The sequence below is a fragment of the Sandaracinobacter sp. genome (assembly GCF_041909755.1).
GTDB lineage: Bacteria > Pseudomonadota > Alphaproteobacteria > Sphingomonadales > Sphingomonadaceae > Sandaracinobacteroides.
In genome coordinates this window covers 1-52180 of record NZ_JAYRCW010000006.1, presented here as the reverse complement: position 1 = coordinate 52180, position 52180 = coordinate 1, and the positions used below count along the sequence as shown (strand labels likewise).

At 67.8% G+C, this 52180-nt stretch carries 51 protein-coding genes and 1 pseudogene; 19 read left to right on the top strand and 33 right to left on the bottom strand.

Annotated features, from left to right (window positions below; translation table 11 throughout):
- Positions 1-91: 91 nt before the first annotated feature.
- Positions 92-646 (bottom strand): beta-carotene hydroxylase, encoded by a 555-nt coding sequence (locus tag ACE3O8_RS02010; protein ID WP_374386236.1) that lies wholly within the window; start codon positions 644-646, stop codon positions 92-94.
- Between the two features lie 119 nt (positions 647-765).
- Between ACE3O8_RS02010 and uvrB the strand changes: the two genes are divergently transcribed.
- The 3 genes from uvrB to ACE3O8_RS01995 all read left to right on the top strand — a co-directional run bounded on the left by uvrB (position 766) and on the right by ACE3O8_RS01995 (position 4370).
- Complete coding sequence (uvrB, locus tag ACE3O8_RS02005) at positions 766-2949, top strand: excinuclease ABC subunit UvrB (RefSeq protein ID WP_374386234.1); 2184 nt, start codon at positions 766-768, stop codon at positions 2947-2949.
- Positions 2950-3019: 70 nt separating this feature from the next.
- Positions 3020-4030 (top strand): hypothetical protein, encoded by a 1011-nt coding sequence (locus ACE3O8_RS02000; protein WP_374386232.1) that lies wholly within the window; start codon positions 3020-3022, stop codon positions 4028-4030.
- 10 nt (positions 4031-4040) lie between these two features.
- A complete protein-coding gene (locus ACE3O8_RS01995; RefSeq protein ID WP_374386230.1) occupies positions 4041-4370 on the top strand; it encodes a hypothetical protein in 330 nt (109 codons plus the stop codon).
- 5 nt (positions 4371-4375) lie between these two features.
- On the opposite strand, the gene ACE3O8_RS01990 is transcribed toward ACE3O8_RS01995, so the two are convergent.
- From ACE3O8_RS01990 to lepB, 8 genes are read right to left on the bottom strand one after another with little or no spacing between them, the layout of a single operon-like run.
- Complete coding sequence (locus ACE3O8_RS01990; RefSeq protein ID WP_374386228.1) at positions 4376-5341, bottom strand: alpha/beta hydrolase; 966 nt, start codon at positions 5339-5341, stop codon at positions 4376-4378.
- Positions 5338-6642, bottom strand: coding sequence for an amidohydrolase family protein (locus tag ACE3O8_RS01985; protein WP_374386227.1), 1305 nt, complete (start codon positions 6640-6642; stop codon positions 5338-5340). Before ACE3O8_RS01985 ends, ACE3O8_RS01990 begins: the two co-directional genes overlap by 4 nt.
- Positions 6642-7982, bottom strand: a complete 1341-nt coding sequence (locus ACE3O8_RS01980; RefSeq protein ID WP_374386225.1) for an amidohydrolase family protein — start codon at positions 7980-7982, stop codon at positions 6642-6644. Before ACE3O8_RS01980 ends, ACE3O8_RS01985 begins: the two co-directional genes overlap by 1 nt.
- 43 nt (positions 7983-8025) lie before the next feature.
- Positions 8026-10266 (bottom strand): DNA topoisomerase IV subunit A, encoded by a 2241-nt coding sequence (gene parC, locus ACE3O8_RS01975; RefSeq protein ID WP_374386223.1) that lies wholly within the window; start codon positions 10264-10266, stop codon positions 8026-8028.
- A 10-nt stretch (positions 10267-10276) separates the two neighbouring features.
- Entirely contained in the window at positions 10277-11008 is a 732-nt protein-coding gene (recO, locus tag ACE3O8_RS01970; RefSeq protein ID WP_374386221.1) for a DNA repair protein RecO, read from the bottom strand.
- A gap of 15 nt (positions 11009-11023) precedes the next feature.
- Positions 11024-11932: a GTPase Era gene (gene era / locus ACE3O8_RS01965; RefSeq protein WP_374386219.1), complete on the bottom strand. Its 909-nt coding sequence runs from the start codon at positions 11930-11932 to the stop codon at positions 11024-11026.
- Positions 11916-12584, bottom strand: a complete 669-nt coding sequence (gene rnc, locus ACE3O8_RS01960) for a ribonuclease III (RefSeq protein WP_374386217.1) — start codon at positions 12582-12584, stop codon at positions 11916-11918. The genes era and rnc overlap by 17 nt, the downstream gene beginning before the upstream one ends.
- Positions 12577-13305 (bottom strand): signal peptidase I, encoded by a 729-nt coding sequence (gene lepB / locus ACE3O8_RS01955; protein WP_374386216.1) that lies wholly within the window; start codon positions 13303-13305, stop codon positions 12577-12579. The genes rnc and lepB overlap by 8 nt, the downstream gene beginning before the upstream one ends.
- Before the next feature lie 100 nt (positions 13306-13405).
- Between lepB and pgi the strand changes: the two genes are divergently transcribed.
- Positions 13406-14929, top strand: a complete 1524-nt coding sequence (gene pgi, locus ACE3O8_RS01950; protein WP_374386214.1) for a glucose-6-phosphate isomerase — start codon at positions 13406-13408, stop codon at positions 14927-14929.
- On the opposite strand, the gene ACE3O8_RS01945 is transcribed toward pgi, so the two are convergent.
- Together ACE3O8_RS01945 and ykgO are read right to left on the bottom strand one after the other, a co-directional pair.
- Positions 14926-15537, bottom strand: coding sequence for an HAD family hydrolase (locus ACE3O8_RS01945; protein WP_374386212.1), 612 nt, complete (start codon positions 15535-15537; stop codon positions 14926-14928). The two genes, pgi and ACE3O8_RS01945, sit on opposite strands and share 4 nt — an antisense overlap.
- A gap of 35 nt (positions 15538-15572) precedes the next feature.
- Positions 15573-15698, bottom strand: a complete 126-nt coding sequence (gene ykgO / locus ACE3O8_RS01940; RefSeq protein ID WP_004210176.1) for a type B 50S ribosomal protein L36 — start codon at positions 15696-15698, stop codon at positions 15573-15575.
- A gap of 131 nt (positions 15699-15829) precedes the next feature.
- Here ykgO and ACE3O8_RS01935 point away from each other — a divergent pair, with 131 nt between their 5' ends.
- The 5 genes from ACE3O8_RS01935 to ACE3O8_RS01915 all read left to right on the top strand — a co-directional run bounded on the left by ACE3O8_RS01935 (position 15830) and on the right by ACE3O8_RS01915 (position 19934).
- Positions 15830-16963: a M14-type cytosolic carboxypeptidase gene (locus tag ACE3O8_RS01935; protein WP_374386206.1), complete on the top strand. Its 1134-nt coding sequence runs from the start codon at positions 15830-15832 to the stop codon at positions 16961-16963.
- A 28-nt stretch (positions 16964-16991) separates the two neighbouring features.
- Positions 16992-17675, top strand: a complete 684-nt coding sequence (gpmA, locus tag ACE3O8_RS01930; RefSeq protein WP_374386204.1) for a 2,3-diphosphoglycerate-dependent phosphoglycerate mutase — start codon at positions 16992-16994, stop codon at positions 17673-17675.
- Between the two features lie 80 nt (positions 17676-17755).
- Complete coding sequence (gene purE / locus ACE3O8_RS01925; RefSeq protein ID WP_374386242.1) at positions 17756-18211, top strand: 5-(carboxyamino)imidazole ribonucleotide mutase; 456 nt, start codon at positions 17756-17758, stop codon at positions 18209-18211.
- Positions 18208-19284 carry a 5-(carboxyamino)imidazole ribonucleotide synthase gene (locus tag ACE3O8_RS01920; protein ID WP_374386240.1) on the top strand — a complete coding sequence of 359 codons (1077 nt, stop codon included), beginning with the start codon at positions 18208-18210 and terminating at the stop codon, positions 19282-19284. The genes purE and ACE3O8_RS01920 overlap by 4 nt, the downstream gene beginning before the upstream one ends.
- Positions 19285-19346: 62 nt before the next feature.
- Positions 19347-19934 carry a tetratricopeptide repeat protein gene (locus tag ACE3O8_RS01915; protein WP_374386202.1) on the top strand — a complete coding sequence of 196 codons (588 nt, stop codon included), beginning with the start codon at positions 19347-19349 and terminating at the stop codon, positions 19932-19934.
- Positions 19935-19938: 4 nt separating this feature from the next.
- Here the strand turns inward: ACE3O8_RS01915 and ACE3O8_RS01910 are convergent, their stop codons facing one another.
- A complete protein-coding gene (locus ACE3O8_RS01910; protein WP_374386200.1) occupies positions 19939-20994 on the bottom strand; it encodes a DUF2855 family protein in 1056 nt (351 codons plus the stop codon).
- Between the two features lie 117 nt (positions 20995-21111).
- On the opposite strand from ACE3O8_RS01910, the gene ACE3O8_RS01905 reads away from it, so the two are divergent.
- Complete coding sequence (locus tag ACE3O8_RS01905; RefSeq protein ID WP_374386198.1) at positions 21112-21468, top strand: SnoaL-like domain-containing protein; 357 nt, start codon at positions 21112-21114, stop codon at positions 21466-21468.
- Between the two features lie 73 nt (positions 21469-21541).
- On the opposite strand, the gene ACE3O8_RS01900 is transcribed toward ACE3O8_RS01905, so the two are convergent.
- A complete protein-coding gene (locus ACE3O8_RS01900; RefSeq protein ID WP_374386196.1) occupies positions 21542-22006 on the bottom strand; it encodes an Hsp20 family protein in 465 nt (154 codons plus the stop codon).
- A gap of 235 nt (positions 22007-22241) precedes the next feature.
- Between ACE3O8_RS01900 and alaS the strand changes: the two genes are divergently transcribed.
- Together alaS and ACE3O8_RS01890 are read left to right on the top strand one after the other, a co-directional pair.
- Entirely contained in the window at positions 22242-24905 is a 2664-nt protein-coding gene (gene alaS, locus ACE3O8_RS01895; RefSeq protein WP_374386194.1) for an alanine--tRNA ligase, read from the top strand.
- A gap of 2 nt (positions 24906-24907) precedes the next feature.
- Positions 24908-26437 (top strand): Ppx/GppA family phosphatase, encoded by a 1530-nt coding sequence (locus tag ACE3O8_RS01890; RefSeq protein ID WP_374386192.1) that lies wholly within the window; start codon positions 24908-24910, stop codon positions 26435-26437.
- Here the strand turns inward: ACE3O8_RS01890 and rnd are convergent.
- Positions 26331-27620 (bottom strand): ribonuclease D, encoded by a 1290-nt coding sequence (rnd, locus tag ACE3O8_RS01885; protein ID WP_374386190.1) that lies wholly within the window; start codon positions 27618-27620, stop codon positions 26331-26333. The two genes, ACE3O8_RS01890 and rnd, sit on opposite strands and share 107 nt — an antisense overlap.
- 80 nt (positions 27621-27700) lie before the next feature.
- On the opposite strand from rnd, the gene aspS reads away from it, so the two are divergent.
- Positions 27701-29488, top strand: a complete 1788-nt coding sequence (aspS, locus tag ACE3O8_RS01880; protein ID WP_374386238.1) for an aspartate--tRNA ligase — start codon at positions 27701-27703, stop codon at positions 29486-29488.
- Between the two features lie 50 nt (positions 29489-29538).
- Here aspS and ACE3O8_RS01875 read toward each other — a convergent pair whose 3' ends face one another.
- From ACE3O8_RS01875 to ACE3O8_RS01850, 6 genes are all read right to left on the bottom strand, one after another.
- Positions 29539-30150: a thioredoxin family protein gene (locus tag ACE3O8_RS01875; RefSeq protein WP_374386187.1), complete on the bottom strand. Its 612-nt coding sequence runs from the start codon at positions 30148-30150 to the stop codon at positions 29539-29541.
- A 30-nt stretch (positions 30151-30180) separates the two neighbouring features.
- Entirely contained in the window at positions 30181-32259 is a 2079-nt protein-coding gene (locus tag ACE3O8_RS01870; protein WP_374386184.1) for a protein-disulfide reductase DsbD family protein, read from the bottom strand.
- Positions 32260-32451: 192 nt separating this feature from the next.
- Positions 32452-33027, bottom strand: coding sequence for a 30S ribosomal protein S9 (gene rpsI, locus ACE3O8_RS01865; protein ID WP_374386182.1), 576 nt, complete (start codon positions 33025-33027; stop codon positions 32452-32454).
- The gene (gene rplM / locus ACE3O8_RS01860; protein WP_374386180.1) at positions 33024-33524 is read right to left on the bottom strand and encodes a 50S ribosomal protein L13; all 501 of its coding nucleotides are present in this window, start codon (positions 33522-33524) and stop codon (positions 33024-33026) included. The genes rpsI and rplM overlap by 4 nt, the downstream gene beginning before the upstream one ends.
- 113 nt (positions 33525-33637) lie before the next feature.
- On the bottom strand, positions 33638-33964 hold the full coding sequence (cutA, locus tag ACE3O8_RS01855) for a divalent-cation tolerance protein CutA (RefSeq protein ID WP_374386178.1): 327 nt from the start codon (positions 33962-33964) through the stop codon (positions 33638-33640).
- Positions 33961-35019 carry a COX15/CtaA family protein gene (locus ACE3O8_RS01850; protein ID WP_374386176.1) on the bottom strand — a complete coding sequence of 353 codons (1059 nt, stop codon included), beginning with the start codon at positions 35017-35019 and terminating at the stop codon, positions 33961-33963. The genes cutA and ACE3O8_RS01850 overlap by 4 nt, the downstream gene beginning before the upstream one ends.
- 249 nt (positions 35020-35268) lie before the next feature.
- Between ACE3O8_RS01850 and ACE3O8_RS01845 the strand changes: the two genes are divergently transcribed.
- Positions 35269-35964 carry a phosphatidylserine decarboxylase gene (locus ACE3O8_RS01845; RefSeq protein ID WP_374386174.1) on the top strand — a complete coding sequence of 232 codons (696 nt, stop codon included), beginning with the start codon at positions 35269-35271 and terminating at the stop codon, positions 35962-35964.
- Positions 35961-36749, top strand: a complete 789-nt coding sequence (locus tag ACE3O8_RS01840; RefSeq protein ID WP_374386172.1) for a phosphatidylcholine/phosphatidylserine synthase — start codon at positions 35961-35963, stop codon at positions 36747-36749. The genes ACE3O8_RS01845 and ACE3O8_RS01840 overlap by 4 nt, the downstream gene beginning before the upstream one ends.
- Before the next feature lie 4 nt (positions 36750-36753).
- On the opposite strand, the gene ACE3O8_RS01835 is transcribed toward ACE3O8_RS01840, so the two are convergent.
- Positions 36754-36960: a hypothetical protein gene (locus tag ACE3O8_RS01835; protein WP_374386170.1), complete on the bottom strand. Its 207-nt coding sequence runs from the start codon at positions 36958-36960 to the stop codon at positions 36754-36756.
- 193 nt (positions 36961-37153) lie between these two features.
- On the opposite strand from ACE3O8_RS01835, the pseudogene ACE3O8_RS01830 reads away from it, so the two are divergent.
- Positions 37154-38713: pseudogene (locus ACE3O8_RS01830) on the top strand (long-chain fatty acid--CoA ligase); the annotation flags it as partial.
- 22 nt (positions 38714-38735) lie between these two features.
- Here ACE3O8_RS01830 and ACE3O8_RS01825 read toward each other — a convergent pair.
- The 5 genes from ACE3O8_RS01825 to ACE3O8_RS01805 all read right to left on the bottom strand — a co-directional run bounded on the left by ACE3O8_RS01825 (position 38736) and on the right by ACE3O8_RS01805 (position 44848).
- A complete protein-coding gene (locus ACE3O8_RS01825; RefSeq protein ID WP_374386168.1) occupies positions 38736-39326 on the bottom strand; it encodes a DUF4136 domain-containing protein in 591 nt (196 codons plus the stop codon).
- Positions 39327-39328: 2 nt separating this feature from the next.
- Positions 39329-39904 carry a DUF4136 domain-containing protein gene (locus tag ACE3O8_RS01820; RefSeq protein WP_374386166.1) on the bottom strand — a complete coding sequence of 192 codons (576 nt, stop codon included), beginning with the start codon at positions 39902-39904 and terminating at the stop codon, positions 39329-39331.
- A gap of 73 nt (positions 39905-39977) precedes the next feature.
- Positions 39978-42404 (bottom strand): zinc-dependent metalloprotease, encoded by a 2427-nt coding sequence (locus ACE3O8_RS01815; protein ID WP_374386164.1) that lies wholly within the window; start codon positions 42402-42404, stop codon positions 39978-39980.
- 69 nt (positions 42405-42473) lie between these two features.
- A complete protein-coding gene (locus ACE3O8_RS01810) occupies positions 42474-43595 on the bottom strand; it encodes an SO2930 family diheme c-type cytochrome (protein WP_374386162.1) in 1122 nt (373 codons plus the stop codon).
- A complete protein-coding gene (locus ACE3O8_RS01805; RefSeq protein WP_374386160.1) occupies positions 43592-44848 on the bottom strand; it encodes a parallel beta-helix domain-containing protein in 1257 nt (418 codons plus the stop codon). Before ACE3O8_RS01805 ends, ACE3O8_RS01810 begins: the two co-directional genes overlap by 4 nt.
- A 138-nt stretch (positions 44849-44986) precedes the next feature.
- On the opposite strand from ACE3O8_RS01805, the gene ACE3O8_RS01800 reads away from it, so the two are divergent.
- Entirely contained in the window at positions 44987-45589 is a 603-nt protein-coding gene (locus tag ACE3O8_RS01800) for a TetR/AcrR family transcriptional regulator (RefSeq protein WP_374386158.1), read from the top strand.
- On the opposite strand, the gene ACE3O8_RS01795 is transcribed toward ACE3O8_RS01800, so the two are convergent.
- Both ACE3O8_RS01795 and ACE3O8_RS01790 read right to left on the bottom strand, forming a co-directional pair.
- Positions 45586-47502 carry a hypothetical protein gene (locus tag ACE3O8_RS01795; RefSeq protein WP_374386156.1) on the bottom strand — a complete coding sequence of 639 codons (1917 nt, stop codon included), beginning with the start codon at positions 47500-47502 and terminating at the stop codon, positions 45586-45588. The genes ACE3O8_RS01800 and ACE3O8_RS01795 overlap by 4 nt on opposite strands.
- Entirely contained in the window at positions 47499-47804 is a 306-nt protein-coding gene (locus tag ACE3O8_RS01790; protein ID WP_374386154.1) for a hypothetical protein, read from the bottom strand. Before ACE3O8_RS01790 ends, ACE3O8_RS01795 begins: the two co-directional genes overlap by 4 nt.
- A 99-nt stretch (positions 47805-47903) precedes the next feature.
- On the opposite strand from ACE3O8_RS01790, the gene ACE3O8_RS01785 reads away from it, so the two are divergent.
- The gene (locus ACE3O8_RS01785) at positions 47904-48854 is read left to right on the top strand and encodes a LysR family transcriptional regulator (protein WP_374386152.1); all 951 of its coding nucleotides are present in this window, start codon (positions 47904-47906) and stop codon (positions 48852-48854) included.
- Here ACE3O8_RS01785 and ACE3O8_RS01780 read toward each other — a convergent pair.
- On the bottom strand, positions 48851-49432 hold the full coding sequence (locus ACE3O8_RS01780) for a hypothetical protein (protein ID WP_374386150.1): 582 nt from the start codon (positions 49430-49432) through the stop codon (positions 48851-48853). The genes ACE3O8_RS01785 and ACE3O8_RS01780 overlap by 4 nt on opposite strands.
- Before the next feature lie 104 nt (positions 49433-49536).
- Positions 49537-50055, bottom strand: a complete 519-nt coding sequence (locus ACE3O8_RS01775; RefSeq protein ID WP_374386148.1) for a MarR family winged helix-turn-helix transcriptional regulator — start codon at positions 50053-50055, stop codon at positions 49537-49539.
- Positions 50056-50216: 161 nt separating this feature from the next.
- Between ACE3O8_RS01775 and ACE3O8_RS01770 the strand changes: the two genes are divergently transcribed.
- Entirely contained in the window at positions 50217-50411 is a 195-nt protein-coding gene (locus ACE3O8_RS01770) for a DUF2061 domain-containing protein (protein WP_374386146.1), read from the top strand.
- Here ACE3O8_RS01770 and ACE3O8_RS01765 read toward each other — a convergent pair.
- From ACE3O8_RS01765 to ACE3O8_RS01755, 3 genes are all read right to left on the bottom strand, one after another.
- The gene (locus tag ACE3O8_RS01765; RefSeq protein WP_374386144.1) at positions 50408-50983 is read right to left on the bottom strand and encodes a DUF2939 domain-containing protein; all 576 of its coding nucleotides are present in this window, start codon (positions 50981-50983) and stop codon (positions 50408-50410) included. The two genes, ACE3O8_RS01770 and ACE3O8_RS01765, sit on opposite strands and share 4 nt — an antisense overlap.
- A gap of 79 nt (positions 50984-51062) precedes the next feature.
- Complete coding sequence (locus ACE3O8_RS01760; protein WP_374386142.1) at positions 51063-51485, bottom strand: OsmC family protein; 423 nt, start codon at positions 51483-51485, stop codon at positions 51063-51065.
- A 1-nt stretch (position 51486) separates the two neighbouring features.
- The coding region (locus tag ACE3O8_RS01755; protein ID WP_374386140.1) for an alanine:cation symporter family protein at positions 51487-52180 on the bottom strand (694 nt) is incomplete at its 5' end.

The window sequence follows — 52180 nt, the reverse complement described above, 5'->3', positions numbered from 1 at the left end:
AAGCGCGACGCCCCTTTTGAGGGTGCAGGGACATCAAGTCCCTGCTGGGTGCAGGGCAAGGCCCTGCCAGCCGGCGGCAAACGGTGAGGCCTTACGCAGGCCCCGTCATGTTCCGGCCGACCGGGTTCTGGCGCACCACGGCCTTCCCCGTGCGGGTGTTTTCGGCGAGCTGGCGTTTCAGTTCGTCGATGGGCGGCGCCCAGATGAAGCCGAAGGAGACGGTGCCGTCGCGGCTTTCCACCACATGGTGCAGGCGGTGGGCCTGCACGATGCGCTTCATATAGGGGGAGCGCGGGACATAGCCGGTTTCGATGCGGCGGTGGACGATGATGTCGTGGAAGCCGAAGTAGATGGCGCCATAGGCGGTGATGCCGCCCGCGAGCCAGACGTAGAAGGTGCCGCCCTGTTCCTCCACCCCGAACCAGAAGAGGCTGATGGCGACGGCTGCACCCATGACGCCGTAGAGATCGTTCCATTCGAACCAGCCGAAGCGATCCGTGTGGTGGGATTTGTGCAGGAACCAGCCGAACCCGTGCATCACATATTTGTGGCCCAGGATGGCGGCGACCTCCATCGCGGCGACGGTGGCGACGAACAGGAGGATGCCGAGCGGCCAGCTGATATCGAAGGGGGTGTGCGGGGGCATGGATCGCCTTTAGGCCTGTGCGGTGGATTTTGGGAGGGGTTTGGGCCGGAATCCGCCGGGGTGCGTTGATCAGGCGCAAGAGGCTGGCGGAACGAATGGCGAACACCTAGATTGGTGGCATGGCAATCGCGATTCGCACCAGCCTGGCCGACATTCCGCTGGCGCCCGGCTTTACCCCGAACCGGCCGGAGCGCCCCGCCAAGAGCGAGGGCGGCAAGCCGTTCGTGCTGAAGAGCGACTATGCGCCGGCGGGGGATCAACCGGCGGCGATCGCGGAGCTGGTGCGGCAGGCCGAGGCCGGGGAAAAGGACCAGGTGCTGCTGGGGGTGACGGGCAGCGGCAAGACCTTCACCATGGCGAAGGTGGTGGAGGCGTTGCAGCGCCCGGCGCTGGTGCTGGCGCCGAACAAGATCCTGGCGGCGCAGTTGTATGGGGAGTTCAAGAGCTTCTTCCCCGACAATGCGGTCGAGTATTTCGTTTCCTATTACGATTACTACCAGCCGGAGGCCTATGTGCCCCGGACGGACACCTATATCGAGAAGGAGAGCAGCGTAAACGAGGCCATCGACCGGATGCGGCATTCCGCGACGCGGGCGCTGCTGGAGCGGGACGATGTGCTGATCGTGGCATCGGTATCGTGCCTGTACGGCATCGGATCGGTCGAGACCTATTCGGCGATGACCTTCAGCCTGGCCAAGGGGATGACGGTGGACCCGCGCGAGATCGTGCGGAAGCTGGTGGCGCTGCAGTACAAGCGCAACGAGATGGCCTTCGCGCGCGGCAGTTTCCGCATGAAGGGCGACACGCTGGAGATCTTCCCCTCGCACTATGAGGACATGGCCTGGCGGGTGGGCTTTTTCGGGGACGAGATCGAGAGCATCACCGAGTTCGACCCGCTGACGGGGAACCGGATCGCCACGCTGGAGAGCGTGAAGATCTATGCGAACAGCCATTATGTGACGCCGGGCCCGACGCTGAAGCAGGCGACGGAGGCGATCAGGTTCGAGCTGACGGAGCGGCTGAAGGAGCTGGAGGCGGAGGGCAAGCTGCTGGAATATCAGCGGCTTGAACAACGGACCAAGTTCGACCTGGAGATGATCGCGGCGACGGGCAGCTGTGCCGGGATCGAGAATTACAGCCGCTTCCTGACGGGGCGGCTGCCGGGCGAGCCGCCGCCGACGCTGTTCGAATATCTGCCGGAAAATGCGCTGCTGTTCGTGGACGAGAGCCATGTGACGGTGCCGCAGATCGGCGGGATGAGCCGGGGCGACCGGGTGCGCAAGGTGACGCTGGCCGAATATGGATTCCGCCTGCCCAGCTGCGTGGACAACCGGCCGCTGAAGTTCGAGGAATGGGACCTGATGCGGCCGCAGACGGTGAGCGTATCCGCGACGCCCGGCGACTGGGAGATGCAACAGACGGGCGGCGTGTTCGTGGAGCAGGTGATCCGGCCGACCGGGCTTGTCGATCCGCCGGTGGAGATCCGCCCTGTCGAGGACCAGGTGGACGACCTGATTGCGGAGGCGAAGGCGACGGCCGACAAGGGCTATCGCACGCTGGTGACGACCTTGACCAAGAAGATGGCCGAGGACCTGACCGAATTCCTGCACGAGGCGGGGATGCGGGTGCGCTATATGCATTCCGACGTGGAGACGCTGGAGCGGATCGAGCTGATCCGCGATTTGCGCATGGGCGTGTATGACGTGCTGGTGGGGATCAACCTGCTGCGCGAGGGGCTGGACATTCCAGAATGCGGGCTGGTCGCCATTCTGGACGCGGACAAGGAAGGCTTCCTGCGCTCCGAACGTTCGCTGGTGCAGACGATCGGGCGGGCGGCGCGCAACGTGGAGGGGCGGGTGATCCTGTATGCCGACCATCGCACCGGCAGCATGGACCGGGCGCTGGCCGAGACGGAGCGGCGGCGGGTGAAGCAGCAGGCCTATAATGAGGCGCATGGGATCACGCCCGCCACGGTGAAGAAGGCGATCGCCGATGTGGTGGCGCATGTGGCGGCGAAGGATCATCTGACTGTCGAGATCGACGACGAGACGCCGCACCTGGTGGGCCATAATCTGAAGGCCTATATCGCTGATCTGGAAAAGAAAATGCAGAAGGCGGCCGCCGATCTGGAGTTCGAGGAGGCGGCGCGCATCCGCGACGATATCCGGCGGCTGGAGGCGGACGAGCTGGGCATCAGGACCGAGCGGGCGGCGCCCGTGAAGGGCAGGGCGGATGCCGGGCGGCCGGGGACGCGGACGAACCGCTGGGGCAAGGCGAGGGGGACGCCCAAGGGCCGGCGCTGACGGCGTTCGGTGACAGGCCGGGGTGCTTCTGTTACCCTCTGCGCCGGGGTTGCAGGCGGGGGGACGTCTGATGACGGGGGCGAGGGATTTTCAGGCGCGGGTGCTGGGCATGGCCCTGATGGCCGGGTTGCTGGCCGGTTGCGCGGGGCGCGACGCGGTTGCGCTGGAACGGGGCGGCAAGCTGGTTGCCGTGGGCCGATCGACGACGGATGCGTCGCGCGAGCTGCTGCGCGAGGTGCGGGCGGCGAACCGCGAGGCGCGGATCGAGATCGTGGTGGCGGACCCGTCCTGCAACTTCCGGGAGATCCGCATCGCGGGCGACGACGCCCCGCCGGAGACGATACTGTGCAGCCCCGGCGGGATACCGTTCAAGGCCGTGGACGCAGCGGCGATCGAGCCGACGATTCGGCTGATCGACGGGGTGACGGCCTGGCTGTCGGCGGTGGACGATGTGCTGGGCGGAACGGCGTTCGACAGCGCGGCGGCGGTGGAGCAGGGCTTTGTCGACGCCAACAACATCGCCACCATTGCCACGGCGGGCGGGGCCGGGCCGTTCAGCGACGACCAGATCGCGGCGGCCAGCGGACTGGCGGGTGTGCTGGGCCGGCTGGCGGATACTCGTTCGCGGGCGGACCGGCTGCGGGTGATCGAAGCGGACCATGCCGGGGTGGCGGCCCTGATCGATGCGCTGGAACGCGACACACAGACATGGGCCGGCAGCAGCCTTCCGGCAAACCTGGCGGCGATCGACGCCGCGTTCGAGACGAGAGCCTTCCAGATCCGGCGCGGTCTGGCGGCGGAGCGCAAGGCGGGCAGCGGGCTGGCGGCGGACGCGCACTGGCGCGCCTTCCTGACGGGATGGGCCGACATCCATGACCGGCAGGAAGGGGCAGAAGCGCTGCCGCGCGAGATGAAGCGGGTGACGGCCGCGCTGCGCAAGGCGCAGCAGGGATATGCGCGGCTGCTGGACCCGGCCGCGAAGCTGACGGAGGCGGACCGGGCGGCGATCCGCGAGGCGAACCGGCGGCAGCTGAGCGAGGTGCTGGCGTCTGTCGCGGCTGTGTTCCGCGCATTTCTGTAGGGAGAGGGCCATGACCGTCAGCGCACTGAGGGGCCAGCTGTTCAGCCTGGAAAACAGCCTGGGGCGCCTTGCCATCCCGTTGCAGAATGAGATGCTGGAACAATTATTCAATCGGTGCAACCGGTTGCGGCTGCGCTGCGCCAGCGTGGTGCTGCGGCTGGATGCGGCTGATGTGGCCGGGGCGCTGCCGCCCATTCCCGTCGCGCTGGTGACCCATGTGGCGGATGTGGCGGGGCAGGTGGCGACCATTGCCGCCCGCTTCGACGCGGCCGGCGCGGACGCGGCGCTGAAGGCGGCGGATGGCGCGCTGAAGCGGGTGGAAAAGCTGCTGCCGGCCTGACGCGCCTAGTCCTCGGGAGCCCAGGGCAGGCGGCAGCCGGGTGTTTCGCACGGCACATGCGGGCGCTTGCCTGAGCCGGGGATGGCCCATTCCATGCCGGCGCGGATGGCATCAGGGTAAACGGAGCCATGATCCTCGCCGGGGAAGATGCGGGACTGCACCTTCAGCGAGGGATAGTTGCGGGATTTCAGCATCCTGACCAGCTCGTCCATGTCCTCCACCATAGCCATCCGGCTCTGGCTGAAGGGTTCGGTATCCGGGTCGGGCACGGTTTCCTCGCCGCCGATCATGAAGAAGGCCTGTGCGGGGAGATCCTTGTGGCCGGCGGCATAGCCGCGTTCCTGTCCGATCATCTGGCGGCGGCCGTACCAGAGCGACGGGCTCATCAGGATGTATTTCTCGAACATCGCCGGATCCGCGAAGAGGACATGGGTGCCGAACAGCCCGCCATAGCTGTGGCCGGCATAGATGCGGCGGGCGGGATCGATGCGGAAGCGGGATTCGAGGAAGGGAAACACTTCTTCCTTCAGGTGCAGGCGGTATTGCTCGGCCTCGCCATATTTGACGGGGCGGCCGGGCATGTCGGAGCGGGCGTCGATGTCGCCGAAGATGGAGGGGGTGTAATCGCGACGGCGGCTGTATTCGCCGGTGTCGCCCGTGGCATAGCCGAGGCCGACGATGATGGCATCCTGCATCCCCCGTTCGGATGCGCGCAGGCGGCGGTGCAGACCCGTCATCAGCGGGAAGCTCTGCGGCGCATCCGTCGTGAAGATCACCGGATAGCGGCGATCCGGGGAGGAGGCGTAGCTGGGGGGCAGCCAGACATAGAGCTCATAGTCCCGCCCGAGCCTGTCGCTGTGGATGGAGAGGACCTGGGTGTTGGGCAGTTCGTAGCGCGGGGGCGCGGGCTGGTCGGCCTGGGCCAGGGCAGGCGCGGCGAGAAGGGCGAGCGACAGCAGCAGCAGTTTCATCGGGCGGGGGCGCCTTTGTAGATCCGGCCATCCTTCATGATGACGGCGAAGTTGCGGTCCGGGTCTGCGATGAGTTCCAGGTTGGCGATCGGATTGCCGTTGACGAGGATGAGATCGGCCAGGGCGCCCGGCTGCACGACGCCCAGCCTGCCCTGATAGGGACTGCGCAGGCCGGACAGGGCCAGAAGCCGGGCATTGTCGTGCGTGGCGATCTTCAGGATCTCGGCCGGGGTGAACCATTGCCTGAGTTCCAGCAGATTGGCGTTCTGGCTGGCGTTCAATGCGGGTTCGAACAGGAAATCCGTCCCCCAGGCCAGATTGACGCCCAGACGCTTTGCCGTTTCCCACACACGGGGCTGGCCTTCGATCACGGGCTTGCGCTTCTCGGCCCTGAGCGGCGCCATGTCAGGCGTGGTTTCCCTGAGCACCTGCAGCGAAAGCCACACGCCCTTGTCGCGCATCAGCTTCAGCGTGTCCTCTGACATCATCTGGCCATGTTCGATGCATTTCACGCCGGCTTCCACCGCGCGGCGCACGGCCTTGTCGGTATAGGCATGGACGGTCACATAGCTGTTCCAGTCGTCGGCCGCCTCGACCGCTGCCTTCATCTCATCGAGCGTATATTGGGTGACATCGACCGGATCATATTCCGACGAGGTGCCGCCACCCGCCATCAGCTTGATCTGGCTTGCGCCGAAGCGGAGATTTTCGCGGGTGGCGGTCAACACGTCGTCGCGGCCGTCCGCGATGAAGGTGGCGCCCAGTTCCTCGGCACGGGCAGGCTTGCCGAAGAAGCGCCGCGAGCGTTCGGCGGGCGTGCGGAAATCGCCGTGTCCGGCCGTCTGGCTGATGGTCGCGCCCGAAGGCCACACGCGCGGGCCCTGATATTTGCCGGCGTCGATGCCGGCCTTCAGGCTGAAGATGGGGCCGCCCACGTCGCGGACTGCCGTGAACCCGCGCAGCAGCATCGCGTTTGCTTCCGCGGCCGCAGCGGCCTCGGCCTTTGCGGGGGTGAGATCAGGCGCCATCAGCTGCGGCATGCTGAGGGCGGAAAAGGTGAGGTGAACATGCACGTCGATCAGGCCGGGCATCAGCGTGCGCCCCCGGCCTTCGATCACGGGCACGCCGGGCGCGGACAGCTTCGGGCCGATGGCGGCGATGCTGTTGCCGCGCACCAGCACATCCGTCGGGGCAGAGAGGGCGGGGGACTGGCCATCGAACACGCGCACGTTGCGGAACAGCGTGTCGGCAGACGCCGGTGTCGCGATTGCGACGGCTGCCAGCAGGATTTGCATGCGCATCATTGCCCTCCGAGGTTGTTCTTGAAGATGTGGCCGTCCTTCATGATCAGGCGAAAATTGCGGTCGGGATCCTCGATCAGGCGAATGTTCGCGATCGGATCGCCTTCCACCAGCAGCAGATCCGCCAGTGCCCCTTCTTCCACCACGCCCAGCCGCCCCTGATAGGGGCTGCGCAGGCCGGACAGCGCCAGAAGCTCGGCATTCACCGAGGTCGCCTGGCGCAGCACCTCGGTCGGCGTGAACCAGCGGGTGAGCTTGGCAAGTTGTGCGCCCTGCCGCCGGGCCAGCTTTTCGGAGAAGAGCGTGTCGGTGCCGAAGGCGATCTTCAGCCGGTATTTCTTCGCGAGCGCATAGAGCTGGTCGGTGCCCGCCAGGATCTGCTGCTGCTTGGCGGCCTGAGTGGAGCCGGGCGGAAAGGGGATCGCATCCTCGTCGTCGAGGAAGGGCTGGGTGGACAGCCAGACGCCCTTTTCGGCCATGTGGCGGGCCGTCGGCTCGTCGATCAGATGCGCATGTTCGATGACCTTCACGCCGGCATCCACGGCGCGGCGGATCGCGACGGGCGTGTAGGCATGGACGGCGACATAGCTGCCCCAGTTGGAGGCGGCGTCAACAGCGGCCTTCAGCTCCTCGGGCGTGAAGGTGGACACATCGATCGGGCTGTGCGGCGAGGAGACGCCGCCGCCGCCCGTTAGCTTGATCTGGCTGGCGCCCAGCATCAGCTGCTCGCGCACCCGCTGGCGGACCGCATCGGGGCTATCGGCGACGAGCGACCCGCCGATCTGTTCCATGCGGGCGACCGGGCGCGACGGATCCCGCGGGAGTTCCGACGGCATGCGGAAATCGCCATGGCCGCTGGTGACGGTGATCATTGCTCCCGAAGGCCAGACGCGGGGGCCCGGAACAATGCCGCTGTCGATCGCCTGCTTCAGCCCGAAGCTGGGGCCGCCCATGTCGCGCACGGAGGTGAAGCCGCGCATCAGCGTGGCCGTCGCTTCGGCGCCGGCGATCAGGTTCACGAACCCCAGGTCGCCGAAGATCGCCTGTTCGGCGGTGGGCCGCACAAGAATGGTGTGCCAGTGCGCGTCGATCAGGCCTGGCATCAGCGTGCGGTTGCCGCCATCGATCACGGTGGCGGCCGGGCTGGCGGCGGCTGCGCCGATGGCGGCGATGCGGTTGCCGCGCACCAGGACGGAGGTGGGGGCGGACAGGGCGCTGCCCTTCCCATCGAAGACGCGGACGTTGGTGAACAGGATCTCGGGTGGGGCAGCCGCCGGCTGGCCGGTCGCGGCGACGGCCCCCAGAACCAGTGCTGCAGCGCCAACGATCGGCTTCAGCATCCCCATTCTCCCCCTCTGTGGCGGGCCTTGCCCGTTCGGCCTTCTACTGGAAGCGGTTGTCTTTCGGGAATCCCTGCGGCGGCAGGCGGCCTGCGGCGGCCCGGCTGCCCAGCCATGGCGTCAGATCGGATTCGGTGCGGGTGCGCGCGGATTCGCCCTGGAGTTTCCAGCTGAGGCCATCGGCCGGGTTCAGGGTGATGAGGTCGGCAAGGCCGCCATCCTTGTATTTCTGCAGCGCCACGCCCTGACCGCGCGACATTTCCGGCAGGCCTTCCAGCGGGAAGATCAGCAGCTTGCGGTTGTCCCCGATGATGGCGACATGGGTATGGCCTTCGCCCACCACCCGGATATGGGTGAATTTCGCATCGCCCTTCAGGTTCATCACCTGCCGGCCTTTCCGGGTTTCGGCCAGCAGTTCGTCTGCGTTGGCGAGGAAGCCGCGCCCGTCGGATGCGGCGAGCAGCAGCTTCAGGCCGGGCTTCGCGGGGAAGGCGTCGATCACCTCTTCGCCGGAGGGGAAATCCACCATCAGGGTGACGGGCTCACCAAAGCCGCGACCGCCGGGCAGATCGTTGGCGTGAAGGGTGAAGAAGCGCCCGCCGGAGGCCGCCAGCAGGATCCGGTCTGTCGTTTCGGCGTGGAAGGCGCGGGCAAGGCCGTCGCCCTCCTTGAACTTCAGGCCATCGAGCGCATTCAGGTCTGCATGGCCCTTCTGGGCGCGGACCCAGTTGCGCTGGGAGAGGATGATGGTGACCGGCTCGCGCTCGATCATCGATTCCCGGCTGAGGGCGACCGCCTGCGGGGCATTGGCGAAGATCGAGCGGCGATGGCCGAGCGGCGTGTCGCGGCCATAGTCTTTCGAGAGGGCTGCGAGCTGCTTTTTCAGCACGGTGCGCTGGCGGGCCGTGGAATTCACGAGCGCGTCGAGGTCGGCCTGTTCGGCGCTGAGCTTTTCCTGTTCGCGGCGGAGTTCCATTTCCTCCAGCCGTCGGAGCGACCTGAGGCGCATGTTGAGGATGGCTTCGGCCTGCCGCTCGGTCAGCTGGAAGCGCGCCATCAGCACCGGCCTCGGCTCGTCCTCTGTGCGGATGATGCGGATCACCTCATCGAGGTCGAGATAGGCGATGATGTAGCCGGCGAGCAGTTCCAGCCTGTCCGCGATCTCCGCGAGCCGGTGACGGCTGGCCTTCACCAGCACATCCTGCCGGTGATCGAGCCAGGCCTGGAGGAGGGCGCGCAGACCCAGCACGCGCGGCGTGCGATCGGGCATCAGCACGTTGAGGTTGATGGAGATGCGGGTTTCAAGATCGGTCAGCCGGAACAGGCTTTCCATCAGCTGGGTGGGATCGACGTTGCGCGACTTCGGCTCCAGCACGAGGCGGATGTGGGCGTCGCTTTCGTCGCGGACATCTTCCAGGATCGGCAGTTTCTTGTCGGCGATCAGCTGGGCGATCTGCTCGATCAGCTTGGATTTCTGCACGGCCCAGGGGATTTCGCTGATCACGATCGCCCAGGTGCCGCGGCCCAGATCCTCCTGAACCCAGCGGGCGCGCAGGCGGACGGCGCCGCGCCCCGTCGCATAGGCTTCGATCAGGCTTTCGCGCGGCTCCACGATGACGCCGCCGGTCGGGAAATCGGGGCCGGGCATCAGCGCCATCAGGTCTGCGAGATTGGCGGCGGGATCGTCGATGAGGAGGGTGGCGGCGGCTGCAATTTCCGCGACATTGTGCGGCGGGATGCTGGTGGCCATGCCCACCGCGATCCCCGTGGCGCCATTTGCCAGCAGGTGCGGGAAGGCGGCCGGGAACACCTCCGGCTCTTCCTCCTCGCCATTGTAGGTGGGGCGGAAGGGGACGGTTTCATCGTCCACGCCTTCCATCAGCAGGATGGCGGCGCGCGTCAGCCGGGCCTCGGTATAACGCATGGCGGCGGCGTTATCGCCATCGATATTGCCGAAATTGCCCTGGCCTTCGACCAGCGGGTAGCGCAGCGCGAAATCCTGCGCGAGGCGGACCATGGCATCATAGACGGCGGTGTCGCCATGCGGGTGATATTTGCCGATCACGTCGCCGACCACGCGGGCGCATTTCTTGGGCGCGGAAGCCGGATCGAGCTTGAGCAGGCGCATTGCCCACAGCAGGCGGCGGTGGACGGGCTTCAGCCCGTCGCGCACATCCGGCAGCGAGCGCGCCGTGATCGTGCTGAGGGCATAGACGAGATAGCGTTCGGAAAGAGCCGCATCGAAAGGTGTCTCGATGATTCCGGGCTCGGCAGTTTCGGTCATGCCGGCGGGTTTAGAGGGGCGCGCGCGCGCTGCCAATGGCCCGCCTGCGCAAAGCGTCGCGGGTTTCGCCGATCAGCCAGTGGCGGGCGAGGAAATGGGCCGACAGCGCAAGCGCTTCCGCCGCTTCCGCGCCGGTTGCGGGGCCGCCCGACAGCAGGAAGCGGGGCAGCGGCAGCAACTGCGCGGCCCAGGGCTGGTCGGCCGATTTCGCCCGGCTGACCGCGCGGCCGGTGCGCGGGCTGACGAAGGCCAGGTCGGATGCGTCCCCGCCGAGCGCGCAGGCGGCGAGGTCGAGGCCGAAGCCCTCCTCCTCCAGCAGCAGCAGTTCATAGCGGGCAAGGCCGGCGCGGGCGGCGGTTTCGTCCATGCCGGCGGCAAGGCCCGCCAGCAGGGCATCCAGCGCGGCGGCGAGGCGGGGGTGCGGCACTGCCTCTGCCAGCGCCGTCGCCGTCAGGTTCGACAGCCAGGCCAGCATCGCCGCCGATTGCGGCTGGAAGGCGAGAAGCGCGCGGCTTTCCACCAGCTCGACACCGGCGCCGGGCAGCTGCCCTTCGGCGCGCGCGCGCAGGCTGAGAGCGACGCGGTTGCCGGGGTGGAGCAGGGCGCGCCGGGCCTTGCCGCGCGCGCCGGGCACATAACCGGCCCGCAATCCCCCCTGCATCGCCAGGAAGCGGACGACGGCGCCGTTTTCGCCATGCGGAAGGGCCGTGAGGACGAGGGCTTCATCCTCGAAGCCGAGCATCGGGCCTGTCCTGCCTCAGTCCACCCAGTCTATGCCGAGGTCGCGCCAGGTGTGGCGGTCGTCGGCCCAGCCGGGCTTCACCTTCACATGCAGGAACAGGTGGACGGGCCGGCCCAGCAGCTCTGTCATTTCCTTGCGCGCCGCCTCTCCGATTGCTTTCACCCGCGATCCGCGCGCGCCGACGACGATGGCCTTCTGGCTGTCGCGCTCGACGAGGATCTGGGCATGGACGGCGGCCGATCCGTCGGGCCTCTCCTCGAACTTCTCGATCACGACGGCGGTGGAATAGGGGAGTTCCTGCCCCAGTTGCAGGAACAGCTGCTCGCGAACCAGCTCTGCCGACATCATGCGGGCGGGTGCGTCCGACAGCTGCTCTTCCGGGAACAGCCAGGGCCCCTGCGGCACGGCGGCGGCGAGCGCGCGCTTCAGATCGGCCACGCCGTCTCCGGTGAGGGCGGAGATCATGAAGGTTTCGGCAAACGGCGCGATGGCGTTGGTTTCCGCAACCAGCGCCAGCAGCTTCGCCTTGTCTGCCTGATCCACCTTGTTCAGCACCAGCCAGCGCGGTTCGGGGCGCTGGGCGACGGTTTCCAGCACCGCCCGCACCTCTTCGCGGAGGCCGGCCTTCGCATCGACGATGGCGAGCAGGACATCGGCGTCGGCCGCGCCTTCCCAGGCATTCTGCACCATGGCGCGATCCAGCCGGCGGCGGGGCTGGAACACGCCGGGCGTATCCACCAGCAGCAGCTGGGCGTCGCCCTCGAGCGCGACGCCCGTGAGGCGGACGCGGGTTGTCTGCACCTTGGGGCTGACGATGGCGACCTTCTGGCCGACGATCGCGTTGACGAGGGTGGATTTGCCGGCGTTGGGCGCGCCGATCAGCGCAACGACGCCGCAGCGGGTGATGTTATCGGGCATGGGCATCCAGGAAGGCGCGCGCGGCGGCGGTTTCGGCATCCTGCTTCGAGCTGCCTTCCGCCTCGACGGAGGAAAGGCCGGCGATCGCCAGCTCGACGCGGAAGCGGGGGGAGTGATGCGGGCCGGTGCGGCCCAGCAGGGTATAGACCGGCACCTTCAGATTCTTTGCCGCGGCCCATTCCTGAAGCCGCATCTTCGGGTGCTTGGGCGCTTCCGCGACGGTGCTGACCTCGGGCGCCCACAAGCGACGGATCATCGCCCGCGCATCGTTCACGCCGCGATCGAGATAGACCGCGCCGATCAGCGCCTCCATCACGTCGCCCAGGATGTTGTCGCTGTTCGCGCCGCCGTCCGCGCGGGCCTGCTGGCCGAGCTTCACGACTTCGGGGATGCCGATTTCCCGCGCGACGCGGGCGCAGACTTCGCGGCTGACGAGCTGATGAAACCGGCGCGTCAGCTTGCCCTCGGGCTCTCCGGGGAACTGCACATAGAGCCAGTCCGCGATCACGGCGCCCAGGATACGGTCGCCCAGGAACTCGAGCCGTTCATAATTGTCGGCCCCGACGCTCTTGTGGGTGAGGGCGCTGTTGAGCAGGGCCTGATCCTGGAAGGCGGCGCCAAGCGCGCCTTCGGCCCAGGCGGAGAGCGGATCAGTCAACGGCTGTTCCGATCCGGTTCCAGCGCAGGCCGCCTTCATAGGAGAGGAAGATGCGGGAGGCGCGGCCGATGACGCGCGATTCCGGCACGAAGCCGAGGCCGCCGTCTTCCGGGCGGACGCGGCTGTCGGCGGAGCGGCCGCGATTGTCGCCCAGCACGAACAGCTGGCCGGCGGGCACGCGGACGGGGCCATAATTGGCGAACGGGCCTTCCGCCTTGCCCTGCACGATATGCGCGCGGCCATCCGGCAGCCCTTCCCGGCAGGTTCCGGGCGCATCGGGCGGGCAGGGCAGAGGCTGGCCGTTCAGCAGCACGAGGCCCTGCCGCAGTTCCACCTGATCTTCCCCGCGCGCGATCACGCGCTTTACATAGTCCCGCCCGTCGGGCCCGACAAATGCGATCACGTCGCCATGGCGGATGTGCCGGCCGAACAGGCGCATGTCCTCTTCCGGGGAGAGCGCCGAGCCGGGCGCGATCGGGAGGGACGCGAGCGACCAGCCGTAGGCGCGCTTGTCCACCAGGATGAAGTCGCCCGCCTGGAGCGTGGGGGCCATCGAGCTGGAGGGGATGGCGAAGGGCTGGATCAGCAGGGTGCGGACCAGAAGGCCCAGCAGCAGCGCCGCGCCGACGATCTTCAGGATCGGCATCAGCCAGACGGCCAGCCGCTCGCTGCCGGCGAGGTGCCGGGCGCGGGCGGCTTCGATGGCGTCTGCACTGTCCATGCCGGTTTCGCGTGGAGGCGGTGCAACAGAGTGTCAAGTCCGGAGGCGGTAGCGCACTGCCGGAGTCGCGCGCGGAAATTCTTTCGGCTAGGACAGGCGCATGCTGCCTCATCAGACCGATGCCTGGGCCGCGCTGGCGGATCTTGCCGCTGCGCCCGCCTCCCCGATCGCCAGCCTGTTCGCGACGGAGCCTCGCAGGCTGGAGGCCCTGACGCCGACGGTGGAGGGCATCCGGTTCGACTTTTCCAAGCTGCCGCTGACGCTGGCGCAGCTGCAGGCGCTGGCGGCGCTGGCGGCAGAGGCGGGCCTTCCGGAGTGGCGGCGGAAAATGGCTGGCGGCGAGGTGGTGAACGGCAGCGAAGGGCGGGCGGCGACGCACATGGCGCTGCGCGACCCTGCGCGGCGCGGCGAGCAGGCGGCTCTGCTGGAGACGGCCGCGCGCATCCGCGCCGGTGCGCTGGGGCCTGTGCGGCATGTGATCCATATCGGCATCGGCGGCTCTGCGCTGGGGCCGCAGCTGCTGGTGGATGCGCTGGGCGCCGGGGCGGATGGGCCCGAGGTGCATGTGGCCGCCAACATCGACGGCGCAGCACTGGCGCGCGCGTTCGACGCCTGTGACCCTGCGGAAACGTTGCTGATCGCGGTGTCCAAGACCTTCACGACGCAGGAGACGCTGACCAACCTGGCGTCGGCGCTGAACTGGCTGGCGGCCAATGGCGTGGCGGATCCCATCAGCCGGGTGGTTGCGGTGACGGCCGCGCCCGACAAGGCGAAGGCGAAGGGCATTTCCGAGATCCTGCCGTTCGCGGACTCCGTGGGCGGCCGCTATTCGCTGTGGTCGGCCGTGGGGCTGCCGCTGGCGATCCGCTGCGGGCCGGCGGCGTTCGAGGCGCTGCTGGACGGCGCGGCTGCGATGGACAGGCACTTCCTGAAGACACCGCTGGGCGCGAACGCGCCGGTGATGGCCGCAATGGCCGACGTGTGGCAGGCCTGTTTCCTGAAGAAGCCGACCCGCGCCATCTTTGCCTATGACGAACGGTTGCGGCTGCTGCCGCCCTATCTGCAGCAGCTGGAGATGGAATCGAACGGCAAGTCCGTCGCCCGCGACGGCACGCCCCTGCCATTCCCGACGGCGGCCATCAGCTGGGGCGGTACGGGGACGGATGCGCAGCATGCGGTGTTCCAGCTGCTGCACCAGGGAACGCATGCCGATCCGATCGAGTTCGTGGCGGTGGCGACACCGGGACATGGGCTGGATCCGATCCACCACCGGCTGCTGCTGGCGAACTGCTTCGCGCAGGGCGCCGCGCTGCTGAAGGGGCGGACACAGGCCGAGGCGCTGGCCGAAGCCGGGGGCGATGCGGCGCTGGCGCGCGCGAAGGGATTTCCCGGAAACCGCGGCTCTGCCACCATCCTGATCGACCGGTTGACTCCGGACCGGCTGGGGGCGTTGCTGGCCTTTTACGAGGCGCGGACGTTCAGCGCGGCGGTGATGATGGGGGTGAACCCCTTCGATCAGTGGGGCGTGGAGCTGGGCAAGCAGGTGGCGAACAGGCTGTCGGCCGGGGAGACGGGCGGGTTCGACCCTTCGACCGAGGCGCTGATGAAGGCCGCCGGGCTCTAGGCGAGAAGGTCGAGCGCCTTCAGCTCTGCCTTGAGGGCGTCCGCGCCGGTGAAATGATGGGCGAGCCAGCCGGCGGCGCGGGCAGCTTCGACATTGGCGGCATTGTCGTCGACGAAGATCGCTTCGCCGTCACCCAGGCCAAAGCGGCTGCGGGCGAGCGCGTAGATGGCGGGATCGGGCTTCATCAGCCGTTCGTGGCCGGACACCACGACATCGCGGAACAGATCGAAAAGCGGGGCTGTCGGCCGGAAGCGATCCCAGAATTCGCCGGAAAAATTGGTGATGCCATATTGCGGCACGCCGCCTGCGGCCAGCGCCCGGACCAGATCATGGGTGCCGGGAATCGGGCCGGGGATGGTTTCCAGCCAGCGCGGGCCATAGGCGGCGATCAGCCCGGCTTCGGCGGGGTGCGCCGCGATGAGTTCGACGGAGGTTTCCGCGAAGGGGCGGCCGGCATCATGCTGGAAGTGCCAGGCGCGCGTGACCACGTTCGACAGGAACCAGTCCAGCCGATCCGTATCGGGGATCAGCTTCGCATAGAGGAAGCGGGGATCCCAATCATAGAGAACATGCCCGACGTCCCACACGACGGCGCGGGGACGCGGCATGTCGACAGACCCTTTTGCAAGGCCCGAGGGCGGGTTCAGCCCTGGCGCGCCTTGAAGCGGCGGTTCGTCTTGTTGATGACATAGGTGCGGCCGCGGCGGCGGATCACACGGTTGTCACGGTGCCGCCCCTTGAGCGACTTGAGGCTGTTACGGATCTTCATCTTGCTTCCCCGGGGGATTCGAAATTGAGCGGCGCGCATAAGGGGCGGGCGGCGCAAAGTCAATCGGCGGGCCGATCCGCGAGCGGGCCGGACTGGCAAGGCGGGCGCGGCGCTGCTAGGCGGCTTGACCCATGGGGATCAGCATCAGCTCTGCCTTTGATTCGGGCAACATCCGCGTGCTGGGCCAGACCGGCCCGCATCATTTCGCGCTGGCGATCAATGTCGATGCCGGGGGCGAATTCTTCCAGTGGTTCCACTTCCGCGTGGCGGGCGCGAAAGGCGTGCCGCTGACGCTGGACATCACGGGGCTGGAAAAATCCGCCTATCCGGGCGGCTGGCCGGATTATCAGGCGCGGGTTTCGGCAGACCGGCAAAGCTGGCTGCAGGCCGAGACGAGCTATAATGCGGGCGAGGCCGAGGGCACGCTGACCATCCGGGTGACGCCGGATTCCGACCTGCTGTGGGTCGCCTATTTCGCGCCCTATTCCAACGAACGGCATCTGGACCTGATTGCGCGCATGGCGATGCAGCCGGGCGTTTCGGCAAGCGTGCTGGGGCATTCGCTGGACGGGCGGCCGATCGACTGCCTGGAACTGGGCGAGGGAGCGAAGCAGGTGTGGCTCTATGCCCGCCAGCATCCGGGCGAGACGATGGCTGAGTGGTGGATGGACGGCGCGCTGGAGGAGCTGGTGGACCCGGCCTCTCCGCTGGCGCGGACGCTGCGGGCGAAGGCGCGCTTTCACATCGTGCCGAACATGAACCCGGACGGCGCCTTTCGCGGCTATCTGAGGACGAATGCGGCCGGTGCGAACCTGAACCGCGAATGGGCCGCGCCCACGGCGGAGCGGTCGCCCGAAGTGCTGTGCGTGCGTGGCCGGATGGACGAGACGGGCGTGGATTTCGCGCTGGACGTGCATGGCGACGAGGCGCTGCCGCACAATTTCATCGCAGGCTTCGAAGGCGTTCCGGTCGTGACCAACCGGCAGCTGGACCTGCTGGAGCGGTATAAATCCGCCCTTTCCCGCCACAATGCCGAATTCCAGACGCGGATCGGCTATCCCGTCACGCCGCCGGGCAAGGCCAACCTTGCCATGTCCACCAACCAGCTGGCGCATCGCTTCGGCTGTGTGTCTGCGACGCTGGAGATGCCGTTCAAGGATTCAGCGGACCTGCCCGATCCGGCGGTTGGCTGGTCCCCGGCGCGCAGCCGCCACCTGGGGCGGGCCTGCCTGTCGGCGCTGGCGGACATCATCGACGATCTCTGACACCTGATTTTGACAACAAGGGTTTGAAATGGCGCAACTTGTACTGATCCGCCACGGCCAGTCGGCGTGGAACCTGGAAAACCGCTTCACCGGCTGGTGGGATGTGAACCTGACGGAGAAGGGCATCGCCGAGGCGAAGGCCGCCGGGGCCGCGCTGAAGGCGGCCGGCCATGATTTCGACGCCTGCTTCACCAGCGTGCAGACCCGCGCGATCAAGACCCTGAACCTGGTGCTTGAGGAGATGGGCCGCCTGTGGCTGCCGGTGACGAAGGACTGGCGCTTCAACGAGCGGCACTATGGCGGGCTGACGGGCCTGGACAAGGCCGAGACGGCGGCGAAGCATGGCGACGAACAGGTGAAGATCTGGCGGCGCAGCTTCGACGTGCCGCCGCCCCTGCAGGAAAAGGGCAGCGCGTTCGATGTTTCGACCGACCGGCGCTATGCCGGTATCCCGATCCCGCAGACGGAAAGCCTGAAGGACACGATCGCCCGCGCGCTGCCCGCCTATGAAGAGCTGGTGGTGCCGCAGCTGAAGGCGGGGAAGCGGGTGGTGATCGCCGCGCACGGCAATTCGCTGCGGGCGCTGGTGAAGCATCTGTCCGGCATTTCGGATGCCGACATCGTGTCGTTCGAGATCCCGACCGGCGTGCCGATCCTCTATACGCTGGATGCCGATCTGAAGGCGACGGACCGGCGCTTCCTGAGCCTGTGAGGCTTGCCAATGGGGCCATGCGCCCTTAGGGCGCGTTTTTTGCCGGGGATGGGCTTGTGACGGCTTTGGTTGGGATCATCATGGGCAGCGCGTCGGACTGGGAGACGATGCGCCACGCCGCCGAAACGCTGGACGCGCTGACGGTGCCGCACGAGGTGAAGATCGTGTCGGCGCACCGCACGCCGCGCCGGATGGTCGCCTATGCCGAAAGCGCGGCGGATCGCGGGCTGAAGCTGATCATCGCCGGGGCCGGGGGCGCCGCGCACCTGCCCGGCATGGTCGCCAGCCTGACGCATCTGCCCGTGCTGGGCGTGCCGGTGCAATCAGCCGCGCTGTCCGGGCAGGATTCGCTGCTGTCGATCGTGCAGATGCCGGCGGGCATCCCGGTGGGCACATTGGCGATCGGCAAGGCGGGGGCGATCAATGCCGCGCTGCTGGCCGCTTCCATCCTGGCGATCACCGATGCCGATCTTGCGGCGCGGTTGCGGGCCTGGCGGCAGGCGCAGACCGACGCGGTTGCGGATTCGCCTCTCTGATGGCGATCCTGCCCGGCGCGACCATCGGGATATTGGGCGGCGGCCAGCTGGGCCGGATGCTGGCGCTGGCGGCGGCGCCCCTGGGCTATCGCGTGCATGTGTTCGCGCCGGAGGGCGAGGCTGTCGCATCCGAGGTGGCGGCGGCGGAAACGCGGGCCGGATATTCGGACGAGGCGGCGCTGGCGCGGTTCGCGGCGGATTGCGACGTGATCACCTACGAGTTCGAGAATGTGCCGTCTGCGACGGTCGCCTTCCTTGAGGCGCTGAAGCCCGTGCGCCCCGGCCATGCCGCGCTGGACGTGGCGCAGGACCGGCTTTCGGAAAAGCAGTTCGTCGAGGCGCTGGGCGGCCGCACGGCGCCCTATCGCACGGTGGAGACACTGGCCGAGCTGGAGGCGGGGCTGGCGGAGCTGGGGGCGCCCGCGATCCTGAAAACGCGCCGCTTCGGCTATGACGGCAAGGGGCAGGCCCGGATCGGATCGACGGCGGAGGCGGCCGAGGCCTTTGCGTCCGTGGGGGGCAAGGGGCTGATCCTGGAAGGGTTCGTGCGGTTCGACGCCGAATTCTCCATCCTGGTTGCCCGCTGCCCGCGCGGGCGGGAGGTGCATTATCCCGCCTGCCTGAATGTGCATGAGGATGGCATCCTTTCCCGCACCACGATCCCGGCCGAGGGCATCGACCCGGGCCACCTGGATGCGGCGACGGCGCTTGTCGTCAGGATCGCGGATGCACTGGATTATGTGGGCGTGCTGGCCTGCGAGTTTTTCGCGACCGAAAACGGGCCTGTCTTCAACGAGATGGCGCCGCGCGTGCACAACAGCGGGCACTGGACGATCGAGGGCGCGGAAACATCGCAGTTCGAGCAGCATGTGCGGGCGATCTGCGGCCTGCCGCTGGGGCCGGTGGGCCTGACGGCGCCGCTGGTGGAAATGCGCAACCTGCTGGGCGACAGCTCTGCCGAGTGGGGCCGGATCCTGGCCGATCCGACGGCCCATCTGCACCTCTATGGCAAGCGCGATGCGGTGCCGGGGCGCAAGATGGGGCATGTGACGCGGCTGCTGCCGCAGCCATAGCTCTGGCGGCTGCGGCCGGATGTGATATTCTGCGCCACGGAAGACCGTGGGAGGATCGATCCATGACCAAGACGCCTTGGAGAGGGCTGCTGGTCGCGGCCGCGCTGGCCGCAACGGGCAGCGGAACGGCTGCCGATGCCGCCGCCACCATATTGGGCGGCAGCTCGGCCGGGCGGGACTGTTATCTGGCCGCCGAATTCAAGCGGGAGACGAAGGCGAGCCTGGACACCTGTTCCCGCGCGCTGGACCTGGATTCGCTGAACCGGCGCGACCGCGCCGCGACGCTGGTGAACCGGGGCATCATCCACATGCAGGCGCGCGATCTGGAGAACGCCGTGGCCGATTACCGGTCGGCCATCGCAATGGACCCGGCGCTTGCCGAGGCGCATGTGAATCTGGGCATCGCGCTGCTGCACCGGGGCGGGCAGGATCAGGCCGCCATCGATTCCCTGACGCGCGCGCTGGAAATGAAGCCCGACAGGCCGGAAGTCGCCCTCTACACACGGGCCGTCGCGCACGAGATGCTGGGCAATGTGCGCGAGGCCTATGAGGATTATGCCGCCGCCGCCGCGCTGGCGCCGGAATGGAAGGAGCCGGCGGAGCAGCTGAAGCGCTTTTCGGTGGAGCGGCGCAAGACCGAGCGGGGATAGGCGCTCAGGGCCGCCAGATCAGGCCCGTGCTGGGCGGCACCTTGTTCGCGAGCAGGCGGTTGAAGCCTTCGGTATAGCCTGAAGGGCCGCTGCTGCTTTCCACGTGCAGCCAGGCGGGCGTGGTGGCAAGGAAATCGGCCATGCTCTGCGCCAGTTCGGCATCGAACGCCTGGGGGCCGATCTGCCGGGCGCGCGCTTCCCAATGGGTGGGGGCGAAGAACAGGGCAGGTTGGGGGCCTTCCAGCGGCTCGTCGGCGGTTTGGTTCCAGTTGGTGTCGCCTACGATATGGCTGGCGGCGAGGCCCTTCAGATGGCGGTGCAGCCGCGCCTTCAAACGGGCGTTGCCGGAGAAATCGACGAGGACGGACGGGGTTGCCGGGTCGAGCGACTCAATCGCATCATAGGCGAGGACCTGGCTGTAGAAGCCGGTCTGTTCCACGAAGCCCCTGTTGGCTTCGGAAGTGAGGCCGATGGGCGCATGGCCGGCCTGTTTCAGGTTCCAGGCAGTGGCGAGCGCGGTTTTCGACGAGGCGCTGGTGAGGAGAACCTGCCGCCCGGCGGCCAGATCCGGCGCGAGGCTGTGCGCCAGCACGAAGCCCGTGCCGTAGAGCGGCTGGAACAGGGCGACGAGCGGCTCTGCCTGGGCGGGCACATTCGGGGTGGGGCGATAGCTGTTGTACACAGGGGCAAGCGCCTGCCGGTGATCGGCGAGATCGGAGAAGCCGCCCGCCTTTACCGGGCCGGGCCTGAGCCTGAGATGCGTGGCGGAGGGCCAGTAGCCGAACAGGCGCAGGCCTTCTGCGATGCCGGCCGCCCGGCTCTGGATCACGGTGCCATAGCCCCACACAGGCACGATGCCGCGATCCGGTTCCGAGGCGGGGAAGAAGTTCCAGTAGTGGAGCGGGGCGCCGCCGTGCACGGCATAGGTGATGTTGTTCGAGGTGAGCGCGGCGAGATCGACGCGGGCGATGAGTTCGCCTTCGGCAGCCGCAAGGTCGATCGCGACCTGCCGCTGATTTGCAAGATCTGACCGGCTGACTTCGATGGAATAGCCACTCATGTCGACGAACTCCCTCTTCCCGATATTGCGACGCTATCGGAATTGCAGGAAACTGCACCCCCCTGATTGAAAAGGGGCGGTCGGGGGGCCGTGCTGGACCAAGGCGGGAGAGGGGCGATGAAAGACGATGTGCGTGCGATAGCGGCCGACTATGCGGCCATGGTGGCGGCCGGCCATATGGACGAGGCCGCGATGAAGCACTGGGCCGACGATCTGGTGACGATCGAGGCGATGCCGGGCGAGATGGATCGGACCGAGGGCAAGGCAGCGGCGGTCGCCAAGGCGGAATGGTGGTATGCCAATCACGAGATCCACGGGTTCCGGTCGGAAGGGCCGTTCGTGAACGGCGACAGCTTCCTGCTGGTGATGGACATCGACGTGACACCGAAGGGCGGCGAGCGCATGCAGATGCGCGAAGTCGTGGGCTATCGCGTGGCCGGCGGCAAGGTGGTGGAAGAGCGCTATTACTATTGAAGAAGGGGCCGGTCGCCCGGCCCCTTCGATTGCAGACCGCCTGCGGGATCAGGCGGCAGGCCGCCGTGCAAGATCAGGCGGCTTCGCCGTCGATCACGGGCGTGTCGTTCGCGCCGATCTCCACCTTGCGCGGCTTCTTGTGCTCGGGCACTTCGCGCTTCAGGTCGATGTTGAGAAGGCCGTGCTCGAACGAGGCGTTCGTCACCTTGATGACGTCGGCCAGCTGGAAGCGGCGCTCGAACGCGCGCTTGGCAATGCCGCGATGCAGGAAGGTGCGTTCGGCCGGCTGCACTTCATCGGCGGCCTTGCCGGTGACGACCAGGGTGTTTTCCTGCACCGTGATGTCCAGCTCTTCGCGGGTGAAGCCGGCGACGGCCATGGTGATGCGATAGGCGTCGTCGCCCAGCTTCTCGATATTGTAGGGCGGGAAGCTGGTGTCGCCTTCGGCGGCGCGGGCCACGCTGTCGATCAGGCGGTTGAGGTTTTCAAAGCCGATCGAGGAACGGAGCAGGGGGGTGAAATCGAAGTTCGTACGCATGGATCGCCATCCTTTCAAAGCAATGGTCATGTGGTGCCCGCCGGTTGGCCGGGCTTTCGTGGGGCGCGGCCCCCGGAGGCTGCCGCTGTCCACGATGGGGAATCTGGGATAGGGAACAGGGGTTTCAAGGGGGGTGGGGCGGTGCTGCACTTGCGCGGCTGCCGTGCGGCCCCCTAATGGGCGCCTGAGACAGCGACCGGGCCCACGGCCCGCGTATCACGGAATAGCGAGAGCCATGACTTCGACTGCCGACATCCGGGCATCCTTCCTCGACCATTTCGCGAAAAATGGTCATGCGCTGGTGCCATCCGCGCCGCTGGTGCCGCAGAACGACCCGACGCTGATGTTCGTGAACGCCGGCATGGTGCCGTTCAAGAATGTGTTCACGGGGCTGGAATCCCGGCCCTACACGACCGCGACTTCCAGCCAGAAGTGCGTGCGCGCGGGCGGCAAGCACAACGACCTCGACAATGTGGGCTATACGGCGCGCCACCATACCTTCTTTGAAATGCTGGGGAATTTTTCCTTCGGTGACTATTTCAAGGATCAGGCGATCACGCTGGCCTGGGATCTGCTGACGGGCACATGGGGCCTGCCGAAGGACAGGCTGACGGTTACCGTTTATCATACGGACGACGAGGCGTTCGCGCTGTGGAAGAAGATTGCGGGCCTGCCCGACGAGCGGATCATCCGCATCCCGACGAGCGACAATTTCTGGTCCATGGGCGACACCGGCCCCTGCGGGCCATGTTCCGAAATCTTTTATGACCATGGCGCGCACATTCCCGGCGGCCCCCCCGGCTCGCCGGACGAGGATGGCGACCGCTTTGTCGAAGTGTGGAACCTGGTGTTCATGCAGTTCGATCAGCAGCCGGACGGAACCCGGCTGAACCTGCCCAAGCCTTCGATCGACACCGGAATGGGGCTGGAGCGGATCGCGGCCGTGCTGCAGGGCACGCACGACAATTTCGAGATCGACATCTTCAAGCAGCTGATCGGCGAATCCGCCGCGCTGACGAAAACGCCGACGGACGCGGTGAACACCCGTGCCTCTCACCGGGTGATCGCGGACCATCTGCGGTCCGCCGGGTTCCTGGTGGCCGACGGCGTGCTGCCCGCCAACGAGGGGCGCGGCTATGTGCTGCGGCGGATCATGCGCCGCGCCATGCGCCATGCGCACCTGCTGGGGGCGAGCGAGCCCCTGATGCACCGGCTGGTGCCGGCGCTGGTGAGCAGCATGGGCGGGGCTTTCCCCGAACTGGTGCGGGCGCAGCCGCTGATCGCGGAAACGCTGAAGCTGGAGGAAACCCGTTTCCGCCAGACGCTGCAGAACGGGCTGAAGCTGCTGGACGATGCGACCGCCGGGCTGAAGCCGGGTGCGGTGCTGCCGGGCGATGTCGCCTTCCGCCTGTATGACACCTATGGCTTCCCCTATGACCTGACAGAGGACGCGCTGAAGGCGCAGGGGCTGGGCGTGGATCGCGCGGGATTCGACGCCAGCATGGCCGAGCAGAAGGCGCGCGCACGTGCCGCCTGGGCAGGTTCGGGCGCGAACGCCACCGACAGCCTGTGGTTCGATCTGGCCGAAAAGCTGGGGGCGACGGATTTCATCGGCTATTCGACGACCGGCGCGGAAGGCGCGATCGTCGGGCTGGTGAAGGACGGCGCAGAGGTTGCCGAAGCGCAGGCCGGCGACGAGCTGGTGATCCTGACCAACCAGACGCCCTTCTATGCCGAAAGCGGCGGGCAGGTGGGCGACACCGGCGTGATTTCCGTGGGCGACGCGCGGTTCGAGGTGGCTGACACGCAGAAGCCGTTGGGCAAGCTGCATGCGCATTCGGGCAAGCTGGTTTCGGGCACGCTGAAGCTGGGCGATGCCGTGCAGCTGAAGGTGGACGCCGAGCGGCGGGCGGCCGTGAAGGCCAACCATTCGGCCACCCACCTGATGCATGCGGCGCTGCGCCGCGTGCTGGGCGGGCATGTGAGCCAGAAGGGCTCGCTGGTGGCGCCGGACAAGCTGCGGTTCGATTTTTCGCACCAGAAGCCCATGACGGCCGAGGAAATTGCTGCGGTCGAGGCTGAGGTGAATGCGGAAATCCGCGCCAACCTGCCGGTGGGCACCCGACTGATGACGCCGGATGCCGCGATCGAGGCGGGGGCGCTGGCGCTGTTCGGCGAGAAATATGGCGACGAGGTGCGGGTGCTTTCGATGGGCCGTGCGGCCGATACGGGGCGCAGCTTTTCGGTGGAACTGTGCGGCGGCACCCATGTGAACGCGACCGGCGACATCGCGCTGTTCCGCATCGTGTCGGAAAGCGCCGTTTCCTCTGGCGTGCGGCGGATCGAGGCGCTGACGGGCGTGGAGGCGCTGAAGCATCTGGTGGCGCAGGAAAATCTGCTGAAGGCGACGGCCGCCAGCGTGAAGGCGCGGGTTGAGGATGTGCCGGAGCGGGTGGCGGCGCTGGCCGACACGGTGAAGAAGCTGGAGCGCGAACTGGCGGACGCGAAGAAGGCGCTGGCGCTGGCCGGGCCGGGGCAGGCCGCCGAGGTGGCGCCGGAGCAGCTGGGCGACGTGCCTTTCCTGGGCCGGGTGATCGACGACCTGGATCCGAAGGAACTGCGCGGCCTGCTGGACGAAGAGAAGCAGCGCCACGGATCGGGCGTGTTCGCTATCGTGGCGACGCGCGACGGGCGGGCCTCCATCGCGGTATCGGTGTCTGCCGATCTGGCGGGCAAGGCCAATGCCGTTGATCTGGTGCGCGCAGGCGTGGCGGCACTGGGCGGGCAGGGCGGCGGCGGCCGGCCCGACATGGCGCAGGGCGGCGGGCCGGATGCGGCGAAAGCGGCAGAGGCGATCCAGGCGGTGAAGGCCGCCATCGCCCAAGCCGTCGCGGCCTGACGGTGGCGACGGTCGCGGTTCCGCCGGGCGAGGCCTCCCTTGTGGCCCACGCCAGCCCGCGGATCGCGATCATCGACATCGGTTCGAACTCTGTCCGCCTTGTCGTTTACAAGGGGCTGACGCGCACGCCGGCGGTTCTGTTCAACGAGAAGGTGATGGCCGGGCTGGGCAAGGGCCTGGCGCCGGGCGGCCGGCTTTCGGACGAATCCATGGACATCGCGCTGGCGGCGCTCGCCCGCTTTGCGCTGCTGTGCGACTCCATGGGGGTGGACAGCCTGCGGGCCGTTGCAACCGCTGCCGTTCGGGATGCCGCGAACGGCCCCGCCTTCGTGGCCCGGATCGCGGAGCTGACGGGCATCCAGGTGGAGATCATCGACGGCGAGACGGAAGCGCGCGGCGCCGCCTATGGCGTGATCGCTGGCATTCCGGATGCCGACGGCGTGGTGGGTGACCTGGGCGGCGGATCGCTGGAGCTGGTGCGGATCGCCGGCGGCGAGGTGCATGAGCGGCTGTCGCTGCCGCTGGGCTCGCTGCGGCTGGACGCCTTCCGCAAGAAGGGCCGGCGCGAGCTGGTCAGCCGGATCGACGAGGGGCTGAACGGACTGGGCTGGGCCGCGCTTGGCAAGGGGCTGCCCTTTTATGCGGTCGGCGGCAGCTGGCGGGCGCTGACGCAGCTGTACATGCACCAGACGGACTGGCCGCTGCCGGTGACGCATCAGCACATCCTGCCCGCCGACGCTCCGGAGCGGCTGGTGCGGACGCTGGCGCATATTTCGCTGAAATCGCTGAAGGATGTGCCGTCCATCTCGTCCTCGCGCGTGCCGCAGCTGCCGGGTGCGGCGGCGATGCTGCGGGCGGTGACGAAGCGGCTTGGCAGCTGCTGCATCGTGAGTTCCGCCTATGGGCTGCGCGAAGGGCTGCTGTATCAGGCGCTGTCGCCCGCGGCGCGGCGGCAGGATCCGCTGCTGTCTGCCGCGCGCGAGGCGGCGGACCGCATGGGCCGCTTTTCAGACGGCAGCGACGCCGATGTGGGCGAGGCGCTGCTGACCTTTTCCGATACGCTGTTCCCTGAGGAAGCGCCCGATCTGCGGCGGATCCGCCATGCGGCCTGCTTGCTGGCTGATACCGCCTGGCGCGCCCACCCCGACATGCGCGCGGAAGACGGCATGGACCTGGCGCTGCACGGCACCTGGGTGGGGATCGACGCTGCCGGGCGGGCGATGCTGGCAACGGCGCTGTGGGTGGTGAACGGCGGGGCGCTGCCCGGCAACGGAACCGATGTTCTGGGGCAGCTGGCCGGCCCGGATCAGCTGGCGCTGGCCCGGCTGTGGGGCCTTGCGCTGCGGCTGGGGCAAAGGCTGGGCGGCGGCGCGGCGGACGGGCTGCGCGAGGCCGCGCTTGCCCGCGAGCCGGGCGCGCTCGTCCTCAGCCTGCCGCGCGCCGCCGAGGCGCTCTACGCCGATTCGGTTCTGCGGCGGCACCGTTATCTGGCGCAGGCACTGGGGCTGGAACCGAAACTTCGTCTTCGCTGACGTCGGGTGCTTCGTCTTCGACGGGTTGCAGCGGCTGCATCCTGAGCTTGCCGTTCCGCACCGAGAATCCGAGCCGGCCTTCCACCAGCGCAAGGGCGTCTTCCCCGAATTGCTGGCGGCGCCAGCCCGAGAGGATCGGCAGGCCTTCGCGCACGCCGGCGGCCAGCGCCTCCATCTCTTCGGAGCGGGCGACGAGCTTCGGCGCGACGCCGCTTTCCTTGGCGCGGATCTTCAGCAGCAGCTTCAGAAGGTCTGCGATCAGAGAGGCATCGGTGGAAAGGCCGGGGCGATTTTCCCGCGGCGGCATCTCTTCGTCCGACAGGGGTTCTGCCGCAGCGATGGCCGCGAGCAGCCGCTGACCGATCGCGTTCGTCGTCCAGCTGGTGGAGAGGCCGCGCACCTTGCCCAGATCAGACTGGCTGACGGGCGGCGCGGCGGCGAGATCGGCCAGCGTCTCGTCCTTCACGATGCGGCCGCGCGGCACATTCTTGTCGCGGGCCTCAAGTTCCCGCCAGCGGGCGAGCGCCTTCAGGCGGCCGAGCACTTCCGGCTTGCGGTTCGGCAGCTTCAGCCGCTGCCAGGCGGTATCCGGGTTCACGACATAGTTGGACGGGTCCGACAGGCGGGCCATTTCCTCGTCCAGCCATTCGCCGCGCCCGGTCTTGCGCAGTTTGGTGAGCATCCGGGGGAACAGCTGGGACAGATAGGTGACGTCGCCGATGGCATAATGGATCTGCCGGTCCGACAGCGGGCGGCGCGCCCAGTCGGTGAAGCGGGCGCCCTTGTCGATCTGATGGCCGGTGAAATGGGCGACGAGATTGGCGTAGCTGACCTGCTCCCCCATCCCCATCGCCATAGCGGCGATCTGGGTGTCGAACAGGGGGAAGGGCACTTTTCCGGTGAGATTCATGAAAATCTCGATGTCCTGACCGCCCGCATGCAGGACTTTCAGGATCGATTCGTCTGACAGCAGCTGGAGAAAGGGTGTGAGATCGAGACCTTCGGCCAGCGGATCGATCGCGAACGCATCCTCGACAGAGGCGAGCTGAATCAGGCAAAGCTCTGGATAATAAGTGCTTTCCCGCATGAATTCGGTATCGACGCAAACGATGTCATGCTGTTTCAACCGGCCGATGAGCCGGGCGAGTGTTTCACTGTCTGTGACGAGCGGATGAATTTGCATGGATGCCCGATAGCGGCAGGATGCGTGCTTGACAAAAGGGTGGCCTTGGCCTTGACCCCCCGCCCATGAACACGACCGAAATTCACGCCTATCGCACCCATCATTGCGCCGAGCTGACGGCCGCGCATGTCGGCCAGACCGTCCGCCTGTCGGGCTGGATCCACCGCAAGCGCGACCATGGCGGCGTGCTGTTCATCGACCTGCGCGATCATCACGGCCTGACCCAGCTGGTGGTGGCCGCCGGTTCGCCGTTCCTGGAGACGCTGGACCGGCTGCGGCTGGAATCCGTGGTGACGATCGACGGCGAAGTGGTGGCGCGCAGCGAGGGCACGGTGAACCCGAACCTGCCGACCGGCGCCATCGAGGTGCGGGTTCGTGGGGTTTCCGTGCAATCCGAAGCAGCCGAGCTGCCGCTGCCGGTGGCGGGCGAGGCGGAATATCCTGAGGATATCCGCCTGCGCTACCGCTTCCTGGATCTTCGGCGGGAGCGGCTGCACAGGAACATCGTGCTGCGTTCGAAGGTGATTTCGTCGCTGCGCCAGCGGATGCAGGCGCAGGGCTTCACCGAATATCAGACGCCGATCCTGACGGCTTCCAGCCCGGAGGGCGCGCGCGACTTCCTGGTGCCTTCGCGGCTGCATCCGGGCAAATTCTATGCGCTTCCGCAGGCGCCGCAGATGTTCAAGCAGCTGCTGATGGTGGCGGGCTTCGACCGTTATTTCCAGATCGCGCCCTGCTTCCGCGACGAGGATGCGCGGGCGGATCGCTCTCCGGGTGAATTCTACCAGCTCGATTTCGAGATGAGCTTCGTGACGCAGGAAGATGTGTTCCAGGCGATCGAGCCGGTGCTGGCGGGCGTGTTCGCTGAGTTCGCCGGCTGGAACCGCGACAAGCCCTGGGCGGTGACGGAAGGGGCGTTCCCGCGCATTCCCTACCGCGAATCCATGCTGAAATATGGCAATGACAAGCCCGATCTCAGGAACCCGCTGCTGATTTCGGACGTGTCGGAGCATTTCCGGCAATCCGGCTTTGGCCTGTTCGAGAAGATCGTGGGTTCGGGCGGCGTGGTGCGGGCGATCCCCGCGCCGAACACTGCGGAAAAGAGCCGCAAGTTCTTTGACGACATGAACGAATGGGCGCGCAGCGAAGGCCATGCGGGCCTTGGCTATGTGACGCGCAAGGGCGGCGAATTCGGCGGCCCCATCGCCAAGAACCATGGCACGGAGGGCATGGAAGCCCTGTATGCGGCGCTTGGGCTTGGCCCGGACGACGGCTGTTTCTTTGCGGCCGGCAAGGAGCTTGCGGCTGCCAAGCTGGCCGGCTTTGCCCGCACCCGCGTGGGCGAGCAGCTGGGGCTGATCGAGCAGGGCGCCTATAAGTTCTGCTGGATCGTGGATTTCCCGATGTTCGAGGCGGACGAGGAAACGGGGAAGATCGACTTTTCCCACAACCCCTTCTCCATGCCGCAGGGCGAGATGACGGCGCTGGAAACGAAGGACCCGCTGGAGATCCTGGCCTTCCAGTATGACATCGTCTGCAATGGGGTGGAGCTGTCCTCTGGCGCGATCCGGAACCACAAGCCGGAGATCATGTACAAGGCGTTCGAGATCGCCGGCTATACGCGCGACCAGGTGGACACGAATTTCCCCGGCATGATCAACGCCTTCAAATATGGCGCGCCGCCACACGGCGGGTCTGCGCCGGGCGTGGACCGGATCGTGATGCTTATCGCGGACGAGCCGAACATCCGCGAGGTGACGCTGTTCCCGCTGAACCAGAAGGCGGAGGACCTGATGATGAACGCGCCTTCGGCCGTGAGCGAGAAGCAGCTGCGCGAACTGCATATCCAGCCGCGCAAGCCGGCCTGAGCGGCGGAAACCCCGGCTGGGCGCCATGCGCCCTGCCGGGCATCAGCCGGTCAATATTTGACTGAGCAGCCGTAGGGGCGGCTGGTCGGCGTGGCGACGGGCTTCCCGGCCTTCACATCGGCCAGCGCCAGCTTCACCAGCGGTTCGGCCCTTGCGATGTCGGCCGGGTTGGCGCTGGGGATGCTGTCGATGCCGCCCGCATAGGCCAGCGTGCCATCCGGCGCGATCACGAACATGTGCGGTGTGGTGCGTGCGCCATAGGCGCGGCCGACGGCGCCATCGGCATCGAGCAGATAGGCCGTCGGCTGGGAACCCTGCTGGCGCATCTTGGCGCCGGCCTGCTCACCCGACAGATGGCCCTGCTTTCCGGCGGCGCCTGAATTGATCGTCAGCCACACGGCGCCGCCTTTGCGGGCTTCTGCCTGAAGTTTCTGCATGTCTCCGCCGGAATAATATTTCTGCACGAACGGGCATTCGGGGTTCGTCCATTCCAGCACCACGGGCTTGCCCTTGAAATCCGAGAGGCTGACGCTGCGGCCGGCGGCATCCTTTGCGGTGAAGGCGGGCGCGGGCTGCCCGACGACGGCATTCGCCAGCACCGGGGCGGCGAGGACGCCCAGGACCATGATGGGGGCGACTGCTGCAAACAGGGGCTTCATCATGAACATCTCCTTCTTGGCTTCGGCATGATGTCAGGTGGCGGATGAACCGGGGGTTGCAAGCGCCGTCAGCGCCCCGACGGTGAGGATCTGCGGAAGCTCCGTCACTTTGCCGTCGGCGCCGTAGAAGAGGTAGAGCGGGATACCGGCGCGGCCGCGATCCTGAAGGAAGCGGGCGATGGCCGGATCAGGCCGGGTCCAGTCCCCCACCATGACCTGGATGCCGGCCTTTTCAAAGGCTTCGGCGACGGCGGGATCGGACAGCGCGCCCTTTTCGTTCACCTTGCAGGTGAGGCACCAATCCGCCGTGAAATAGAGGAAGGTGGGCTTGCGGTCCCCCTGTGCGGCGGCGATGGCTTCGGGCGTGAAGGCAACGCCGGACAGGCTTGCCGGGCCGGGTTCCCGGGTGAGCGGATCCTGTTCTGTGGGCATGCGGCTGAGGGCGAGCGGCGACAGCAGCGCGATCAGCGCGGCGAGCGACACGGTGACGACGACGGACGCGCGCTTTTGCTGGCGCATGCCGAGGATCCACAGGATGACAGCCAGCGCCAGCGACATGGACAGCCCCAGCATCAGGGCGTTGTGCCCCGCCTGCCGCCCCAGCACCCAGGCGAGCGCCAGCGCGGTGAGGAACATCGGCACGGCGAGGAAGCGGCGGAAGCCGACCATCCACGGGCCGGGCCTGGGCAGCAGGCGGCGCAGGGCGGGAATGAAGCCGATGGCAAGGAAGGGCAAGGCAAGGCCAAGGCCCAGCCCCGCGAACACCGCGAGGCCCGCCATGGGCGGCAGCAGCAGGGCGGCGCCCAGCGCGCCGGCCATGAAGGGGCCGGTGCAGGGCGTGGCGACGAAGGCAGCGAGCGCGCCGGTGAAGAAGGCCCCGCGCGCACCCGGCTTCGACGCCAGATCCGAGCCCATGTTCGCGGCGCCGAGGTTCACCTCGTAGAGGCCCGCGAAGTTGAGGCCGATCGCCAGCGTCAGCAGCATCAGGAACAGCACGACGCGCGGATCCTGCAACTGGAAGGCCCAGCCTGCCCCCTGGCCCGCCGCCGCGATGCCGATGGCGGCCAGCCCCAGCAGCGTCGTGACCAGCACGACGCCCGCCGTATAGGCAAGCCCCTCCGCACGGGCGTGGGCGGCCGATTCGCCCGACCGCGCGAGGCTGAGCGCCTTCAGGCTTAGGATCGGGAACACGCAGGGCATCAGGTTCAGGATGAGGCCGCCGAGGATGGCGAGGCCGAGGGCGGGCCAGAATGCGGCCATGCCGGGCTTCGGGGCCGGGGCCGTCTTTAGCGGCTGCCCGGCCGTGACGGAGCCGGGCCGCGCGGTGATCGCAAGGCCCAGCACATCATCGCCGCGCTCGATCCGGAGGAGGCCGGGGACGTCGCCCGGCGTTGCGCCCGGCACGGCGTCTGTCTCCACGATGAGGGCCGTTGCGGTTCGCGAGACGGTTTGCGGGCTGGCGAACAGGACGCTGTCGTCGCCAGCCGCGAAGAAATGGGCCGCGGTGACGGCGCCGGTGTCGGCGAACGGAACGGAGAGGCGGATGCGCTTGCCGTCTGTCTGGTAGCTTGCGGCTTCGGCCAGCTGCACCGGCAGCGCGGCGCGTGCGGCGTCGAAGCGGGCGCGCTGGGCGGGATCGGCTGCACCGTCGCCGATGGGGAGGGTCAACGACAGGTCCGCCCCTTCGGGGATACAGATCTTGTCGTCGCACACGAGCCAGTCGATCCGGGCCTTCAGCGGCAGCTCCCCGCTTGCGCCCTGCGGAACGGTGACCTCGGCGAGGAGGACATTTTCATCGCCATAGACATGGTTCATCAGGCCGGCGACGACATAGGTTTCCGGCACCGGGTAGCGGAAATCCGACACGGTGACGCCCTTGGGCAGCTGCCATTGGGCGCGGGTGGGCATGCCGCTGTCGCCGGGATTTTCCCAATAGGTGTGCCAGCCGGGCTTCGGATCCATCACCAGGCCAATGGTGAAGCGCTGCCCCGGCGCCGGGGCCTTCACCTCGCTGACGAGCTCGACGCGGGTGTTTTCCAGCTGTGCGCTGCTGGCGGCAAGCGCCGGGCCGGCAATCAGAAGGGCGAATGCGAGGAAGAGGCGGGCAAGCATCGCCGCCTGTTTACGGGAGGGCGGGCGGCGGGGGAAGGGCGTTGCGACGGGAGGAGAAACGGAAGGGCAGGAAGGTAGGCGGGCAGGCCGCGCCGCCGCAGACGCAGACGCAGAAAAGGCGGGGCTTTCGCCCCGCCTTTTCCCGTGCCGCCTGACCCGCGAAGACGGGCCTGCGGTGCAGCGCTGTGGCGCTTAGCGCTTCGAGAACTGGAAGCTGCGGCGGGCCTTGGCCTTGCCGTACTTCTTCCGCTCGACCGCGCGGCTGTCGCGCGTGAGGAAGCCGGCCTGCTTCACGGCGGTGCGAAGCGCCGGTTCATAGCGGGTCAGCGCCTGGGCGATGCCGTGCTTGACCGCGCCGGCCTGGCCCGAAAGGCCGCCGCCGACGACGGTTGCGACCACGTCATACTGTTCCAGCCGCTCGGCCACGTCGAACGGCTGGTTGATCACCAGGCGCAGCGTGGGGCGGGCGAAATAGACGGTCTGGTCGCGGCCGTTGATCAGGATCTTGCCGGAGCCGGGCTTCAGCCACACGCGGGCGACGGCATCCTTCCGGCGGCCGGTCGCATAGGCGCGGCCGAACTTGTCGAGGATCTGCGGACGCAGCGCGACAGGTTCCGCCTGCACGACGGGGGCAGCCGGAGCCGCTTCGTCAGCCGGGGCAGCTTCGGCCAAGGGCGCAGGGGCCGGCGCGGCGGGCTGGGACTGCTGCAGCTTCGCGAGATCCGCGAGGCTCATGCGGGTGTCTTCCTGAGGGGTGTTCTCGCTCATTTCGCGGCAACCTTGCCTTCTGCCTGGGCGCCCAGGACGTTCTTGCGGTTCATCGAGGCGACATCGAGCACCTCGGGGTTCTGCGCGGCATGCGGATGCTCGCTGCCGGCGAAGACGCGCAGGTTGCGCATCTGCTGGCGGCCGAGCGGGCCGCGCGGGATCATGCGCTCAACGGCCTTTTCAAGGACGCGCTCGGGGAAGCGGCCTTCCAGCACCTTGTCGGCGCGGACTTCCTTGATGCCGCCGGCATAGCCGGTGTGGCGATAATACATCTTCTGCGTCGCCTTGCGGCCGGTGAAGCGCACCTTGTCGGCGTTGATGACGATGACATTGTCACCGCAATCGACGTGGGGGGTGAAGCTTGCCTTGTGCTTGCCGCGCAGGCGGTTGGCGACGATGGTGGCCAGACGGCCGACGACGAGGCCGTCGGCATCGATCAGGATCCACTTCTTCTGGACCTCGGCCGGCTTGGCCGAGGCAGTGGTGCGGGTGAGCATCGCTTGTCCTTGGGTATGATAATCGGTTCGGAGCGCGGGGCACTACGCGAACAGGCTGCAAAAGGCAAGGAAACGGCGTGTGGTATTTTCATACCGCACATCGAACAGCCCTTCTATCCGGCCGGTTCGCTCTGTGTCCGGACCCATCGGGCATAGCTTTCCAGGCTGTCCTCAACGGGCCAGACCGTGATTGCGGGGACTTCATAGCTGTGTTCGGCGGCGATCGCTTCCACGAGCGCCTGCGCGGTGGCGGCCGCCGACTTGAAGATGGCGGCCACTTCGCTTGCCAGCCGGACTTCGCCTTCCCAGCGATAGACGGAGGTGCAGGGGCCCAGGATGTTGGCGCAGGCGGCAAGCCGCCGATCCACCATCGCGCGGGCGACACGCTCCGCCTCGTCCGTGGAACCGAAGATGCAATAGACGGATACGATCCCGGTCAATGGAGCCTCCCCAAGGTGCGCCTGCCGACACTGTGGGCGCCCCAGGCCGTGCTGGCGACGACAAGCGCGCCGACAGCCTGATGCAGCACGGCAAGCGTGATGTTCATGCCCGTCATGACCACGGCGATTCCCAGCAGGATCTGGGTGCCGAAGGCGCTGTGGATCGCGACAGAGGCCGGCCGCGCGCCGGCGCGCCGGGCCTGACGGGCCAGAACGACCAGCGCGGCCACCGCCACCCATGCCCACCAGCGGTGCAGGAAATGCACCAGGTGCGGATCATCCGCGAGGCTGGAGAGGCCCAGATACTGCGCGTTTTCCGGGAAGAAACGGCCGTTCATGAGGGGCCAGGTGTCTGACGCCCAGCCGGCGTTCAGGCCCGCGACCCAGGCTCCCAGCAGCAGCTGGATGAACAGGATGAGGGCGGTGACGGCGGCGAACGGCGTGAGCCGGGCCGGGCGGGATGCCGGATTCGCGGCCAGCTGGCGCAGATCGAGCGCGGTCCAGACCAGACCGGCCAGGATGAACAGAGCCGTCAGCAGATGCACGGCAAGGCGATAGTGGGACACATCGGTGCGTTCGGAGAGGCCCGACGAGACCATCCACCAGCCGATCGCGCCCTGGAGCCCGCCCAGCGCCAGCAGCGCGAGGAGGCGCGGGCCATAGCCCTTCGGAATGGCTCGCCGCGCCGCGAACCAGGCCAGCGGCAGCGCAAAGGCAAGGCCGATGAGCCGGCCAAGCAGCCGATGCACCCATTCCCAGAAATAGATGAACTTGAAATCCGCCAGGCTCATGCCCTGATTCAGTTCCTTATATTCCGGAATTTGCTGATATTTTTCGAACTCGGCGATCCACTGCGCCTCGTTCAGGGGCGGGATCGCGCCGGTGATCGGCTTCCATTCGGTGATGGACAGGCCCGATTCCGTAAGCCGGGTGATGCCGCCCACCACGACCATCGCGAACACCAGCAGGGCGACGGCCAGCAGCCAGTTGGCGATGGCGGCGGGGCGGGCCGACGGGGGGATGAGACCGGACGTGGCGGGGGACGGATTGACCATGGCGCTGACCCTTAGACCCCGTGGCGCGCGGGAAAAAGAGCAGCCTTGTCGCAACCCGGGCGTGCCGAGGCCCTTTCCGATTGCCGCCATTCCGCCTAGGCTTGGCGGACAATGGACACCGAAAAATCCCGAGACCCGCAGCCGACCCCGGTGGAGACACCGGCTGTTCCCTCCGTTGCGTCCCCCGTTTTGCCCGCGACCGAGCCGGCCGCTCCCCCAGCTGCGCCCCATTCCGGTGGGGTGGCCCCGATGGCGTGGGAATGGCCCTCCGTCCACCCGGAGGCGTGGAAGTTCGCGGCCGTGCCGGCGGCGCTTGCGCTGGTGTTCTTCCTTTCGGGCTGGAGCATCGTCGCCTGGCCGATGGTGGCGCTGACAGTGTTCATCTGCGCATTCTTCCGCGATCCGAAGCGCGCGTCGCCTGCGGGCGAGGGGCTGATCCTGTCTCCGGCGGACGGGCTGGTCAGCCAGATCATGACGGTGGAGCTGCCGCGCCAGCTGGTGGGCGAGGGCGGGCTGGCCGCCGGAACCGCCATGCGCATCTCCATCTTCATGTCGGTGTTCGATGTGCACATCAATCGCGCCCCCATCGCGGGCACGGTGACGAAGATGGCCTATGTGCCGGGCGCCTTCCTGAACGCAGACCTGGACAAGGCGAGCGAAGAGAATGAGCGGCAATATTTCCTGATCGAGGGGGCCGACGGCACGAAAGTTGGCTTCACCCAGATCGCCGGGCTGGTGGCCCGGCGGATCGTGGGCTTCGTGCGCGAAGGCAGCATCGTGGGCACCGGGCAGCGCGTGGGGCTGATCCGGTTCGGAAGCCGGGTGGATGTGTTCCTGCCCGAAGGCTATGCCCCGAACGTGGTGAAGGGCCAGCGGGCGGTGGCCGGTGAAACGGTGATTGCCGTGCGCGGCGCGGCGCCTGCCCGGCCGGGGCCCCGCCAATGACGGAGCCTGCGCGGCCCGGCCCGCCGCCGCTTCCGCTGCGGGCGCTGATTCCCAACGCCATCACCATGCTCGCGCTCTGTTCCGGGGCGACGGGGGTGCGCTTTGCGATCGGCGGCGAATTCGACAAGGCCGCTGCCGCGATCGTGATCGCGGCCGTGCTGGACGGGATCGACGGCCGCGTGGCGCGGCTGCTGCGGGGGACGAGCCGGTTCGGCGCGGAACTCGATTCGCTGTCGGACGTGACGGCCTTCGGCGTGGCGCCGGCGCTGATCCTTTACCTGTGGGCGCTCGACGACCTGGGCCGGCTGGGCTGGGTTGTGGCGCTGGCGCTGGCGGTGTGCTGCGCGCTGCGGCTGGCGCGGTTCAACACCGCGCTGGATCTTGCCGATCTGCCCAAGACGGGGGGGGGCTTTACCACCGGCGTTCCCGCGCCGGCCGGCGCGGGGCTTGCGCTGGCACCCCTGTTCTGGAGCCTGGCGCACGACGGCGCGCTGGACCTGGACCCCCATAACCGGGCGATCCTGGTGGCGGTGGTGACGGGCGTTACGGCCTTTCTGATGGTTTCGGCCCTGCCGGGCTGGGGATTCAAATCCGTGCACATACCCCGTAGCGCCCGGCTGTTCGTGCTGGCGGCCGTGGGCCTGTTTGCGGCCGCGCTGGCGCAGGCCCCCTGGATGACCCTGTGCGTGCTGGCGGTGCTGTACGGGGCGGCATTCCCCTTCGCGACGCTGCGCTACAACCAGTTGCGAAAGGCCGAATTGGCGCCGCGGGACAGCGGGGACTGACGCGCTAGGCTGCGAGCCGAAGCCCCTGCGCCACTGCGGGTCGCTGGCCGGGGAAGGGGAGGATGTTGGATTCGCCGGTGCCGCCGGCCTTCAGCACCACGATTCCGGCACGGGGGCCGCGCAGCGCCATCGCGAGCGCAGGGGAGCGACGCCACAGCAGCGCCGCGTTCAGGCCGACGAGCGCCAGCAGGGCCAAAGAGGAAGCAATCATCCGCGACATCCTTTCGAATCGGGCATTCCAATCCTGTTCCGATTCGGATGTTCTTTGTTTGTTCCAAACGAGTCAAGCCTGTCTGCCGGGATGATGTTGCGTTGAGGAAATGGCGGCCTTCCCGTTTCCCTTCGCTTTGCGCTAGGACTGCGGGCGGGAGGAGATGCCGACATGACGACGGGCACGATGCAGGACTGGCGAGCGCGAGATCGTGAGCCTGACCTGCGAGGGCCATGAGGTTCGCACCAACTGGCGGCAGGTTCAGGGGCGTGCCCGCCAGGTGGCGCAGGCGCTGCGGGGGCTGGGCGTGAAGCCCGGCGAGCGGGTGGCGACGCTGGCCTGGAACACCCACCGCCATGTGGAAAGCTGGTACGGCATTTCCGGTATGGGCGGGGTGGCCCACACCATCAATCCCCGGCTGTTCGAGGACCAGATCGCCTATATCGCGAACCATGCCGAGGACAGGGTGCTGTTCTTCGACCTGACCTTCGTGAAGCTGGTGGAAAAGCTGGCGCCGCGCCTGACCACGGTGGACCATTATGTGCTGCTGACTGATCGCGCCCATATGCCGGCGGACTGCAGCCTGAATCTGATCTGCTATGAAGAGCTGATCGCGGGGCAGGATGCGGATGCCCCCTGGACGGTGGTGGCGGAAACTGCGCCGTCGGGCCTGTGCTATACCTCTGGCACCACGGGGAACCCGAAGGGCGTGCAATATTCCCACCGGGCCAATGTGCTGCATGCCTATGGCGCGTGCATGGGCGATGTGCTGGATGTCCGTTCGAACACGGTGATCCTGCCGGTGGTGCCCATGTATCACGCCAACGCCTGGGGCGTCCCCTATGCGGCGGCGGCCACCGGCGCGAAGCTTGTGATGTGCGGGCCCAATTTCGATGCGCCAACGATCGCCAACATGATCCGCAAGGAAGGTGTGACGCTGACGCTGGCGGTGCCGACGGTGTGGCTGGGCATGTTGCAGCACCTGGAAGCGACGGGCACGAACCTTGATCCGCTGGAGCGGGTGGTGATCGGCGGATCCGCCGCGCCGCGCGCCATGATCGAGGCGTTCGAGGAGAAATATGGCGTCGATGTGTGCCATGCCTGGGGCATGACGGAGATGACGCCGCTGGGCACGCTGGGCACGCTTTCCGCCGAGGCGCGGACGCTGCCGCGTGCGAAGCAGATCGATCTGAAGTGCAAGCAGGGCCGCGCCATCTTTGGCGTGGAGCTGAAGCTGGTGGATGATGAAGGGCGCGAACTACCGCGAGACGGGGTTGCGTTCGGCCGGCTGATGGTGCGCGGGCCGTGGATCGTGGGCAGCTATTTCAAGGGGGACGGCGGCACCATCCTGGATCGGGATGGCTGGTTCGACACCGGCGATGTCGCGACCATCGACCCCAGCGGCTACATGCAGATCACGGACCGGTCGAAGGACGTGATCAAGTCCGGCGGGGAATGGATCTCCTCCATCGAAATCGAGAATCTGGCGGTGGGGTGCCCCGGCGTGGTGGAAGCAGCCGTGATCGGCGTGGCCCACCCCAAGTGGGACGAACGCCCGCTGCTGATCATCGTGCGCAAGGAAGGCGCGACGATGACGGGCGCGGACGTGCTGGCCTATCTGGAGGGCAAGATCGCCAAATGGTGGATGCCCGATGCGGTGGAGTTCGTGGATTCCATTCCACATACCGCCACGGGCAAGATCCAGAAGACGGCGCTGAGGGAGCAGTTCGCGGGCTACCGGCTGGCGGCGTGACGCCCCCAGCCGGTTGCGCGGATCAGCGGATCGGCACCTGAACCGTCTGCCCGGCAGGCCCCGGGAAATCGGTGAACAGGGCCGTTGCAAGAACGGGCGTCAGCGGCGTGCCGCGCTGGCCGCCCGGCTGGGTGTCCAGGCTGGCCCGGCCTTCCCACACGGCCTGATTGCCGGGGTTCTGCACGAGGGAGACGGACAGCGTGGTCGTGGTGGCGACCGACGGCGACGGTTGCCCGCCGACCGGCACGTTCACGCTAGTGCCCACGCCGACATTGCCGGTGGAAAATCCGCCGCCGATGCCGATGGAGACGCCGGACTGGCGCGGCGGGCCGATGCGTTCCGTTGTCTGCACATCGACCACGGCCGTGAACTGGGCCGCCTGCGGGCTGGAGACAGGCTCGAACCCCTGGCGGCGCAGCTCGGCGCCCACCGCATTGGCCTGCTGCTGGAACTCCAGGCTGCTGGCCATCTGCGGATTGGCCGGGCGGATATAGACCGTGCCCCGGCTCATCGGCTGGTTCTGGTGGAAGCGCAGCACATTGGCCGTGGGCGTGGTGGAGCAGGCCCCGAGCGCGAGCGCGACGGCGACGAGCGCGGCAGACGCGGCGCGCATGGTTACAGGCGAACCTGCTGGGTGACGCCCGGCGTGCCGGGGAAGTCGGTGAAGAGGGCGGTCGCCAGGCGCGGAACCGCCCATGTCAGCGTCGATTCCTGGGAACCGGCGTTCGCCGTCTTGGAGGCGCGGCCTTCCCAGACCTTCTGGCCGTCACCCTGGCGCTGGATCTGCACGGCGATCGTGGTCGTGCGCTCGGTGCTGTTGCGCGGGCCGCGGCCGACCGGGGTGGCGATGATGGCGGAGCCGACGGGGACGCCGACCGTGGTGCCCGGGCGGGTAACGGTGGTGCCGTCCGTCTGCGCGATGTCCAGCGTGGCGACATATTGCGCCTGCGCGGCGCTCGGCACAGTCTGGAAGCCTTGGCGGCGCATTTCGACGGCGACCGATTCCGAATGGGTGCGGAATTCCAGGCTGTTGGCCATGGAGGGATCGGCCGGCTGGATGAACAGCGTGCCCCGGTTGATCGGCTGGTTGGTGTGGAAGCGCGCCACATCGGCATAGATGCCGCCGCGCCCGCACGCGCTGAGCGCGATCATCAGGGCGATGGAGGATGCGGCCAGAATACCCTTTTTCATTGCTGTTCCCCTGCTCGTTTCCCGCCCTTCCTAGAACTGCTTAGGCGGAAATTCCAGCGGCGTTCGTCGCATATCAGTCCATGTCTGCGGCGCCGATGGGCATGCCGGGCGGCACCCGGGGCGCGCTGTCGGGGCTGGCGAGGAAGGCTTCCACCGAATCCCGGTCTGCCAGCAGCTTCAACAGGCCCGCTTTCCAGGTCCGCTGGGCGGCTGATGTGGCGGGGCTGGCCGCAAGATCCGTGCGGAAGCGATCGACCGCCCCGTGCAGCTGCAGCGCGACGACCGGCGACAGCCCCGGCTGCCGCTGGGCGCGCAGGACGGCGCCGACGATCCGTGTCGCCACGCGAAGGCGCACCTCGTCCGTCGCGGGATCGCCGCCGGGCGCCAGCGCCAGCGAGAAGAGCCGTGCGGCGACATCCGTGGGGGCCGGAACCTGCGCATCCTGCCCATGCTGGGTCGCCAGCCGGTTCAGCCGCGCCGGGTGCAGCAGCGCATCCAGCGTCACGGTTGCAGCCGCGTCGGTGGCCGCCAGCGGCTCGAACACGGTGCCGCCGTTGGTGGCGAAGATCTCGATCTCGTGCTGGCGATCCCGTTCCCCGGACCAGCCGGCCGACAGGATCGGCACCAGCCGGGGCGGCACGCGGAGCGGCGATGCGGCGACGGTGTCGATCAGGGCGTTCAGTGCTGCCTGCTGGCGCGCGCCGTCCACCGGCACGGCGATGGGGCTTGCGGCGGGGCCGACGGCATAGCGGCTGTCGGTTCCGCCCAGCAGCTTGGCGGCGGCCTCCACCTGATAGCGGTGCATCAGCCAGATCGGCACGAACTTGCGCCGGAGCGACATGGCCGGTTCGGTTGGCGCCAGCGCCTGCGGGCCGAAGCGATCGACGGCGGCCTGCCGCACCTGCATCATGCGGCCAAGTTCCGCCACCGGATCGGCGCCGTCGTCCCACAGGCTGCCATGCGGGTGGGCGCTGCCCACGTCGCGCGCCTGTTCGTCGCTGACGAAGCGCAGGCCCTGGGCGGTGGCGGCGTCCGCCTTGGCGCGCGCGGCCGCATCGTCGTCGGTTCCATAGAGCCAGTCGATCGCATAGGCGTCCCAGCGGCCCGTGCCGACGCCATAGGCGTCCGAAAGGTCGGGCGCCCCGTTCACCAGCGTCACGCGCGGGGCGGGATAGTCCATCACGGTGGCGCGATCCTGGGTGCTGCCGGCGAAATTGTGCAGCAGGCCCAGCGCATGGCCCACTTCATGGGCGGAGAGCTGGCGGATGCGGGCGAGAGCCGCATTGACGGGATCGTTCGGCCCGCCCGTTCCCACCTTGTCCGCGCCGACAAGGCCTTCGAAAATCAGCATGTCCTGCCGCACGCGCAGGGAGCCGAGTAGAACGGTGCCCTTCAGGATTTCCCCTGTGCGCGGATCGGTGACGGCATAGCCATAGGACCAGCCGCGCGTCGCCCGGTTCACCCAGTTCACCACATTCACGCGGATATCCAGCGGATCGACGCCTTCGGGCAGGATTTCCACCTTGTAGGCGTCGATGTAGCCGGCGGCCTCGAACGCCTTTTCCCACCAGCGGGCGCCTTCCAGCAGGGCGGTGCGGATGGGTTCGGGCGCGGCGCTGTCGATATAGAAGAGGATCGGCTTCTTCACGCGGGAACGGGCGGCCGCCGGATCCGTCTTTTCCAGGCGGAAGCGGTTTGCCAGTTCATGGACCACGGGGCTGCCCAGCGGGGCGGCGAAATCGACGACCTGCGTCGCGAAGCTGCCGCCGCGCGGATCGAAGCGGCGCGGGGTGTAGCCGGCTTCGGGCAGGCGGATGAAGCTGTGCCGGACCGTCAGGCTGATCTGGCGCGGATCGGGGGCGATGTTGCGGATTTCCGGCCCGGCGGAATCCGAGGTGAAGGTCTGCCGCGCTTCGAACTCCAGATTGTCGGGGAAGGCCTTCACGGCATTGGGGTCGGCCGCCGTCAGCTCGGGCGCCAGCTTCCAGTTCTTTTCGCCCGCGCCCTTCAGGTCGCCCGTCACATCCTGCGCGTCACGCGCGAGGAAGGGGGCGATATCGACGAGGATCGTGCCGCCGGGGCCGGGGATCGCGTCGCCCAGCCAAAGCGTGGAGGTGGCGAAGGCGTCACGCGCGGCGGCCTGTTCCGGAACAGGGGCGTTGGTGGCACGGAAACGGGGGTTTTCCAGTTCGAAGGCGATCTTTTTCCCCATCCGGCGGATGCTGAGGATATTGGCGGGGCCGGGGCGGGAGCGATCGAGGCCGAGCGGCGCCGAACCGACGCCGGTGCGCAGCTGCGCCATATAGAGGACGCGCGCCGAGACGCCGTCCGGCCCGGGGGCAGGCAGTTGCAGCAGGATGCGCCCGCCCGCCTTGTCCACATGCACCGGCAGCAGGCCTTCCTGCCGCACGGTTCCGGCCAGCGGATCGGCAGGTTTCGCGGCGAGCGCCGGGGCGGACAGGAGCAGCAGGGCGGCGGTGGCGAGGAGGCGGGTTTTCATGCCCCATCGCTATCGGGCGGGCCGGTGGCCCGCAAGCGGCTTCGGCCGCGTGCTGTCGTGAAGGCGGCGTCAGCCGCCTGCGTGGCATTGCCCCTTCATCGCGGCGATCCAGCTGCCGACCAGCGCGACGCCCTCTGCATGGGCGGTCGTGCGGCCGATTTCCGGCATCATCTCGTTCGGCTTCACGCTCTGCATCCGGTAGAGGAGTATGGACTTGTCCGGCTGTCCCGGCACGATGTCGAACAGCCGGTCCCCCGTGCCTTGCCCGGCGGCGACCGGCGGCTTGCACAGGCCCAGCGCGCGCGGGTTGGTGGCGGCGGCATCCAGGTGCAGGCCGGAGGTGCGGGCCGGGCCGGTGGCGCTGTGGCAATGGCCGCAGTTGGTGTCGAGATAGGCGCGGGTACGCGCCTCCAGCGGCTGGGCCGCATCCGTCCAGTCCACGTTGCGCAGGTGCGTTGGAGCTGCCGGCAGGCCGGACAGGCGGCCGCCATCCGCCATCGCCTTCAGCTGGTTCGGCGCGCCGGCCAGGAAGGGGGAGGCAATGTCGAGGCTGCGGGCAGTGGGGCCGATGGGGGACATCGCCTTCGTCTGCGCATCGGGGACATGGCAGGAGCCGCACTGGGTGGCGTTCGGAATCACATAGGCGAAATCGCCGCCCGGCTCTTCGCCGTGGGGCGCAAGCGTGATGGCCTGCACGCCGCCGGTGCGCTTCAGCTTCGCCTCTGTCCCTTCGGCGTTCCAGGCATAGGGCAGGGCGATCCAGCCCGCCTGCCGCCGGACGAGCAGCCGGGTTTCGACGAGCCGCACACGGGACACATCCAGCGCATTGCCCGCCAGTTGCGCCGGGCCATGGGCGGCGATGGCGCGGCCTTCGGCATCGAGGGGGTAATAGAAGGTCTTGCTGATGATGGTGCCGACAGGGAAATCCAGCGCCTTGTCCGCGTTGTAGGCGGCCGTCTTGCCCTGCGGCATCCAGATGGTGCGAAGCTTCGAGGCGTGATCGGTGAACAGCGGGGTGGCAAGTTCATAGGGCATGACGCCCTCGGACAGCCGCAGCATGGCGCCGTCCCGCGTGAGGACGCCCCAGTCCGCCAGCGAAGCCGGATCCGCCGCTTCGTGAAAGACCACGCCCGGCTGCCGGCCGCAGGCGACCAGCAGCAACAGGGCGGCGAGCGCCGCGATGCGCATCATTGGCCGGCGGTTGACGCCCAGCTGGTGTCCACCACCGCGGCGGGCAGCGGCGGCAGGGTGCAGGCATGGGCGGTGCTGATGGCAGGGTTCTTGAACTTGTTCGGGCCGTCGGCGTTCAGCACCTCGGCCGGCGCATTGTTCACGCACAGCACAGCGGGCGTGCCCTTGGCCGGCTTCGGGTTGGCAAACCCGTCCCACAGGATGTCGGGCAGGCGGCCATTCAGGCCGAACTTCAGCGTCTTCAGCGCCTTCAACTCAACGGTGCCGGGCGAGTCCCCGCCGCCCTTGAAGCGGTTGCCATGGACATGGATGCCCTGCGGCCAGGGATCGAAGCTGTCGGCCACGCCCTCTTTCGTCATGTAGCCCGTCGAGAAATAGCTGGAAATGATGATGTTGGCGGTGCTGTTGTCGGCGATGTCATTGTCGAAGATCTCGACGAGGTCGTTCGAATTGATGACGACGCCCGACCCTGCCGGAACGGAGGCGACGGCGGTGCCCTTGGCGCCGAAATTGCCGGTGTTGTTGGCGAAGATCCGGTTCTTGAACACCCGCGTGGTGTGGCCGACGGCGGGCAGGTTGGGCATGTTGAACACCAGGATGCCGCCGGTGTTGTTGGTGGCGACATTGTCGAACACGTCCGCGTTCACGGTATTCTCGATCTCGATCCCGGCGACATTATATTCGGCGCGGCTGTTCTTCACGACGACATCGCGCGACTGGCCGACATAGATGCCTGCGTCCGACGCGCCGATCGCGACGGAGCCGTCGATCAGCACATTCTTCGTCTGCACCGGATAGATGCCATAGGCGCCGTTCTTCGTGTCGGGGCCGTTCGTCCATTCCGTGCGGACCCGGCGGATGATCACATTTTCCACCCCGTTGATCTTCAGCGCGTCGCCCTTCGAATCCTCGATGGCGAGATCCTCGATGATGAAGTTTCCGCCCGTCACCAGCAGGCCTTCGGCGCCCGCGATCTGGCCCTTGAAGGACAGGACCGTCCTGTCCATCCCGGCGCCGCGGATGGTGACGCCGGGGCTGGACAGGCTGAGCGAGCGATCGAGGCTGTAGAAGCCTTCCGGAATTTCGATCACATCCCCCGGCTTTGCCGTAACCAGTTGTTCCAGCAGCTTTTCTGTCGCCTCGGCCGTTGCCGGCGCCGGGGACTTTGTGCCATCTTTCGGGGCCTGCTGGTTGCAGGCGGCAAGAAGAAGCGTTCCGCACAACAGAGCCGCCTTGACAGGACGAATGTTCATGTTGCTCCTCCCCCAGCGCAGTTTTGCCGTTGCTCGCACGGGTTCCGGCAGGGCGCAAGCCAAAAGTTGAAATGATTTCATTTTCTATTGTGTTTGCGTGCGCCGCCCGTTAGGGGCCGCGCTTTTTCCGAGGACAGGATGAGCCGCAAGACCCCCACACAGGCGCGCGCATTGGCGACCAGACGCGCCATTCTGAACGCGGCCCATGCGTTGCTGGAAACGCATGAGCCCGAGGATATCGGCACGGTGCAGATCGCCGAGCGGGCGGGCGTGCCCGTCGGCTCCATCTATCGCTATTACGCCAACCGCAGCGACATCTTCCGGGCGCTGGCGCAGGAAGCGATGGAACTGGTCGATGCGCCGCTGGAGTCGATGCTGCTGGCGGGCCTCAGCATCGAGGTGCTGGTGCGGCAGGCGGTGGGGCTGCTGCTGGCGGCGAACACCGTGGCGGATCGGCGCCTGCAGCGTTACACCCGCCTGTCGCCTGATCTGAATGACGTGTGGGTGACATCCAACCTGAGGGTCGAGATGGCGGTTGCCGGCTCCATCCTGGCGCGCAATCCCGCGCTGGACGACCAGACGCGCACTGCCGCCGCCCGTGTGCTGATCCAGGCCGTGCTGGCCGGCATCGACGCGATCATCAAGTGCGACGACGCCGACGCCCGGGGCCGGCTGCAGGGCGAACTGGTGACGATGGCGGTCGCCTATGTGAAGGAACTGCTGGCGCGCACCGATCCCTAGGCCGGGGTGATCCGCACAACCGTCCGCCCGGACAGGCTCACACGGATGTCGGCCGTTCCGTCTGCACTTGCTTCGATCATCTCTCCGATGGCGCCTTCGACCCGGTAGCGCCGGCCGGGCTGCAGCCGCGCGAGCGTCAGCAGTTGCGCCCCGTCGTCCCGGCCGGGATAGAGGGTGAGGTCGAGGGCGGAGCCGTCGCTGTAGGCCCTGGCGACGAGCACATCGGGATAGCTTGCCCCGGCGAGGATCGGGCCTGTGCGGGTGGATTCGGCCGGGCCCTGCGCGAACGAGCGCCGGAAATCGCCGGTGCGGATCAGGCTGCCCAGCACCGCATAGGCGTTGGTGTCGTTCGAGCCGGCGGTGTAGCGGCGCACGCCGTCGCGAACTTCGGGCGCGCAATCGGCATCGAGCCCCGCCTGGGCCGCTTCGGCCAGCATGTCGTCACCGAATTCACGCGCGGCGACGAGGATGGACGCATAGGCGCCCGTGTGGCCGGGCCTGTAGTTGCCGGTATCCAGCCCCTTGCCCGGCAATTTCAGCTGAAGGCGGCCGTCCGGGCCGGATTGGAGCAGGGGCGCAAGTTCCCGGCGGGCGGTTGCCCACTGCTTTTGCGCGCGATCGGGCGCGAACACATTTTCGAAGGGCGCATAACCGAATTCGGAGACGGGGAACGGCACCGGAAGGCCGGTATACTGGGAACGCAGGCCGATGATGGAGCCGCCTTCGTCGGTGAATTCGGTGTCCATCGCGGCGAACCAGCCGGGCAGGTAGCGTGCGACATTGTCGGATCCCGTCACCGCATCCGCCACCGCGAGCGAGGCCATGCCATAGTGGTTGCAGATCGGGTAGATCCAGTTCGGCTCGCAGGCGTAATGGCCGAATTCCGCGCTGTCGTAGTTGCGCGTGACCGAGCCGATGATGCTGTTGAAATCATGGACATAGGTGGTGCGATCGTTCAGCCGGAACGACAGGCTGCCGGGCTGGAGGTAGCGGCGGTCCCCGGTGGCCAGCATATATTGCCCGACATGCATGCCGAACCAGCCGGTGAGCATGATGTTGTCGCGATCGGCCGGATCCCAGTTGCTGAAGTTCAGATGGCCCCAGCAGCTTTCATAGACCCAGTAGCCCCACACCTTCCGCAGCAGATATTTCTCGATGAGGTTGCGCTGGGCCTGCCCCATATAGCCGGTGAAGCTGGGGACATAGGCGGTCTGCGCAATGCCCAGCGCAAAGCCCATGTGGTTGATCTGGTAGCGAAGAGCCGCCGGCTGGAACTGGTCGATCACATCGAACCCGCCCCATTGGTCGATGGGCTGAAGGGCGCGATCCAGCAGGTAGCGCAGGCTCGACAGCTGGTCCGGTGTCAGCTCGCGGGCCGAGATGTCGGGCACGTCGACCGCTTCTGCCTGCACTTCGGCAAGTGATTGCGGCACATAGGTTTCGCGCGCGATCCCCTTGGCCAGCGCTTCGGAGCGGAGGCGGATGGTGCGGCGGCGGAAGCCGAGCGCCACCGCCCCGGCGAGGGCAACGGCGGCGAACGGCGCGGGCTGCCACACGGATTCGCCCGCCATCGCGCCCGCCAGAAGGGCCGAGCCGAGCCAGACGGTGACCGGCGCAAGCACCATGCCCGCCCAGAACCAGGCGACGCAGCTGGCGACGAACAGCAGCAGCGTCAGCGGCACCAGCAGCATGGCCCAGCCGCCGACGGCGAAGAAGCCCGCGCCAGGTGCGATGAGGCCCAGGCCGGCGGCCTGCAACCCGGGGGCCAGCTGCAACAGCGAGGGCAGCAGCCCGGCGACCACCATCGCCAGATAGATGGCGAGCGTGCGGCGCTGCCGGGCGATGGTGACAGGCCCCTTGCGCGGGGTGAGGGGCCTGTGCGCAAGGCCGGCCTTCAGGTCGATTGCGGTCATGGACGGTTCCTGATGCTGCAGATGGCGGTGTGGAGCGCCTGTTCGAAGGCGGTGTCGGCGGCTTCCGGCGGGGTGGCGGCGAAGGCGGCGGTCGCGATCCCCGCGCCGGCCAGCTGCGCCAGGATCAACGGGCCGGCATAGCGGCGAAGGCGACGGGCGGGTGCGGCGGCCGGCTGCCCCGGCGCCCAGGCGACGGCGACGCTGGGCAGGTGGCGCGGCGCGAACCCCAGCCGCTCGCGAAGCGCGGCAAACGGCAGCAGAAGCTGGCTGAGCAGATAGAGCGCGAAGGCGCAGCAGGCCATGTCATCCCTCCCCAGGGTTCGGCAAATCTGCCTGCGGCGGGCGCCGGCGTCCAATAGATTGATAGCTGCATCTGATAAGTGAAGTTGATAAATGGCGGCATGGACGATCTGAAGCCGCTTCGCTGTTTCGTGGCGCTGGCCGACGAGCTGAACTTCAGCCGCGCAGCCGAGCGGGTGCATCTGACGCAGCCGGCGCTTTCAAGCCAGATCCGGTCGCTGGAAGCGCGGCTGGGCTTTGCGCTGTGCCATCGCACGACGCGGCGCGTGGCGCTGACGGATCGCGGGTCGGCCCTGTTGCCGGCCGCGCGGCGGCTGATCGAGGAGGGGCGCCGCCTGGACGCGCTGGTGGCGGAGCTGAGGGGTGCGCCCCGGCGCAAGCTGACGCTGGGAGCGGCCTTTTACACCATCGACATTCCCGAACGGGTGCGGCTGCTGGAGGGGTTTTTCGAGCAGCATGCCGATGTGGCGCTGGACGTGAGCCCGGCCTGGCAGCGGGAGGTGGTGGAGGATCTGCAGGCCGGGCGCATCGACCTGGCGCTGCTGGTGGGCATGCCGGTGCCGCGCGCGCAGATGGCACGGGAGCTGCTGCTGGAGCCCGGCGTGGAAGTTCTGTATCCGGACGATCTGCCGCGCATGCTGCTGCGGCGGGAGCCTGTGGGCCTGCTGGTGCCGCGCGAATCCCCGCTTGCAGCGCTGCCGGACGTGCCGCCGGCCGCCCTTGCCGGGCAGCGCGTGGCGATGCTGGGCGCAGCGCATGGCGAATTCCTGCTGGAGCCGATCAGGCGGGCGCTGGAAGGTGGCGGCGCGCTGCTGCATGTGCCGCCCGAACCGCACGGCATCGGGGTGGAACGCTATGGGCGCCAGTTCCGCATCCCGGCGGTCACGCTGGGCTGGTTCGGCGGCGGCGCGCCGGGCGACGACATGGTGCGCCTGCCGATCGAGGGGCTGCACATGGCGACCGAACTGGCGCTGCTGCACGCGCCGGGGGACATCGCGGGCGACGCCGCGATCTTCTGGGACCATGCGCGGGCAGCGATTGCCGGTGGCTAGCGGCGGCCGGCGGCCCCCAGAAGAAGGCGCGCTTCATGCCTGTCCAGCACGCGATCCGCGAACAGGCGCAGGGCCTTTGCAGCGATCAGCGCGACGCCGATCATCAGCGATGTCCTGTCCCAGCCGCGCAGCGCGAAATCGGATGGCGGGCCGGCGAACAGGATCGCGACGAACGCGCCCAGGATCGCGAGCTGCACGGGCAGCCGATGGCCGCCGCGGGTGGCAAGCGAGACGCAGGCGCCGATCAGCAGGCCCAGCACCACCATGCGCGACACCAGCTCGCCGCTGCTGATGGGCAGTTCGGCCAGCGTGATGCCGATGGTGACGGCGCCAAGCCCGCCCAGAAAGGCGACGAGGAAGGACAGGTTTGCGACCAGTTGCCGATCATGGCGGACGGCGGCGTGGCGGGTGCGGAAATCGCGATCGACGCGGGCGGCCTTTGCCAGCACCGCATGCGGCGCCCCCCGGCCGGCCCAGCGATCGAGCAGCTGATCCACCAGCGTATCGACGGGCTGATCCTGCGGCTCTGCAGCGAGAGCCGGGAGATGGATTGCGGAGGCTGACCCCTGGTTGGACATATACGCGCCTTCGACCCGGACTGATTCTTGGTTGATGGCTGATTTTTCAGCCTTGCAATACTGCTATGGGGCCGAGGGCCGCCGGGCAAGCGCCGGATTGTAAATCAAGGTTTACTTTGTTCGGGCGCGGCGCTGGTCGTCGCCGCACCGGAGGCGACGGCCTGAAGCGCAAGCTGAAGCGCTGCGAGGCCGGGGGACAGGCTGCGGACCAGCTCGTCAGGGGCGGCATCCGCCGCCAGTGCCAGATCGGGCCCCAGGCGCGCGAGGCCGGCCGCCAGCGTCGCCCGGCCATCGGCTGTCAACCGCAGCGGCCGGCAGCGTCGATCCGCCGGATTCTCCGCCACATCGATGCAGCCGCGCCGCGCCAGACGCGCCACCGTCGTCGTCATCGTCTGCTTGGTGACGCCCAATGCCGTCGCCAGCGCGAGTGGCGTAGCGGGCTGCCCGGTGCGGCCCATTTCCGAAAGCACCGCGAACTGCGCCAGCGTCAGGCCCTGCGGCAGGCCGCGTTCCACCAGCGAACGGGCGAGCTGGTCGATCGCGGCAATCCGCGTGAACAAAGTGTAGAGCGATGCTTCGGCGCCGGACAGCAAGGGAACCTCCGGCCCCGACAATGCCGGCATGCGGCGGGCAGGGGAAGCCGGCGGGGGCAGGGATTGATCCGTCCCGGAGCGGGTTCCGACAGGCAATCGACGCGTCAGATGAGAGTCATTTGCAAAAGTGGTTGGAACGCCGCGCGCCGGCAGGGGTATGAGCAATGGAATTCAGATGCGGGGGAGTGCCCATGCGCCGTGTTGCCAAGACTGCCAGCTATTGGTGCGTGCATATCACCGTTGCGATCACGCTGGCCTATGCGCTGACGGGCAATCTGGCCGCCGCCATGGCGATCGGCCTTCTGGAGCCGACCGTGCAGGCCTTCGTCTTCTTCCTGCACGACTGGCTGTGGGAGCGGAAGCCGGCTGCGGAGCGGCCAGCCTAGGCAGGCGGCGTCGCGATTGCGGGCGCCGGATCCAGATCAACCGCCGAGAGCCGCCACGACAGCCCGTCCCGGCGGAACGTCAGTTCCGGCGATCGGGGGTTTCCGGCCGCCGTCACATGAAAGGCATCCAGCCCGTCCCGGCGGATATCCAGCTTCGGCCCCGCCAGCACCGCCAGGCTTTCCAGTGCCGGCTGCCCGAACGGGGTGCCGCCGTCACCCGCGGCAGACAGGACCAGCCCGACCGTTTCGGGCGACACGGCGGACTCGACCAGCGGATCGATGAAGGCCCGCGCCATGGCGATTCCCACCGCCTTCAGCGTGCCGGCCTGCGTGGCGCGCGCCTCTTCATCCAGCTGCGACTGCAATTCGCCCTTCAGCGACTGGCGCAGCGCGGGATAGTCCACATGGCGGGAAAAGCCCTGCGCGTCTCCGCCCAGGGCGGCCTGTTGCATGGCGCCCAGCGTGAGGCGCGGCGAAGCGGCATACCAGCCGCCCAAGGCGGCGACGCCTAACGCCAGCGCCGAGGCGGCGGCAAGGGAGGCGCGCCGGAGGGCGCGTGTGGAAATGATCATCGGTTTCGAGGGTCCTGGGCGATGGGTCGCGATTGGCGCGCGCCCTTAGGCCGACGCGGCAGAACCCCCGATGAACGGACTATTCAGCTTCTGTCAGGATATGGGGTGTGCCTTCCAGCGTGCGCTGCACGGGGCATTTGGCGGCGATCTCGATCAGCTTCGCCTTCTGCTCCGCCGTCAGCGCCGCGCCGGTCAGCCGCAGGCGCTTGGTGAACATGTCCTGCCGGGGGCTTGCGGCGCCGGGGCCGCCCTTCCGGTGCGTGACCGACACCTCCACATGGTCCAGCGGCCATTTCTGCTGGAGCGCATACCAGCGGACTGTCATCGCCGTGCATTCGGCGAGCGCGGCCGTCAGCAGGTCGAACGGGGCTGGCCCGAGGTCGCCGCCGCCCTGGTCAACCGGTTCATCCCCCGTCAGCCGGTGGCCGGACACCTCGATCTCAACGGCAAAGGCGCTCTTGCCGGATTCCGTGACATGGGCCGTTGTCAGCTTGTCCGCCATCTCAACGCTCTCCCTTGCGCCAGGCGAGGTAGGTTTGCATTTCCGCGCGAAGCGGCTTCGCCAGCAGATAGACGCCGATGATGTTCGGGATCGCCATCAGGAAATAGACGGAATCCACGAAGTCCACGATCTTGCCCAGTTCCAGGATCACGCCCAGCGGCAGGATGCAGCAGAAGGCCGCCTTCACCAGTAGTTCGCGCTTCCGGCCATGGCCCGCCAGATACTGGAAGGCCTCGGCCGCGTAGAAGCCGTTGGCGATCACCGTGGCATAGGCGAACAGGAACACCGCGACCGCCAGCAGCGCCGGGAACCAGGAGTTGATGGTGGCGAAGGCGGCGGTGGCGATTTCCACCCCTTCCAGCCCGCCGTTCGTGGCGGGGTTCCATGTGTCGGCCACCACGAAGGCAAGGCCGGTGATGGTGCACATCACCACCGTGTCCATGAAGGGCTCGATAAGGGCGACGAGGCCTTCGGAGGCGGGATGCCGGGTCTTGGCCTGGGCGTGCGCCGCGACGGCCGTGCCGAGCCCCGCCTCGCAGCTGTAGATCGCGCGCCGCATGCCGGTGACGAAGGCGCCGAGGATGCCCCCGAACAGGCTCTGCGTATTGAAGGCTTCGGAGACGATCAGGCCGACGGCGCCCGGTATCCTGTCGTACCCGGCCGCCAGGATGGCGAGGCAGCCGCCCATGAAGATC

Excerpts from the sequence above, each read along its gene's own strand:
- ACE3O8_RS02010 (WP_374386236.1), bottom strand. The coding sequence starts at position 646 with ATGCCCCCGCACACCCCCTTCGATATCAGCTGGCCGCTCGGCATCCTC.
- uvrB (WP_374386234.1), top strand. The coding sequence starts at position 766 with ATGGCAATCGCGATTCGCACCAGCCTGGCCGACATTCCGCTGGCGCCC.
- ACE3O8_RS02000 (WP_374386232.1), top strand. The coding sequence starts at position 3,020 with ATGACGGGGGCGAGGGATTTTCAGGCGCGGGTGCTGGGCATGGCCCTG.
- ACE3O8_RS01995 (WP_374386230.1), top strand. The coding sequence starts at position 4,041 with ATGACCGTCAGCGCACTGAGGGGCCAGCTGTTCAGCCTGGAAAACAGC.
- ACE3O8_RS01990 (WP_374386228.1), bottom strand. The coding sequence starts at position 5,341 with ATGAAACTGCTGCTGCTGTCGCTCGCCCTTCTCGCCGCGCCTGCCCTG.
- ACE3O8_RS01985 (WP_374386227.1), bottom strand. The coding sequence starts at position 6,642 with ATGCGCATGCAAATCCTGCTGGCAGCCGTCGCAATCGCGACACCGGCG.
- ACE3O8_RS01980 (WP_374386225.1), bottom strand. The coding sequence starts at position 7,982 with ATGCTGAAGCCGATCGTTGGCGCTGCAGCACTGGTTCTGGGGGCCGTC.
- parC (WP_374386223.1), bottom strand. The coding sequence starts at position 10,266 with ATGACCGAAACTGCCGAGCCCGGAATCATCGAGACACCTTTCGATGCG.
- recO (WP_374386221.1), bottom strand. The coding sequence starts at position 11,008 with ATGCTCGGCTTCGAGGATGAAGCCCTCGTCCTCACGGCCCTTCCGCAT.
- era (WP_374386219.1), bottom strand. The coding sequence starts at position 11,932 with ATGCCCATGCCCGATAACATCACCCGCTGCGGCGTCGTTGCGCTGATC.
- lepB (WP_374386216.1), bottom strand. The coding sequence starts at position 13,305 with ATGGACAGTGCAGACGCCATCGAAGCCGCCCGCGCCCGGCACCTCGCC.
- pgi (WP_374386214.1), top strand. The coding sequence starts at position 13,406 with ATGCTGCCTCATCAGACCGATGCCTGGGCCGCGCTGGCGGATCTTGCC.
- ACE3O8_RS01945 (WP_374386212.1), bottom strand. The coding sequence starts at position 15,537 with ATGCCGCGTCCCCGCGCCGTCGTGTGGGACGTCGGGCATGTTCTCTAT.
- ykgO (WP_004210176.1), bottom strand. The coding sequence starts at position 15,698 with ATGAAGATCCGTAACAGCCTCAAGTCGCTCAAGGGGCGGCACCGTGAC.
- ACE3O8_RS01935 (WP_374386206.1), top strand. The coding sequence starts at position 15,830 with ATGGGGATCAGCATCAGCTCTGCCTTTGATTCGGGCAACATCCGCGTG.
- gpmA (WP_374386204.1), top strand. The coding sequence starts at position 16,992 with ATGGCGCAACTTGTACTGATCCGCCACGGCCAGTCGGCGTGGAACCTG.
- purE (WP_374386242.1), top strand. The coding sequence starts at position 17,756 with ATGGGCAGCGCGTCGGACTGGGAGACGATGCGCCACGCCGCCGAAACG.
- ACE3O8_RS01915 (WP_374386202.1), top strand. The coding sequence starts at position 19,347 with ATGACCAAGACGCCTTGGAGAGGGCTGCTGGTCGCGGCCGCGCTGGCC.
- ACE3O8_RS01910 (WP_374386200.1), bottom strand. The coding sequence starts at position 20,994 with ATGAGTGGCTATTCCATCGAAGTCAGCCGGTCAGATCTTGCAAATCAG.
- ACE3O8_RS01905 (WP_374386198.1), top strand. The coding sequence starts at position 21,112 with ATGAAAGACGATGTGCGTGCGATAGCGGCCGACTATGCGGCCATGGTG.
- ACE3O8_RS01900 (WP_374386196.1), bottom strand. The coding sequence starts at position 22,006 with ATGCGTACGAACTTCGATTTCACCCCCCTGCTCCGTTCCTCGATCGGC.
- alaS (WP_374386194.1), top strand. The coding sequence starts at position 22,242 with ATGACTTCGACTGCCGACATCCGGGCATCCTTCCTCGACCATTTCGCG.
- rnd (WP_374386190.1), bottom strand. The coding sequence starts at position 27,620 with ATGCAAATTCATCCGCTCGTCACAGACAGTGAAACACTCGCCCGGCTC.
- ACE3O8_RS01875 (WP_374386187.1), bottom strand. The coding sequence starts at position 30,150 with ATGATGAAGCCCCTGTTTGCAGCAGTCGCCCCCATCATGGTCCTGGGC.
- ACE3O8_RS01870 (WP_374386184.1), bottom strand. The coding sequence starts at position 32,259 with ATGCTTGCCCGCCTCTTCCTCGCATTCGCCCTTCTGATTGCCGGCCCG.
- rpsI (WP_374386182.1), bottom strand. The coding sequence starts at position 33,027 with ATGAGCGAGAACACCCCTCAGGAAGACACCCGCATGAGCCTCGCGGAT.
- rplM (WP_374386180.1), bottom strand. The coding sequence starts at position 33,524 with ATGCTCACCCGCACCACTGCCTCGGCCAAGCCGGCCGAGGTCCAGAAG.
- ACE3O8_RS01850 (WP_374386176.1), bottom strand. The coding sequence starts at position 35,019 with ATGGTCAATCCGTCCCCCGCCACGTCCGGTCTCATCCCCCCGTCGGCC.
- ACE3O8_RS01845 (WP_374386174.1), top strand. The coding sequence starts at position 35,269 with ATGGCGTGGGAATGGCCCTCCGTCCACCCGGAGGCGTGGAAGTTCGCG.
- ACE3O8_RS01840 (WP_374386172.1), top strand. The coding sequence starts at position 35,961 with ATGACGGAGCCTGCGCGGCCCGGCCCGCCGCCGCTTCCGCTGCGGGCG.
- ACE3O8_RS01835 (WP_374386170.1), bottom strand. The coding sequence starts at position 36,960 with ATGATTGCTTCCTCTTTGGCCCTGCTGGCGCTCGTCGGCCTGAACGCG.
- ACE3O8_RS01825 (WP_374386168.1), bottom strand. The coding sequence starts at position 39,326 with ATGCGCGCCGCGTCTGCCGCGCTCGTCGCCGTCGCGCTCGCGCTCGGG.
- ACE3O8_RS01820 (WP_374386166.1), bottom strand. The coding sequence starts at position 39,904 with ATGAAAAAGGGTATTCTGGCCGCATCCTCCATCGCCCTGATGATCGCG.
- ACE3O8_RS01815 (WP_374386164.1), bottom strand. The coding sequence starts at position 42,404 with ATGAAAACCCGCCTCCTCGCCACCGCCGCCCTGCTGCTCCTGTCCGCC.
- ACE3O8_RS01810 (WP_374386162.1), bottom strand. The coding sequence starts at position 43,595 with ATGATGCGCATCGCGGCGCTCGCCGCCCTGTTGCTGCTGGTCGCCTGC.
- ACE3O8_RS01805 (WP_374386160.1), bottom strand. The coding sequence starts at position 44,848 with ATGAACATTCGTCCTGTCAAGGCGGCTCTGTTGTGCGGAACGCTTCTT.
- ACE3O8_RS01800 (WP_374386158.1), top strand. The coding sequence starts at position 44,987 with ATGAGCCGCAAGACCCCCACACAGGCGCGCGCATTGGCGACCAGACGC.
- ACE3O8_RS01795 (WP_374386156.1), bottom strand. The coding sequence starts at position 47,502 with ATGACCGCAATCGACCTGAAGGCCGGCCTTGCGCACAGGCCCCTCACC.
- ACE3O8_RS01790 (WP_374386154.1), bottom strand. The coding sequence starts at position 47,804 with ATGGCCTGCTGCGCCTTCGCGCTCTATCTGCTCAGCCAGCTTCTGCTG.
- ACE3O8_RS01785 (WP_374386152.1), top strand. The coding sequence starts at position 47,904 with ATGGACGATCTGAAGCCGCTTCGCTGTTTCGTGGCGCTGGCCGACGAG.
- ACE3O8_RS01780 (WP_374386150.1), bottom strand. The coding sequence starts at position 49,432 with ATGTCCAACCAGGGGTCAGCCTCCGCAATCCATCTCCCGGCTCTCGCT.
- ACE3O8_RS01775 (WP_374386148.1), bottom strand. The coding sequence starts at position 50,055 with ATGCCGGCATTGTCGGGGCCGGAGGTTCCCTTGCTGTCCGGCGCCGAA.
- ACE3O8_RS01770 (WP_374386146.1), top strand. The coding sequence starts at position 50,217 with ATGCGCCGTGTTGCCAAGACTGCCAGCTATTGGTGCGTGCATATCACC.
- ACE3O8_RS01765 (WP_374386144.1), bottom strand. The coding sequence starts at position 50,983 with ATGATCATTTCCACACGCGCCCTCCGGCGCGCCTCCCTTGCCGCCGCC.
- ACE3O8_RS01760 (WP_374386142.1), bottom strand. The coding sequence starts at position 51,485 with ATGGCGGACAAGCTGACAACGGCCCATGTCACGGAATCCGGCAAGAGC.